This window comes from Roseibium sp. HPY-6, assembly GCF_040530035.1.
Taxonomy (GTDB): Bacteria; Pseudomonadota; Alphaproteobacteria; order Rhizobiales; family Stappiaceae; genus Roseibium.
Window position 1 is genome coordinate 1997835 of the sequence record NZ_JBEWCD010000001.1, and the last position, 57671, is coordinate 2055505.

A 57671-nucleotide genomic window follows, 5' to 3' on the forward strand; every position below is an offset into this window, starting at 1 on the left:
CAAGCAGGGCCTTGGTTGAACACATCTCCGCGCACAGGGGCAGCTTGCCCTCTGCGATACGGTTGGCTCCATACTTCGCACGTTCGGCCGTGGAATTGTTTTCTTCCGGGCCACCCGCACAGAAGGTGCACTTGTCCATCTTTCCGCGTGACCCGAAGTTCCCGGCCTGCGGGAACTGAGGTGCGCCGAACGGACAGGCATAGAAGCAGTAGCCGCAGCCAATGCACAGGTCCTTCGAGTGAAGAACCACACCTTCTTCGTTCTGGTAGAAGCAATCGACCGGGCACACCGCCATGCAGGGTGCGTCCGAACAATGCATGCAGGCCACGGAGATCGACCGTTCGCCCGGCCGGCCATCATTGATGGTCACGACGCGGCGTCGATTGATCCCCCACGGCACTTCGTTTTCGTTTTTGCAAGCCGTCACGCAGGCATTGCACTCAATGCATCGCTCAGCGTCACAAAGGAATTTTGCTCTTGCAGCCATTGCGTGTCCTCCTTACGCGGCCGAGATCTTGCAGAGAGTCGCTTTGGTCTCCTGCATCTGGGTCACTGAGTCGTAGCCGTAGGTCTGAGCGGTATTACAGCTCTCGCCGAGGACATAGGGATCAGCACCTTTTGGATACTTGGATCTGAGATCCTCTCCCTGATAGTGACCACCGAAGTGGAACGGCATGAAGGCAACGCCTTCGCCGACACGTTCGGTCACCATTGCCATGACCTTGACTTTGCCACCTTCAGGACCTTCGACCCAGACCTGCGCTCCATCACGCACGCCAAGGTTGTTGGCATCCCTCGGATTGATCTCGACGAACATGTCCTGCTGAAGTTCGGCAAGCCAGGGGTTGGAACGGGTCTCGTCACCACCACCTTCATATTCCACCAGTCGGCCGGACGTCAGGATGATTGGATAATCCTTCGAGAAGTCCTGCTTCTGGATAGACGCATAAAGGGTGGGCAGGCGATAGAACTTCCGATCCTCATAGGTCGGATAGTCTGCCACCAGATCCCGGCGGTTGGTGTAGAGCGGCTCGCGGTGAAGCGGAACCGGATCCGGGAACGTCCAGACGACAGCCCGTGCCTTCGCGTTACCGAACGGAGCGCAACCATGTTTGATCGCAACCCTCTGGATACCGCCGGAAAGGTCGGTCTTCCAGTTGGTCTTCGGTCCGGCAACGGCTTCAATAGAGGCACGTTCTTCGTCCGTGAGATCACCATCCCAGCCGAGATCCATCAGCATCTGCATGGTGAATTCAGGATAGCCGTCCTGAATCTCTGATCCCGGATTCGACACACCGTCGGCGAGAAGGTTGTCCCCGTCGCGTTCGACACCGAACCGAGCCCGGAAGCAAAGACCGCCTTCGGCGACTGGCTTGGACATATCGTAAAGGTTGGGTGTACCCGGGTGCTTCATGTCAGCAGTGCCCCAGCATGGCCAGGGCATACCGTAGTATTCCCCGTCGTTCGGTCCGCCGATCGCCTGCAGCGTCGTTCGGTCGAACGTATGCTGGTTCGCCATGTGCGACTTGATCCGCTCCGGAGACTGTCCGGTGTAGCCGATCGTCCAGAGACCGCTGTTGAATTCGCGCGTGATGCTTTCAACATTCGGGGTTTCCGGATCGTCCATGTCGATGTTGCGGAACAGCCTGTCGCCCCAGCCGAACTTGTTGGCGAATTTCGCCATGATCACTTCGTCCGGAAGGCTTTCAAACAGCGGTTCGACAACCTTGTCGCGCCACTGCAGCGAGCGGTTCGATGCGGTCACGGAACCACGGGTCTCGAACTGCGTACAGGCCGGCAGGAGGTAGACACCGTCAGTGCGGTCATGAAGCACGGCGGAAACCGTCGGATAGGGGTCGATCACGACCAGCGTATCCAGTTTTTCCATCGCGGTTTTCATTTCCGTCATACGGGTCTGCGAGTTGGGCGCGTGGCCCCACAGAACCATTGCGCGAACTGAGTTCGGCTGGTCTGTGTTCGCCGGATCTTCAAGAACGCCGTCGATCCAGCGGCTGACCGGGATGCCGGTCAGGTTCATCAGGTTCTTGTCCTTGCCGTCAGAACCTTTCTCCGTCGCGAACTGCCCCTTGAGCCAGTCGAGGTCTTCACCCCACACGCGTGACCAATGGCCCCATGCGCCTGCGCTCAGGCCGTAGTAACCCGGCAGGGTGTGGCTGAGAACACCAAGGTCCGTTGCGCCCTGAACGTTGTCATGGCCACGGAAGATGTTGGTGCCGCCACCTGACGTACCCATGTTTCCAAGGGCAAGCTGCAGCACGCAGTATGCGCGGGTGTTGTTGTTGCCGTTCGTGTGCTGGGTTCCGCCCATGCACCAAATCACGGTTCCAGGTCGGTTGTTGGCAAGCGTCCGCGCTACCCGCTTCAGCTGGCTTTCAGGCGTACCTGTCACGCGTTCGACTTCGTCCGGCGTCCATTTGGCAACTTCTTCGCGGATCTGGTCCATACCCCAGACACGGGTGCGGATGAACTCCTTGTCCTCCCAGCCGTTGTCGAAGATGTGCCAGAGAATGCCCCAGACGAGCGCTACGTCCGTCCCCGGACGGAAACGCACAAATTCGTCGGCATGGGCCGCCGTGCGGGTAAACCGCGGGTCACAGACGATCACCGGCGCATTGTTCTGCTCTTTCGCACGCAGCAAATGCAGCAGCGAAACCGGGTGCGCTTCGGCAGGGTTGCCGCCGATGATAAAGATCGCCTTGGAGTTATGGATGTCGTTGTAGCTGTTGGTCATGGCGCCGTAGCCCCATGTATTCGCAACACCTGCGACAGTCGTTGAGTGGCAAATACGCGCCTGGTGGTCGACGTTGTTCGTTCCCCAATAGGCTGCGAATTTCCGGAACAGATAGGCCTGCTCGTTGTTGTGCTTGGCCGAACCGAGCCAGTACACGCTGTCGGGTCCGCTTTCTTCGCGGATCTGCATCATCTGGTCGCCGATCTCGTTGATCGCCTCGTCCCAGCTGATCCGTTTCCACTCGCCACCCTCTTTTTTCATAGGGTATTTCAGTCGGCGCTCACCATGTGCGTGTTCGCGGACCGCAGCGCCCTTGGCGCAATGAGCACCCAGGTTGAAGGGGCTGTCCCATCCCGGCTCCTGGCCGGTCCAAACGCCGTTCTTCACTTCGGCGACAACGGTACAGCCGACTGAACAGTGCGTGCAGACCGATTTCACCAGATTAACGGCGTCATCCGCCGATTGCGCCTGTGCTTTGGTCACGGTACCGCCCGTCGCGGTAATTGCAGCCAGGCCGCCAGCAGCGACACCGGATCCCTTCAGGAATGTCCGGCGGTCTACCGATTTGTGTGCAGCGTCTCTAAGGATACTTGCACCCTGGGGGCGTCGCGCAACCCCATTGGTCTTTTTCCTAAGCATATTGCCCTACCTTGCTTGTATCTTCATCGATACGGCTGGGTTGGATTTCAGCGAACCGGCCATCGGGCGTCACGCAACCATCGGCCGGGTGTGAAACAGGGTCCGGGGTTAGAACCGGGCGCTGTCGAAGTAGGCGCGCGTGTGCGCGGTGTCCTGCATCTTGTCGGATGCCGGATCGACTTCCGCAGCCTGCACTGTTCCGGATACCGCAGTAGCAGCCACGGCGACCGGGGCTGATAGAGCAGCCAGCTTCAGGAAATCCCGTCGGCCGGACCCTCTCTCGGGCACCGTTTGATCGGGTTTTTTCATCGTTGCAATCCTCCTCTCCTTGCAGCGGCTGGCAGCCGCCTAAATTGCCAACGTGAACCTAGTTGGGCAGCATGCCGAAAGCTTCGGCCTCGATCTCCATGAATTGCCGCCCTAATGCGCCAACAGCCCCGTAAAACACGGAGCTCTTGGAAGCTTCGAGATCAGAGAAAAAGTGTATCGCCCACGGCTCGATGTGAGCCTGGAAGAACTGTTTTTGTTCGGCAACCGATGTCACGGTGCCGAACCGGCCAACGATTAGGCCGGCCATCATTTCCATGAGCGACGCGATATTATCTTCCGGCTCTTTCTGGCCGTCCGCGCGGCCAATGCCCCGCTTCGCCATTTCGCTGCGCAGGTTTGCGAGCGGCTTTTCATTAAGAAACCCGGTAAGATAGTGACTTGCGTAGGGAAGAAGCTCGCCGCGCCCGAGACCGACGAACAGCGCGTTGAACTCACGCTCCGCTGTTTCTGAAGATGTTACGGAAGCGACTTTGGAGATTAGGCCGAGCGCACGACCGAGCGACGTCTCGTCTCCCTTGAGATCCGAAACCTGCTTGAGTAGCGCGGCATCGGCTGGCTTTACCAGCAGAAGACCTAGAAAATCATAGAGTTCCGATCGAGCCCGATCCTCCGGGTCGATCACATATTCCGTCACCACAGCGGACATCCGCGATGTTCCTCCCTCAAGCGCGGTTCCAGTCTCGTTATTTTTCTTCATCTTACATAGACGACTTTAGTACTACGAATAATCAAAACGCAAGCGTCGTCTTGTAACCTGAAGATTAGGGTCAACTTTGTCAGGGTTGGCTTCTTGTGATTCCGATGGGTTTTCGTGCTTTTCATTAGATTGCACGACTTCATCAGCTTGCGTCAATTGAACAGATGCCGATTCACTTTCAACATATTCATTGTGCGGCGCAATATATTCTTCCGAATTCTCGACTATTGTTTCTTCGACAACAGATCCGCGAACAATTTCTTCGCTCAATTCAGCCTTTTCGACGACTTCCGCCTCTTCGTCAGCAAACTGCTCAAGCATGCCTTTGCCGATTTTGTAGACCGTTTGCAGATTATCGATGACCATCGCGGCATCGGTGTAATCCTCACCGTAGTCGACCAACCCGTCGACATTCGCGAGAACCGGATTCATGCCCCAGAGCCGGCGCAGCGCTCGTCGCCTGATTCGTTCGGGCACGGTCGCCGACAAAAACCCGGAAAAGTCATCATCCTTTGTCAGTGTATCGGGATCGGGCAATTCAAGTTCTTCGAGGATTTCCTGATCGGTTTTCTCCTCCAGCCCCGCGCGCTCTTCAGCCGCAGCAACAGCTTCCTTTTCTGCCTGCTCTGCTTCTTCTGCCTTGCGAACGGCGGCCTTGCGCCTCGACCAGAAATCTGTGCCTTCGCCGTCTGCCCCGCTCATTGCAGCGTATCCTTGGGTTTTCGTCCCGGCGCCCGATAGACGTCGCTGACCTGCCGGATGCGGGCATCGCCAATGCCATCTTCCTTGAGGTCGATCCGCTTCTTGTCCCTCTTGCGCTTGATGAAGATTTCATCCTCGTGATGCTGCTCTACAAACTCCCGTATCCAGGCGATGAGGCCCGGCGGCATGGGAACCTTTTCAACCATAACGTCGCTCGTATCGGCATAGTCCTGCCCCTCATAGGCAGACGCCGTCAATAGAAGCACATCCATCGGCACATCCCGTCCGACCTCTTCAGAAGGACGCATGACGACATAAATGGACGGCACCTTGTCGGAGAGCGCTGTCAGGTAGGCTTCGGTATCGGTGCGATGAAGTTCAAGGTTCAAGGTCGCTGCATGATATTCAACGGCCTCGCCTTCTTCACGCAGCACGGTCCAATCGGCGTCCTTTGCTCCTGGGAGAAGAGAGACCGGCCGCCAGCTCCATTTTTGCCAGCGCGTAACACCAGGCAATCTTCTCACCACGACACCGACGGGGATCGCCCGCATTCTTTCGCTTGCCACTGCGGACCATCCTCCCACCCGCGCCTTATGAAGTATTCTTTTGCTACAGCCTACATGCTGTAGCAACGCGGACAAAATTCAAGCCCCGCGGAAGTCGAACTTGACCTTGTGCGTCATACGCCCTTGTTATGTGATCTTGGAACGCGCGAATCTGGAGCGAATACTGGAGCGCGTTGTTCAGGGAGAGGACGCGCTTAGAATGACAGACACCAAGCTTCTGCTTTGCGATTGCCGCAAAAGCCAGGCAATCGATTCGCAGCAACTGCAAGATGTGACGGGTATTTCCTGCTCGAGGGTCCACACCGAACTCTGCAGAGCGGAAGCGACAATTGCAGAAGAAGCGCTTCAGGCGGGCAATGTCCTGATCGCCTGTACGCAGGAACGAAGCTTCTTTCAGGAAATAGCGGCAGACCTGGATGCCGAAGATCCGGCCTTCATAGACCTTCGTGATCGTGCCGGCTGGACAGAGGGATCGGGATCAACCTCGCCCAAAATGGCCGCTCTCATCGCGGAAGCGCTCCTTCCGGCACCGGGCGAAAAGGTTGTCGATGTGGTCTCGGAGGGCACCTGCATAATCATTGGTGAAACAGGAGACGCGATCGCGGCCGCAGAGCATCTGTGCGACATGCTGAGCGTAACCGTCCTCTTGGCGCCTGAAGCGGAATTGCCGGTTTCGGACTATCGCCGCTATGACATCGTGCGTGGACGCATGAAGTCGGCGACGGGTTCGCTTGGCCAGTTCAAGGTAGCGTTCGATGCCCTCCAGGAGCGTATTCCAGGTGGCCGGGGCGCGTTCAATTGGACTGAACCGCGCAACGGCGGCCGGACCGAATGCGACATCCTCATCGATTTCCGGCGCGCATCCCAACCGCTCTTTCCGGCTCCCGAAAAGAGGGAGGGTTATTTGCGTGCCGATCCGGGAAACATGGAGGCCCGCACGAAAACCCTGCTGGAGGCGTCACAGCTTACCGGCACGTTCGAAAAGCCGATCTACGTTAAACAGAACGAAGGGCTGTGCGCTCATTCAAGGGCGCAGAAAACCGGCTGCACGCGCTGCCTGGACCTGTGCCCGACCGGCGCGATTACCCCGGCCGGTGACCATGTTGCTGTTGACGCGATGATCTGTGCCGGATGCGGTAGCTGCGCATCCGTCTGTCCCTCTGGCGCGATCACCTATGACGCGCCGCCACCGGAACACGTCTTCAAAAGGCTTCAGACCCTCGGCGCAACCTGGCGCAAACTCAGTGCCGCTCCGCCGCATTTGCTGGTTCATGACGCAAAGCACGGGCTTGACCTCATCCGCCTGAGCGCCCGCTACGGCAAGGGCCTTCCTTTGGATGTCATACCCATGGAAGTAACTGCGCTTGCAGGTTTCGGGCACGCGGAAATGCTCGCGGCGCTGGCGAGCGGGTTCCAGTCCGTAACGGTTCTTCTTGCACCTGAGACAGAACGGGACGGCCTCCCTTTTCAGACAGACCTTGCAAACGCAATTGCTGGCGATGACCTCGTCAGGCTGATCGAGCCTGTCGATCCCGATCAGCTCGACGAGCTTCTTGCGGTTGAAACCCAGACAGGCCTCACCGTGCAACCCATCCTTCCGCTTGGTTCCCGCAGACAGATCACGCGCCTGGCCGCAAAGGCGCTGAACGATGCTGCCGAGCCGGTCCCGTTGCCTGCAGGTGCCCCCTATGGTGCCGTCAGTCTAAACCTGGACAGCTGCACCCTCTGCCTCTCTTGTGTCTCCCTTTGCCCGTCAGGTGCCTTGAAAGAAAACCCTGATATGCCGCAATTGCGGTTCCAGGAAGACGCCTGTCTCCAATGCGGTATCTGCACGACCATCTGCCCTGAAAGTGCGCTCACGCTCGAACCACGCCTAAACCTGTCGGACGATGCGCTCACGCCGAAGGTTCTGAAAGAAGAAGAACCGTTCAAATGCATTGAATGTGGCAAACCGTTCGGCGTGCGCTCGATGGTCGAACGGATGACCGAAAAGCTGGCCGGAAAGCACGGCATGTTCCAGGACAACAAGGCGGCCAAGCTTATCCAGATGTGTGACGATTGCCGCGTCAACGCGGTCTACCACTCTGAGAACAATCCTTTCGCCATGGGCGAGCGGCCCGCCGTACGCACCACCGACGACTACATCAGCAAGCGGCGCGACCATTGAACATCGCGCCACATCATCACTGGTACTGGATCGGTGCGCCGAGATCAGCCGGCGGAATGCGCGAGACGAACGCCAGAATGGCATCAAGCTCGTCCAGCGTGATTTCCAACGGGGTGATCGGTGACGGCCGACTGATATGGAACGGCTCTGTCACGCCTTCGACCTGTGTGAAGGACGGGTGCGGATTGAGCGCGAAGAACGCTTCGAAACGTGCCCGCCAGTCGGAAAAACTGCGCATTACGGCAAAGGACGGTGAAGAGCCGATCGTTGTCAGCCGGGTGGCCTCATTGACCATGTGGCAGCGTCCGCAGTGGACAACGGCCAACTTCTCGCCCGAGACAACGTCTCCGGAAATCGCCTCAGAAACCACTTCTTTCGGTTTTGCGGTAGCTGCAACGAAAACTTCGCCGTTGTCCGGCTTGAACGAGGCGATTGTCTTTCTGCCGACATCGCCTGTCAGCCAGTCCTCAAAACGTGCAACATGCTCGTTTCCTGCATCCGACACTGCAAAGAACCAGTCCTTGCCGGCGCCCGAAAACACGGGGGTTTTGGTCTGCAACGCCGAAAAAGCAGCCTCAGCCGCAGCGGTTTCCGGAACGATTTCAATCCGGATGCCGGTCTTCAGCGAAAACCGTGGCAACAGATGTTTCAAGAACCCGGACGCAACAAGATCGTCCGGCGCGCTCAAACGAAACGTCTTGGCAAGTGCCTCGCCCGTCGCGCCCGGCCCTGCGACAAGAAACAGTCCAAACAGGACTGCAAACATAATACGGCAGCACACGCGCTCCTCCCTCACGATGCTGACAAAACACGTTAGGTTAGGGGCGAAATCCTCGTGCCGTCAATTCACACAATGCTCAGAGGGAGGTTAAGATGAGTGACGAATTCAATATGTCCATGCGAAAATTTCTGAAACAGGTTGGTGTCACGTCCCAGCAGGCGATTGAGGAAGCGGTCCGAAACGCAGGGCCTTCGGAGGGCAAAAAATATAAGGTCAAGGCTGTGGTCACGATTGAAGAAATCGGCCTGGAGCATGAAGTGAACGGCGAGATCGAGGGGTAATCCGGACGTGTCCGTGACGCGCGAAACTGTTCTCAACAAACTGAAATCCGTCAAGGATCCAACGACCGGCGAGGATATTGTTTCCTCAGGCATGGTCCGCGCTCTCCAGATTGGCGACGGAAACATTCGCTTCGTGATGGAGATCGACGCAAGCCGCATGAGCGACATGGAAGCTCTTAAAGATGAGGCCGAATCGTCCCTGTCACAGCTCGATGGTGCCGGGACAGTGCAGATCATCCTGACGGCGCATTCCGAAAAAGCCGCTGAACCGGTAAAGCCGAGCGAACCGACCCCGATCAGGCCCCGCCCGGCACCTCCTGGCAGTTCCGGCCCGCAGAAGGTCCCCGGTATTGACCGGATCATCGCTGTTGCCTCCGGAAAGGGCGGTGTTGGCAAGTCGACGGTTGCCGCCAACCTGGCATGTGCCCTTGCCGCTGAAGGCCGAAGGGTCGGATTGCTGGATGCGGACGTTTATGGCCCCTCGCAGCCGAAAATGCTTGGCATCTCCGGCCGGCCGACCTCCCCCGACGGGCAGATGATTCTGCCGCTGCGCAACCATGGCGTCACCATGATTTCCATCGGGTTGATGACCACCGGCGACAAGGCTGTTGTCTGGCGCGGACCGATGCTGATGGGCGCTCTGCAGCAGATGATGGGTCAGGTGCAATGGGGGGCGCTCGATGTTCTGATTGTCGACCTGCCGCCCGGCACCGGCGACGTTCAGATGACCCTTTCACAGAAATTCATCGTCGACGGTGCAATTATCGTCTCAACGCCCCAGGACGTTGCGCTGCTCGACGCGCGCAAGGGCATCGACATGTTCCAGCAGATGCAGGTCCCCATCATCGGCATGATCGAGAACATGTCGACGCATATCTGCTCCAAGTGCGGTCACGAGGAACATGTTTTCGGCCATGGCGGCGTCGGTGCTGAAGCCGAAAAACTCGGTGTCCCGCTGCTTGCGGAAGTGCCGCTGCACCTGAACATCCGCCTTGCCGGAGATGGCGGCACGCCGATTGCCGTGGAAACACCGGACGCACCTGAAGCAAAGGTTTTCGGAAAACTGGCGAAAACACTCGTTGCGGAGGGACATGCGTGAGCGATTTGCAGTTCCCGCCGATGTTTCAGGGAGAGGCGCTTTCCGGCGCTGCCGATCCGTTCGAGCGCGCTCTAGCGCTTGCTCTTGCCGGCACTGACGCGGGAACGGTGGTCTACAATTCAAAAGGCGACACTTTGAAGGCCAGCCTCATCTTCGCTCCTGAGGTCCGTCTCGAAGAGGCTGTCGCAACGCTGCCGGTCTGCGCGCTTGGTTTTCAGGCAGCCCTTGGAGCGCTCGCCCCACCCGAGGTTGCGGTTCATCTGGAATGGGACGGGACGATCCTGGTCAACGGCGCGGTGTGCGGGCGGATGCGCATGAAGGCATCCACTTCCAACCCGGACGAAATCCCGGACTGGCTCGTGCTTGGCCTTGAACTCAACATGACGAGTTCACAGGAAAATCCGGGCGTCGACGCCAATATCACCTATCTTTCCGAAGAAGGCTGTGCGGAAATCACGTCCGAGAACTTTCTGGAGGCCTGGGTGCGTCACAGTCTTTACTGGATCAACAGGTGGCTGGATGAAGGCCTGCGCCCTGTCCATGCCGACTGGCGCGGTCTTGTGCCCAAACTCGGCGAACCGGTTGAAATCGACGGACGGTCTGGAACATTTGTCGGTGTGGATGAGAATTTCGGGATGCTGCTCAGAACCGGGGAAGAGACGAACCTGATCCCGCTGTCGAGCCGATTGGAGACTTGAACTCATGAAACTTGCCCGTGCGATCCACATGGATGACAGCGATCGCAATGTCTATTTTTCTCCCGCGCGCACAGGCGAATGGTGCCTGTCAGGCGGATTTGAATTCTCCGATTGGACGGAGGCCGACCTTGTCGGCAAAGCGCGCCAGGCCTTTGCAAATGGTTGGCTGGGTCTGGAAACCTTTGGCCGGGTGACCTTCGTTGCCATCACACCGATCGAGGAATCCGAATTCTCCAGCCTTGTCGACCGGCTTGCGCAGCATTTCGTGGATGTTTACGGCGCTCCCTCCGTGGACGCGGCGCGCGGCGTCGCCGAAGACGAACTCCGCTATATGGCTGACCTTTGTTCCGAGCACGATGAGAACATGCTGCTCGCCGTCCACCGGGAACTCTCTGAAGAAGGCGTCAAGGAGAGCTACAGCGCCATCGAATCTCCCGCGGCGGAATTGGATCTGGTGGCAATGCATGGGGACATGCAGTGAATGGCAACACGTCCATTGCGCCAAAACACCCGATAACATGAGCGCAAGTTACCCGCGCTTGCGTTGCCCTGCGCACCTGAATAGTGTCTTGGGCAGGATTAGAAACATGACTATGAAATTCGACATCGTGGTGAGAAACAGGCGCGTGGAACGATAGCGGCGACCCCTGCCGTTTTCCATGTGCCCCCGGCTTCTTACCGGGGGCTTTTTTTGACCCATGGCATTTCGAGAAACCCTTGGCCCGCACACCGCCTCATCTCATCACGATCATCCTGCTGACTGCGTTTTCACCGCTGTCGCTGAACATGTTCCTGCCGTCGCTCGGAAACATCGCCGAAGACCTGGAAACGAATTACGCGCTCGTGAGCGTTGCCATTGCGGGCTATCTGGCTGTGACGGCGGTGATCCAACTGATCGCGGGGCCGCTTGCGGATCGCTACGGCCGACGCCCGGTTCTCCTCGCAACTCTTGCAATTTTCAGCGTGTCCTCGCTCGTGTGTGCGCAGGCAGAAGATGTCTGGGTCTTTCTCTTTTTCCGGATGCTGCAGGGCGGCATTACAGCAGGTTACACGTTGTCGCTGGCAATCGTTCGGGACACCCACGAACCTCAAAAGGCAGCGGGGCTTATCGGGTATATCAGCATGTGCATGGCCATCGCTCCGATGCTTGGCCCCGTTTTCGGCGGGCTCCTGGACACGGCCTTCGGCTGGCGTGCCAATTTCTATCTTTACGCGACTTGCGGGGTCCTGCTCCTGGCACTCTGCTGGGTTGATCTGGGAGAAACGAAGCCTGACCGTCAAGAGCATCAGCAGTCCATGGCGGCTGCCACCCTGGCCCTCGTCAGCGACTTGCGTTTCTGGGCCTATGCCCTTTGCTCCACGTTCACCGTGGGCGCCTTCTACATTTTTCTGGCCGGTGCGCCACTGGTCGCCACAACCTCCTTTGGCGTGACGACGGCCGAACTCGGGTTTCTGATCGGAAGCATCACTGTCGGCTTCTCTGCCGGCGGTTTTCTGGCCGGCAGGTATTCATCCAGACTGTCCCTGCCCGCGATGATGCTGGTCGGACGGATCACGGCCTGTACCGGCCTCACCATTGGTTTGGTCGCCTTCCTCTTCGGTACGGCGTCTCCGATGGTCTTTTTCGCAAGCACGGTCTTCGTCGGCATTGGAAACGGTCTGACGATCCCGGGAAGCAATTCCGGCGCGATGTCCATTCGCCCCGATCTTGCCGGAAGCGCTGCGGGCCTCGTTGGAGCTCTTACGCTAGCGGGTGGTTCAGCACTCACGAGCCTGGCGGGGCTCGCCGTGGGTTCGGGAGAACAGCCAATCACGGTCCTCGCGCTCATGTTGGCGAGTTCCGTGCTCGGTCTGGTCTTTGCCCTTGGGGCTTTGGTATTGGAACGGAGTGGAGCGGACAGGTAGGATCTTCCGGCTCTGCCACTAGCTTTGAAAACCTCGCCCGCTGACTGTCGATAATGTCCCGACCATTCAACTGCGACTCGGGAAATCAGTGCCTGAATGAAGCAAGGCGGATTACCGCCTTGCTCCTTTTCTCTTCTTCCAGAACGGCTCGATATCACCGGCCATGATGCAGCCGAAGGGATCGATATAGTCCTCGATTTCGGCCAGATCGTATTTCTTGATCTGGGCAACAACCGCATCGGCCTTCTTGTAGCCGGACGGCAGTTCGGAGACGTCGATCTTCTCTTCGAAGAAACGGATGTCGAGACCTTCCGTTTCTTCCTTAAGCATCTCTTCCGGCGTCTTGCCGAGCGAGCGGCGCTTGTGCTCGGAGCGCGAGAAGTTGCGCCCCGCGCCATGCGGCGAGAACCCGAGCGCATGACCGGCATCCTTGCCGCGTACGACCAGAACCGGTTCAGCCATGTTCAGCGGGATCAGTGTCAGCCCCGTTGCATCGGATGCGTATCCGTCCCAGGCCGGGGTCGCCCCCTTGCCGTGGTAGAACAGACCGTCACGCTCGAACACGAAGTTATGCTCGTTCCAGAAACGGTCCGAGTGGGTGGTCCCGCTCGCCTCGACCGTCGCCTGATGCAACGCGTTGTGGTTGGCCTTGGTCCACTTGCGGATCAGCTGCAAGGCTTCCCAATAGGCTTTTCCTTCCTTGCTCTCAGACGGGATCCAGGCGTTCTGCTTCAAGGTTTTCGGCGACAGTTTCCTGCGGTATTTTTCCGCAACGCTCATGCCGATCTTGTAAAGAACAGCCCCCGGCCCGCGGGATCCATGGTGGGTCACCATCGCCGTTTTCCCGGTATTCCTGGAAACGCCGACAAATAGGAAATGGTTGCCGTCGCCCTGGGTTCCCAGATGCTCCTGCGCCATGCGCAGGATCTTCGGGTCGTTCAGGAACCGGTTCTCGCGGAACTGGTCGTAAAGGCCCATGGACATCGTGAAGCGCTTGCCGTTGGCACGGCCACCCGAGCCGAAATGCGTCACCGAATGCGCGGCATCCAGAACGGTTTTCGGATCAGCGTCCTCAAACTCTGTCATCATCACAGAGCAGCAGATATCGGCGCTGTGCATTCCCGGATGGATGGCGTTGCGGGCCGCAACGACACCGCCGACCGGGATGGTCCCGAGCGGACCTGCCGGACAGGCATCCGGCATGATCGCGCCGGCTTCGACCGTCGGCGTACGCATCAGCTCGGTCATGTGATGCTTGACCGCCTTCAGGTTCGCCTCTTCGTCCTCACCTTCCGCGTCCAGGTTGACGTGAAACGGCTTTTCTCCGGACGCAGCCAGCGGCAGAACCGGGGCCGGCTTGTAGCCTTCCAGCATCTGACGCACATCCTCAAGCGGCGTACCCTGATCGAGCGCGGCCTGACCGTCCCTGAGGGCGGCACCAAAGGCCTTGCCTTCTTCGTGGCCCCACGCGGTCAGCATCGCGCTGGTCAGCTGTGTCATTTCCCTCTCAATCGTCATTGTCTTCTTCCTTCATACCCGCCTGGCGGCAAACGTGTCGCGGAAAATCGTCAGAAACGAACGCCCGCCAGCATCCGCCAGGCTATGCGGGGCAAGGTTTGGCAAGATCTTCTTTCCGCCACCGGATTGCTCCGGGCCAGGCTTGAACTGGCACGGGAAGCACTGTCGCGCCTCCCCTCTCGACCGCGCCGGGAGGCGTCTACCTGTAATCCTGCCGGCATCCCCGATTTCGCGGCAAAGCCGCATTCAAAGTTACCGTTCGAAAATTCCAAAATCCGGTCAGAGCGACGAGGTGGGTGCGAAACGTTCCTGCTCTACCGCTTGAGCTACGCTGCATCAGATGGTTGCAGCGACGGGACTCGAACCCGCAACCTGGCGATTAAAGATCGATGTAGTTCCGCAGGCATTCGCCCTGACCGGTTTTCCGCGCGGCGGCAAGGTGATGACAAGACACTCATGGTCAAGAATGTAGTCCTGCCGGCATCCGCCGCGTTCAAAATATCTTTCCTTTAAATCTCCTTCATGCGCCAGATACTGGTTGCTATTGGTGTCAGTCCGGTCAGGACGACAAGATCGGTGCAAAACACTCCTGCTCTATCCGTTGAGCTACGCTGCATCAGATGGTTGCAGCGGCGGGATTCGAACCCGCAACCTGGCGATCCTGAGTCGATGTAGTTCTGCAGGCATTCGCCCTGACCGGTTAATCTCTGCGGCGGCAAGTCGATGATGAAATCAGCTCCGTTGCCTTTCCTCGTTAGACGACATCGCAATCCCGCGAAGGCGTGGCCCGACCCACGCATTTCCGGAGGTAACAATGTAATTCCATCGGCATCCGCCTCGCATCAAAAACTCTGGAAAGACCAGGCGACAAAAGTAAAGAAACACGGGAGTCCCGCTCGAGCCTAAGAGCGCATGCTGCGATCAACCTGCGCTCGGAAAGCGCAGACAAGTTGATCGACCCGTTAAGGCCGGTCAGCCTATGGACATTCCATCGGTTCCGATTGAATGTCCGCTGATCTGGAGGGGAGTCGAACCCGCTCGGACTTTGTCCCATAGTTGGAGCAATGTAGTTCCTTCGGCATTCGCCGGATCTTCCCGGAACCGCGGCAGGCGGATTGCCCGCCGCGGTCGTAAACGTCAGGTCAGTTCGATCGCTTCGATCTCTCCGACCCACTGGTCCGCAGTCATCGCCCCCTTGGCAAAGGCCGCAATCTGGTCGAACACCGCATCGGAGAAGCCCCCGATGTTGAGGATATCCGGCCGCGACTTGGCCTGGCTTGTGCCATAAGGCGCGATATCGATGCACACCAGCTTGGCATCCGGGTTACGCCTTTTCAGCGCTTCCCATTCACGCATCACGCCGGTTCCATGCCGATCCTGGACTCCCGCCCAGGACTGGTTATCGGATACCAGGATCACCAGATCCGGTGCCCGGCGTTTTGCGTTCAGCCACGCCAGCGGCGCTGCACAGTTCGTTCCGCCGCCCCACTGCTCGGTGAGCTTTTTGGCGTTGGTCATGACGGTATCTCGCCCCGTCAGCTTGACCTGCCGAACCTTGACTTCAAACGGCAGGACCGTGGCCCCGCGGTTTCGCCGCAGAACGGCTGCGGACACAAGAGCTGCAACATCGACGCAGCGCGTCTCGGTTGTCGCCCCCTTTCTGTACCCCGTCACCGGAGAGATCATGGACCCGGAAACGTCCGGGCACACAACGACCTGACCCTTGAAGGCCGGTACGTTGGCGACCGAGATTTCCAGCGCTTCATGCATCGCCTCGCGGATTTCGGACGGCATATCCTCAGACAATGCCTGGAAACCCGTGAGCAGCTGATACGGAAAGGCGCGAGCCTTCCTGATACGCTTCGGATCCTTCAATATATCGGCAACGATGCCGACCACCGGTGTCTTTTTGAACCGTTCATCCTCAAAGATGCCATGGCGCAGGAAAGTGTTCAGGTTCATGCGCACCATGTTCCAGCTTCCACGTTCTGCCAGCTTCGCCCAGTCTTTCCTGGAAAGCGGCAGATGCGTCAGCATCTGGAACGGAACGTCCGGTACTTCACGGCCCTTCGGGTTTTCCAGGAAGGCCACATAGTCTCGGACCTGCTCCGGCAGCTTTTCAACGTCGCACGGCTTGCCGATCAACCAGGCGAAGAGAGCCTCACGCTCGGCATCGCGCGGTTTCGGGTGCACTATCTTGATGACATCGGCAAGCGACGGATCTTTCCCGATATTTGCCTGAAGCAACTGGTAATCCGTTGCAGCGTTCAGCCAACCGCGCACCAAGGCCTTCGGCCTGGTTCCGAGCGACTTGCGCCCCGTCTGACCGGATCGCAGGATCTGCACGAAGTTGCGCAGCATTTTTCCGTCGGTCACGACATGCGGGAAGGCTTTCGCCAACAGCTGCGGGTCACGCGATGCCAGCACCGCCAGCAACAGGGCCGGCAGGTCTTTCATCTTGCCCTTCTGGCGGGCGTAAACAGCCGTCTTCGCCAGAAACCCATCCGGAACCGAAGCCGCCGTTTCAAGAACGGCCTTCAGCTCGAGCTCGGCGGACTGGTAGAACGTGTTGCCGATGGAGCCCGTTGCAGCCAGCTGCGCCAGCTTGTGACGGTCTTCATATGTGTAGGCCTTGCCACCCGCCAGGTTCCTGGCGTCGGCTTTGCCGGAAAAACGTCCACGCTGGGATGCAAACAGAGATTTGTTCGCCATTGTCTCGCTCCTCAAACCCGTGCCTGGAAAGGCGTTGGTGTTCGTGTCTGTGTTGAGAAGGAGATTGCATCAGCGAACCGCGCAGAAAAACAAAAAAGCAAATTAGATGTAAGTCACTGTATTTAATAGGTTATCTTGAATATTGACATTTGCAGCAAGAAATATTCTTATACTTTTGGATACGAATTTATAAAACTGGATATCTCGTTGAAAAAGAACGTCGTCATCGGCTTTCTCGGCACGCAACTGGACGCCGGCAAAAAGCGTCGCTGGCGTCCGTCTATCGCCGTGACCCAGCATGGCAGTTTTCCGGTACACAGGATTGAACTCCTGTACGACAGGGCGTTTCATCGCCTCGCGCAAAACGTCAAGGCAGACATCGAGGATGCAAGCCCGGCGACGGAGGTCTTGCTGCAACTCGTCGACCTTCGCGATCCGTGGGACTTTCAGGAAGTTTACGGAGCCCTCTTTGACTTCGCGCGCGAGTATGGTTTCGACGAGGATAGAGAGGACTACTTCGTCCATCTGACAACGGGGACACACGTTGCCCAGATCTGCTGGTTCTTGCTGACGGAATCCCGTCACGTCCCAGCCAAGCTGGTGCAGACATCACCGCCGCGCGGCGAGGACAGCGAGGTCAACGGCCGCTACAACATTGTCGACCTTGACCTCTCGCGCTACGACGCCCTGCAGCAGCGCTTCGATCTCATTGCAGAAGAATACAACGCGCTCCTGAAAGCCGGCATCGAAACCCGCAACCCGGCCTTCAACAGCCTGATAGAACGCATAGAGCTTGTCGCCACGAACTCGGATGCGCCACTGCTCTTGCTCGGAGACACCGGCACCGGCAAGAGCGAGCTGGCAGAACGCATTTACGAACTCAAGCTGCAGCGCCGCCGGGTAAAGGGCAGGCTGGTCCATGTGAACTGTGCCACCCTGAAGGGCGAGCGCGCCATGTCGAGCCTCTTTGGCCACCGGCGCGGAACCATGGGAACCGGCAGCCCGGACAGGCGAGGCCTGCTGCGCGAGGCCGATGGCGGCGTCCTGTTTCTCGATGAGATCAACGAACTCGGCCTTGATGAGCAGGCGATGATCCTCCACGCCGTCGAGACCGGCCGCTTCCTGCCCGTCGGATCCGATCATGAAATCACCAGCCGTTTCCAGCTCATTGCCGGGACCAATCGCGACCTCGGGCAACTTGTCTCTGAAGGAAAGTTCCGGCCGGATCTTTACGCGCGCCTGAACCTCTGGACATTCCGCCTGCCCTCGCTGACCGAGCGCCGCGAGGATGTCGAACCCAATATCGAGTTTGAACTCAACCGGTCCGAAAAACTGCTTGGTAGCCGGGTCGGCTTCAACGCTGATGCGCGCGCGCGTTATCTCGATTTCGCCATGTCTCCTGCGACGCCCTGGCCGGGAAACTTTCGCGATCTGGGCGCTTCGGTTCAAAGACTGTGTACCCTTGCCCCGCGCGGACGCATCACGCAAGCGCTCGTGGATCAGGAGATTGAAGCCCTCGAACGTCAGTGGATGAGCGCTGAAACCAATCCGGATGACGCCCTTCTGGAAGACTTGCTCGGAGATCGAACCGGGGACATTGACGCCTTCGACAGGGTGCAGCTTGCCTATGTCATTCGTGTTTGCCGCAAGAGCCCCTCGCTGAGTGCGGCGGGCAGAGTGCTTTTCGCAGCCTCCCGCGCGACACGAACCAGCCGCAACGATGCCGACCGCCTCAAGAAGTATCTGGACCGGTTTGACCTGAGTTGGCAGTCGATTGTGGCCGATCGCTGAGCGCGGCACAGCGGGCTCACGCGCCAATGGCGTTTCCGTGATCCGGACACGCTTGAACTTGAAGTAAACGTCAACACGAAGAACATCGAGTTGAATGCACGTTACCAAATGCCTTCCCAAATAAAGGGCGCAACAAGATTGTAACCTGGAAGGCTAATGAACATGATGACACTTACTTCTGAAAACCGGCTGGTCGGCGCGCTGCCCTCCATAAACTTCGCAACGCTCGGACTGATGTTTGTTTCGGGCTTTTTCGCAACGGTCGCGTTTGACCTATGGGGGCAGGTGATCAGCCCGGCGCTCGGATATGCAAAACTCTCCCCGCATGGCCTGGCTCAAAGCCTGCTCGGCTCCCTTGGACTGCCGAACAATGCCTTTGCCGGCTATTTCGTACACTTCTATGTGGTCGGTCTCATCGGATACCCGATCGGCTGGATGTTCATCTTCGCACCGATCTGGCAACGCGTTGTCGGCAACACCCACTGGTTCCTCCCCTCCGCAATCTATGGCTTCGGTCTCTGGGTCTTCGCCATCGGCGGCATCACTTCTCTCGCAGGCCTGCCGTTCTTCCTGAACTTCTCCGGTATTGTCTGGGTCGCTCTGATCGGTCATGTGCTCTACGGCATCGTTATGGTCGCCATGCTGAAACTCATCGAAAAGCAGCAGAACGCCTGACTCTCTGCAAAAACCATGCGGGCGAACCACGCCCACATCCAAAAAAATCGCGCCACACTGTGGCGCGTTTTTTTTGCATGACCTGACTGCGCCGACGCGTGTTGAAATGGGCCTTCAAAGAATGAAATAAGATAGTGGTATTTTGAATTGCATTTCAGATGGGCTTCGCTTTGAAAAGCCCAAACGGAGGCTGGCATTTGAGTATTTTTTTGCGTGTGCTGGCTGACCAGGTCCGGCTCTTGTCCTTCAGAGCCTTCAAGCCATCGCTTGCAGAGCATTGGCACATTTATCTCGGCTGGGGCCTCTTCACCACCTGGCTGGTCGGGATTGGCCGGTATTGGGATCACCCGAGTGCAGATTGGTGGCAATATGCGGGCCTTGGCTCTCTAGGATATGTTTTTGTCCTGGCAGCCATTGTCTGGGCCATTTCCGCCCCGCTCAAACCGCAGCATCTCAGCTACCGCAACATTCTGATCTTCATCACCCTCACGTCTTTGCCCGCGCTTCTCTATGCCATTCCCGTCGAGAGATTCATGTCGCTCTCGTCTGCCCAAACCGTAAATGTCTGGTTTCTCCTGATCGTTGCCGCCTGGCGGGTAGCCCTGTTCGCAGTCTTTTTGCACCGTGTGGGGAAACTCTCCGCGGTCGCTGTTGTCGTCGCAACGCTACTGCCACTCGTTCTCATTGTGACCACCTTGACAATCCTCAATCTTGAACAGGCAGTCTTCGCCGTCATGGGTGGAATCCGGGAGCCAACATCCAATGATGCAGCGTTCGACATCTTGGCGTCGATCACACTCTTCTCCATTCTCGCAGCGCCGGTTCTCCTGATCATGTATTTGTTTCTGGTCGCCCGTATTCACTTGCGGAAATCGTCCGTATGAGGCTCGGCCTTATCGCCATGAGCGGTGTCCGGGCCCAGAACCAGGACCTGATGCGACTGGGCCTGACGCTGCCGGGATTTGTGGAACGCAGCAAGGTGATCGCGTCGCTGCCCAGCCTCGCCCTGTTGACCATTGCCGGTCTGACAACGTCCGATATCGATATCCGCTACCTTGAGGTCGCGGACTTTGCCGGACTGGACCGTCTTCCAGGTGATTTTGATGCCGTCGCGATCTCAAGTTATTCCGCCCAGATCAAGGACGCCTATGCACTTGCAGATCGGTATCGCCGCGAAGGAACCAAGGTCATCCTGGGCGGATTACATGTCACGGCCTGTCCGCAGGAAGCTGCACTGCACGCCGACGCGATTGTCCTCGGCGAAGCTGAGCCAGTCTGGCCGCAAGTCATCAAAAACCTTAAAGACGCCGCACTGAAGCCGGTTTACGATGCCCGTTCAAGTTCCTTCGACCTGCAGCACGCCCCAATGCCGGCGTTCGAACTGCTCGATATCGACCGCTACAACAGGCTCACGGTTCAGACCCAGCGCGGCTGTCCACTCTCCTGCGACTTCTGCGCCTCTTCGATCCGTATCTCACCCAGATTCAAGACCAAACCGGTCGAGAAAGTCATTGCTGAAATCCGCCGGATCAAGACCATCTGGCCAAAGCCGTTTATCGAGTTCGCGGACGATAACACCTTCGCCAACAAGGCCCATGCAAAACGGCTTGCAAAAGCGCTCGCAGGCGAGAACATCCGCTGGTTCACCGAGACGGATGTGTCGGTCGCAGATGAGCCGGATCTCCTTGCCATGCTGCGCGATGCCGGGTGCAGCCAGCTCTTGATCGGACTTGAGGCGACAGACAAAACGGTTTTGAACGGGATAGAGCAGAAAGCCAACTGGAAGGCCAAGCGCGCCGACACCTATCTCGAAGCGGTTCACAGGATTCAGCAACACGGAATCACCGTGAACGGATGCTTCGTTCTCGGGCTCGACGGGCAAACCGAGGATAGCTTCGACGATGTAACCCGCTTTGTCAGGGACAGCGGTCTTTATGATGTGCAGGTAACGGTGCAGACCCCGTTTCCCGGAACCCCGCTCTATGACCGGTTTAAGTCGCAAGGACGCCTCATTCGAGAAGATGCCTGGGAAACCTGCACGCTTTTTGACGTCAATATCCGGCCCGACGGCATGACCGTCGATGAGCTTGAAGACCGGTTCAAGGATCTGGTGGCAACGCTCTATACGGACGACTTCACGCAGTGGCGCCGGGGTGCTTTTCGCCGGCAAATGCGGACGGCAAACAAGCCGGCTTAGTTTCCCGAGATTTTGCGCCGACGCGGTCATTTGCACCTGTTCGGATTTTTGAAAAAGAATGTCCGGCTTCAGCCGGAAGGCAAGATGGCGTCCTGCGACGGGAAAACTTTTTGGCGCTGCTGACCCCGTCGGGATGCAACAATGGGAAATCGGGACGACTGCTCAAATTCCGTCATTAATTCATTGAAACTCATCACCTGACCAGAGGCCAAAGCTCCCCGCGAAGGGTGTTAGACGAAAAGAATTCATGGCCCATCCTTCAAGACGGACATCCGTGTCCTCCTCAGGATGAGGCTGTTGGAAACAAGCTTGGCCGAGTAGTCGCACAATCGCAGAACCTCATCCTGAGGAAGCGCGTAAGCGCTGTCTCGAAGGATCGGGCGCCAAAGCAGAGAACAACAGTTTGCGCCATATCGAGTCGGGATCAGGAACGTGCCACCGAATCGTGCGGGTAACGGCGAACGTGTTCGAATGAGGCTGGTCGATTTCCAATAGCTTCATCTTCGTCATCCCGGACGCAGCGAAGCGGAGATCCGGGACCGGAGTGCCTCGGAGTCTCTTCCATGATCTTTGTACGCACGGGCTCCCCGATCCCGGCTCGCGTTGCGCACGGCCGGGATGACGATGGCTTGCGAGTGAAACGGCGCACTATCCGCCGGTTCAGACCGTACCGCTCTGCGCCATGTCGAAAATCTCCAGAGCACCGGCCTTTGTCAGTTCAACCGGATTGCCGCCGGCGGTCGGATCGACAATGGCCATTTCCGCGATCAGGTCGCGTTTGCTGTCATCGACATTCAGGCCCGCAAGTGTATGCGGCACGTCTAGGTCGCTGCGCAGCTTCAGCACCGTGTCGAGAACGCCCTGATAGCCGCCTGAAATTCCAAGGAAGCCGGCGAGCCGTTCGAATTTCTGTTCGATTGCCGCTCTGTTGTACTGCATCACGTAGGGCATGAAGACGGCATTTGTCATGCCGTGATGGGTGTCATAAAGCGCACCGACGGGATGGGAAAGCGAGTGGATGGCGCCGAGCCCCTTCTGGAAGGCGACCGCCCCCATCGCAGCGGCGCTCATAAGGTGCCCGCGCGCTTCAAGATCCGAGCCGTCGGCCGCGACCTTCGGCAGGTTCTCCAGTACGAGCCGCATGCCTTCCAGTGCAATACCTTCCGACATCGGATGATACATCGGCGCCGAATACGCCTCCAGGCAGTGCGCCAGTGCATCCATGCCGGTGCCGATCGTGATGAACCGCGGCATGCCCACTGTGAGCTCCGGGTCGCAGATCACGATTTCAGGCAGCATTTTCGGGTGAAAGATCACCTTCTTGGTATGCGTTGCCTCATTGGTGACGACACCCGCACGCCCGACTTCGGACCCGGTTCCGGCTGTCGTGGGAACAGCGACGATTGGCGCAATGCCATCTGCATCGGCGCGTTTCCACCAGTCACCGATGTCCTCGAAGTCCCAGATCGGCCGCGTCTGCCCGGCCATGAAGGCGATCAGCTTGCCGGCATCAAGACCGGACCCGCCGCCGAAGGCGATCACGCCGTCATGACCGCCTTCCTTGAACGCCGCAACGCCGGCCTCAATGTTGCTGTCGACCGGGTTCGGCTTCACGTCCGAAAAAACGGCAGCCGAGAGACCGGACGCCTTTAGGCTCGCGATCGCGTCCGCGACCATCGGAAGACTGGCAAGGCCCGGATCGGTCACGAGAAGCGGATTGGTCATGCCGACGGCCTTGACAGCTTTCGGCAGCTCCTTGATACGGCCGGTCCCGAAACGGACGGACGTCGGATAGGACCAGTTGACGGAAGGAAGTGAGCTCATGGGTGTCTCGTTGGTTTTGAGTTCTTCAAAGTCTTAAGTTTGCGGGTGACCGTATCCTGAATTCGGGGTCGAACACTCGACCGTTTGACCCCTACACCCTCTTTTCGAGGGGCACATACTCCGGCAGGGGTCCCGTATCCATCGGCCTACGCAATCTTGGTCTGGATGGCTGGGCCGGTCACCGGGTCCCGGCCCTCCACTTCGTTTCAGCCAGGATGACAATTGCAGCGGATCTGCACGGTGTTCGTTCTTTCTCCCGTTCAGTGCTCCACCCGGAAGTGGAAGGATTTCGGCCGGGTCAGATTGTGAAAGCCGATTTCGGAAAGCGCCGCGCCCTTGCCGGTGTCCTTGACGCCGGTCCACACCAGCGCCGGATCGAGATAGTCGCAGCGGTTCATGAAGACCGTTCCGGTCTCGATCCTGTCGCCGATCTCGGCAGCAGCCTCGACATCTTCCGACCAGATCGACGCGGTCAGGCCGTACGGGCTGTCGTTCATGAACTGCAGGGCTTCCTCGTCGTCCTTGACTTTCATGATGCCGACAACCGGACCAAAGCTCTCTTCGCGCATCACCGACATCTGGTGGTTAACATCGGTCAAAACCTGCGGCGCGAGATAAGGCGTGCCGTCCTTGTTTTCTGAAAACGCTGTCACGTCGATATGAGCTTTCGCGCCCTTGCGCAGAGCCTCACCGGTCTGCTCGCGGACCCAGGCCGCGAACCGGGTTTGCGCCATCGGGCCAAGCGTTGTTGCTTCGTCCAGCGGGTTGCCGAGCTGATACTGTTTGGTCAGGTCGACAAAACCGTCGACAAACCTGTCGAACTGGCTCTCATGCACATAAACGCGCTCGATGCCGCAACAGCATTGTCCGGCATTGTAGAACGCGCCGTCCACCAGATTGCCGATGGCATAGTCGAGATCGGCATCTGCCCGCACATAGGCAGGGTCCTTGCCGCCAAGTTCAAGGCCAAGCGTCGCGAATGTTCCCGCAGCCGCCTTTTCAATCGCACGGCCTCCGGCCACCGAGCCGGTGAAGTTGACATGATCGATCAGGCCGGAGCCAAGCAGTTTTTCGGTGCCTGCATGGGTCAGAACGATGTTCTGGAAGACACCTTTGGGCAAGCCCGCCATCTCGAACGCCTTGGCAAGACGTTCGCCGACAAGAAGCGTCTGCGCCGCATGTTTCAAAAGGATCACGTTGCCAGCCATCAGCGCCGGCATAATCGTGTTGATGGCCGTCATGAAGGGATAGTTCCACGGCGCTATGACCATCACGATGCCGAGCGGCACGCGCTTAAGATACCGCTTGAAACCGGGTTTGTCGCTCCGCTCGATATCGGCCAGCGCATCTTCGGCGATCGACGCGCAATACTCCGTGCGCTCGATCGTGCCGCCGAGTTCCCCGCCGAAGCGCACCGGACGACCCATTTGCCAGGCAAGCTCCGGCACGACCTCGTCATTCATCGCCTTCAGCGCTTCCAGCGCCTTTTCGCAATAGGCAACACGTTCGCCGATTGGTGTCGCCGCCCAGGAAGCCTGTGCATTTCTCGCCGCCGACACAGCCCTTTCGACGGCTGCTTCGTCGAGCGCGGGGCGTTCGGCATAGACCGACCCGTCGACGGGGGAGATCAGCTTGATCACATCTGACATTTGAAACCTCTCATGCCGCATCTTTGCGCGCGGTGTGTTGAAAGTGGTTGGCTCTCATTTCTCGTCCTGACCACCCCGAACCCTCATCCTGAGGAAGCGCGCAAGCGCTGTCTCGAAGGATGGGCTTCAAAGGCAGAGCATGTCGCCCATCCTTCGAGACGGGCACTTCGGCCCTCCTCAGGATGAGGTTTGGACAAAGACATCTCTACGTGTTTGTCATATTCCTATGCCCGCTCAAATCCGCGAGCGATCTCGTAGTCCGTCACGGCCCGGTCAAATTCCTCGATCTCCCATTCCGCCGCGCGGGCGTAGTGGTCAATGACGGCATCGGAGAACGCTTCGCGCAGGAACTTCGATTTGTGCAAAGTCTCGCGTGCGTCGCGGAGCGTGTGCGGGATTTCCTTCGCCTTTCGGTTCTCATAAACATCGCCGGTTGTTGGCGGGTCGAGTGGCAGTTTTTCTTCCAGCCCCTTGATGCCCGCGGCGATCAGTGCAGCCAACGCAAGATAGGGATTGAGATCGGACCCGCCGATGCGGCATTCGATACGAAGCGCCTTGGTCCCCTCGCCGCACAGCCGGAAGCCCGCAGTCCTGTTGTCGACGGACCAGACTGTTTTCGTCGGTGCGAAGGTTCCTTTCTGGAACCGCTTGTAGCTGTTGATGTAGGGCGCCAGGAAATAGGTGTATTCGGGCGCGTACTTGATCATGCCGGCAAGGTAGTGGCGCATCGTTTCCGACATGCCGAGCTCAGCCTTGTCATCGCAGAAGACATTGTTGCCCTTCTTGTCGAACAGCGAGTGGTGAACATGCGAAGACGAGCCGACCTTGTCGCTGCGCCATTTGGCAAGGAAAGAGACCGAGCGTCCCTGTGCCCAGGCGATCTCCTTGACGGCGTGTTTGGCGATCGTGTGATACTCAGCAGTGTCCAGGGCAGGAGCGTATTTGATGTTCAGCTCCTCCTGTCCGGTTTCGGCCTCGCCCTTGGTGTTTTCAACGGGAATACCTGCACCGTAAAGGCCGTTGCGGACCGGCCGCATCACATCCTCTTCCTTGGTGGTTTGCAGGATGTGATAGTCCTCGTTGTAGCCGGAGATCGGCGCAAGGTCGCGGAAGCCTTCCTTGCGGACCTCGTCGAAACTCTTTTCGAACAGGAAGAATTCCAGCTCGGTCGCCATGATCGGTGCCAGACCCATGTCGGCAAGCCGGGCAACCTGTGCCTTCAGCATGGCTCGGGGCGAGTGCGGCACGTCTTTATGGGTATGGTGATCCTGGACGTCGCACATGACGAGTGCCGTCGCTTCCAGCCAGGGCACCTTCCGCAAACTCGACAAGTCAGGCTTCATCACGTAATCGCCGTACCCGCCTGACCAGCTCGTCGCGGCGTAACCCTCCACAGTGTACATCTCAAGATCCGTTGCCAGCAGGTAGTTGCAGCAATGGGTCTCGTCATAGGCCGTATCGACGAAATGCTGGGCATGAAACCGCTTGCCCATAAGCCGTCCCTGCATATCGACGATACACGCGAGCACCGTATCGATCTCGCCGGAAGCGACGAGCGTTTTCAGCGCGTCAAAGGTCAGGTTGCCAGGCATTTTGTCTCAATCCCGTGTTGGGCAGTGTCTTTGGTCAAGGGCCCGGCCCGGCAGATGCCTGACGGGCCGGTAAATCATGATTATGCCGACCAGTGGTCGGCATAACCGGTGCCGTTAGCTGTAACGGTAAGGCCGTCCGGCTTTCTGCATGTCGGCGTTATACTTCTTGAAGATGTCGACGACTTTCGCCTTCACCGGGGACTCCGAAGCAATCTCGTCCCAGAAAGCAAGGGCTGCTTCTTCAACGGTTGCCCACTGATCATCCGGGATGGATGTCAATTCCATCTTGGTGCCATTGACGCGCAGCGCTGCTTCGCCGCCCCAGTACCACCACTGGCGATAGTAGTGAGATGCGTCCATTGCAAGCTGCAGCATGGTCTTCAGATGATCGGGCAGCTCGTTCCAGCGTTCCATGTTGGCAAAGAACGATCCGGCCCAGGCACCAGAGATGTTGTTTGTCAGGAAGTAGTTGGTCACGTCCGCCCAGCCGACCGTGTAGTCTTCGGTGATGCCCGACCAGGCAATGCCGTCGAGTTCGCCGGTCTGAACTGCAACCTCAATGTCTTCCCATGGCAGCGTCACCGGCACGACACCAAACTGACTCATGAACCGGCCGGCTGTCGGGAAGGTGAAGACGCGTTTGCCCTGAAGATCCTCCAGCGAGCGGATCGGGTCCTTGGTTGCGAAGTGGCACGGATCCCAGGCACCGGCGGAAATGTGCTTGACGCCAACCTTGGAATATTCCTCTTCCCAGATTTCCTTCAAACCGTACTGGTTGAACAGCACCGGCACGTCGAGCGAATAGCGCGACGCAAACGGGAAGTATCCGCCGAACACGGTGACTTCGGTCGGTGACGCCATGGAATCGTCGTCTGACTGAACGGCATCAATGGTGCCCTGCTGCATGGCGCGGAAAAGCTCACCGGTCGGCACAAGCTGGTCGGCAGTGAAGAGTTCAATTTCCATTTCGCCATTCGCAGCCTGGTTGAAGGCGTCGATATGCGGCTTGATCACATGCTCGGCGAGAGCCGGACCGGCATAGGTCTGCAAGCGCCATTTTATCGGCGACTGGCCGTGCACGGCGGGTGCTGCAAGCGTCGTGGCTCCGGCGGCGGCAACTGTGCCGACACCGGCTTTTTTCAGAAAGTCACGTCTGTTGGTCATCTCAGGTTCCCCTAGTTACAAGTACAAAATCCATGCGGCGCGACCGTTTTTCCGGTTCTGTCTTGCCGCTGCCAAAAGTCCGTTTCCTCCGGACAGTCTTCTTATTGTCCCGCATGGCTCCGCTACCTGCCATAGACCAGATCGGGTAGCCAAAGCGCAATCTGCGGGAAAGCCATCACGAGCGCCAGCGCCAGAACCATCACCAGGACGAATGGCGTGATCGAACCATAGATGTCCCGCATTGTGATGTCCTTGGGCGCCATTGCCCGCATCAGGAAAAGGTTGTAGCCGAACGGCGGCGTCATGTAGGCAATCTGCGTGGTGATCGTATAGAGCACGCCGTACCAGATCAGGATGTCCGTGCGCGGCATGCCGAGGTCAAGTGTCGCGACCAGCGGCACGTAGAGCGGTGCCACGATCACCAGCATCGCCGTGTCATCGAGAAACGTGCCCATGACCAGGAAAGACAGCTGCATCAGGATGAGGATCATCCAGGGCGACAGGCCAAGCTGGTCGGTAAAGAGGTTCTCGATCGCCTTGACAGCGCCAAGCCCATCGAAGACAGCGCCGAAGCCGAGAGCCGCCAGGATGATCCACATGAACATGCAGGAAATGCCGAGCGTGTTCTTCAAGCACAGAATGAGAATGTCCCAGGTCATCCGGCGGCGGACAATAGCGGCCAGCAAGGCCGTCAGTGCACCGATCGCGGAGCTTTCAACCAGACTTGTCCAGCCGTTCACGAAAGGCACCATCATCGTTGCGAAGATGACGATAGGCAGGATGCCGGCCAGCAGCAGCGTGTATTTCTGATCCTTGGAGGCTTCGCGTTCGTCTTCGGTTAGGGCCGGTCCGAGCTCGGGCTGAACGCGGCACCTGATCGCAATGTAGATGACGAACATGGCCGCCATCATCAGCCCCGGAACCGCGCCTGCCAGCCAGAGCTGGCCAACCGGAGCCCTGGCAATCATTGCGTAGAGAACCAGCACGACCGATGGCGGCACCAGGATCCCGAGCGACGACCCGGCCTGGATCACCCCCGTGACCATCCGCTTGTCGTATTTTCGTTTGAGCAGTTCCGGCAGCGCGATTGTTGCGCCAATCGCCATTCCAGCGACGGACAGGCCGTTCATGGCCGAGATCAGCACCATCAGGAGGATGGTGCCGATGGCCAATCCACCGTTCACCGGCCCCATCCAGACATGGAACATCTTGTAGAGGTCGTCGGCGATCTTGGTCTCTGACAGGACATACCCCATGAAGATGAACATCGGCAGCGTCAGCAGCGGATACCACTTCATCAGCTTCATCGCCGCCGAGAAAGGAATGTCACCGCCGCCGGTTCCCCAAAGCAACAGCGCGGCAATGGAGGCGATACCACCGATGGCACCGAAGACCCGTTGCCCCGTCAGGAGCATCAGCATCATCGACGAAAACATCAGAAGAGCGATCATCTCATACGACATCAGATCGTCTCTCCCTTGATCCGGGCAATGTCTTTCAAAAGCTCAGCAAGGACCTGCAAAAGCATCAGGAAAAATCCAAGGATCATGATCAGCTTCACGGGCCAGAGATAGGGGCGCCAGGCCGTCGGACTGCGCTCGATAAACCCGAGTTTTTCCTGCGCGGCCGCCGGGCCACCGGTCAAGAAGGCTCCGATCAGCTCCAGGTAGAACTGGAAGGGTTCCTTGCCGAAATAGCCAAGTGAATAGGCAAAGGAATTCAGCGCCCCATAGATGAGAACGCAAAGGTAGAACACCAGCAGGAGTACGGTGAAAGCATCAAACCAGGCTTTCTTTTTCACGCTCCACTCGGCGTAGAAGAGATCCATGCGCACGTTGGATCCCAATTGGATCGAATAGGGTCCACCGAGGACATAATAGGCGACCATCGCGAACTGAGCGACTTCAAGTGTCCAGAGCGAAGGATTGAAGAAGGTTTTGGATATCGACGACCAAAGCAGGATGCCTGCCATGACGAAGACGCCCCACATGATGACCTTTCCAAGGCCGCGGTTGAAACTGTCAACGATGCGCACATAAATCCGCGCGGCCTTAAGCATCAGCGCCTCCCGCCGCGGCTTCGCCACGTGCCGAATTGCCGGCCTGCATGGCCTTTTGCAGGAGCGGCGCCAGCAGACCTGCCCATCGTTCTTCTTCTTCCGGTGTGGTTATCTCGTCATTGCGGATTTCGACCATGAGGCACGGCAGCTTTCGGTTTTCACCGTGCCGGCTGAGTGTGTAGTAAACGCCGTCAGAGGGGGAATAGGGTTCGTTGTCTCCCACTGTCAGGCTTCCGAGCTCCTTGAGATCTACAAGAACCTGTTCGGCAAGCCGTCTGTCCCTGTCCGAAATCAGGCCGATCTCCCAAGGCCGGTTTTGTCCCTTGTAAACGGGTGTATAGGAGTGAATGGAGACAACCGCGGTTGGCAACCCGCGGCCTTCCCGCTCGCTGATCACCTGGTCGATCGCATCATGAAAAGGGCGATGCACCAGATTGAGACGATAAGATCTCTCGTCATCAGAGAGGTTCTTGTTTCCTGAAATCTCGGTGGTTTCGCTCAAGGAGGGGATCAGGTCTCCTCTGTCCTCTTCGCGGTTGCAGTCGATGATCAACCGCGAAATCGTGGTGTGAACCAACGGGGAATCGAGACGCTCGGACAGGCCCTTGGCAACACCGAGCGCGCCTGGATCCCACGAGATATGCGCGCGTTTCTCAGCATCTGTAATGCCCAGACACTGATCGTAGGGCGGTGGAAAAAAATTGGAAGCGTGGTCGCAGACGAAGACGAAAGGTCCCGTCCCCCGTGAATTTGCAATCGCGACAGCCCCGGCGAATTCGCCGTTTTGAGGGCTTGCTCCCATGCTTGTTCCCCTTGAAGTGCCAACACAGCACTTTGTAATGTTTATTACAGGATTGCTGATTGAGTTGAGTTCTGTAATATTTGATACGCAGATCGATGCCGCTGTCAAATGAAAATAAGACGACAGGGACACAAGCAGGCAAAACCAATGGAACGCCCACTTCTGGAAGATATTCGCGACCGCCTCGACGAATTCACAAGCACGGAAAAAAAAGCAGCGCATGCCCTGATGGCGAATTATCCGGTTCAGGGTCTGGGCACGGTGGCGCAGTTTGCCGAAGCCGCCGGGGTGAGTTCTCCGACGATCCTTCGATTTGTCGGACGGCTCGGGTTTCCGGGCTTTTCAGAGTTTCAGAAAAAACTGAGAAATGAACTGGAAAGCCAGCTGAACTCGCCACTGGCTCGAAGCACGACGCTTGGCGAACAGACCAGTGGCGATCCGCATGTCAGCCAGTTGCTGGAAAACGTCCGGGAGACTTTTGAGCATCTTCCCAAGGGCGAACTTGACGGATTGATCCGCCTCTTGTCGGACGAGAAGAAGACCGTTCACCTGATCGGTGGACGCTTTACCGACGGGCTTGCGAGGTACATGGCAGCGCATCTGCGTATTGTACGTTCCGGTGTGAATCACATCGCCGGGCAACAGGGCAACTGGCTGGATCAGCTGTTGGCCATCGGCCCCAAGGACGTTGTTCTTGTGTTCGATATTCGCCGCTACCAGACGGAAATCATCCAGTTTGCCGAAGCTGCCGGAAAACAGGGAGCAACGGTGGCCCTGGTTACCGACAGCTGGATGTCGCCTGTCGGCCGCATCGCAAGCTTTGTTCTTCCGGCAAGAGTAGCGGTTCCCTCGCCCTGGGATTCGTCCCTTGCGCTGATGGCCATTGCCGAAGTCCTGATCGCTGGAGTGACCCGCCAGAACCAGAAACATGCGCAGGAACGGATGCGTGCGTTGGAAGCGCTGCGGAATGAGATCGACCCCACCACGGAAGGGCGCACGAACGGGCCGGATATCTGATCATTGCGCGCGATTTGTCATACGTGACGTAAATCGCCCGGAGAATTACCGTAAACGGTTCGGTAGTTGGAATAAAACTGGCTCGTCGACGAAAACCCCGCTTGAAAGGCCGCTTCCGACACGGAGACGTCTGACGACAGCAAAAGCTCCCGGGCCCTGATGAGGCGCATGCGGACTGTGAACTGTTTGAGCGTGATGCCGAGATATCTTCTGAATAGGTTTGACGCGTAATTCGCGTTGAGGCCTGTCGCCTCGGCAATGTCACGAGTCGTCAGTTGGCCGGAGATATTCTGGATCACAGTCTCGATCATGCTCACGACATGTTCTGTCGGTCCGGCACGCACTTCCTTATTTGCCAAGGGCGTTTGAGGGGATCTGAGATCCTCCAGTGCGTCTCTCAATGCGAGGCGGCGCATCAATGCCTGCAGTTCGATTGTAAGACATTCAAATCGCAGCAGATTGCGGGACTCGTAATCGCCGAACCATCGGCTGATCATGCGCATATCGACAAGGTCTTCAGGCACTGTCAGAAAAGCCCCGGCAAGCAATGCGCGCTGGACGTGACCAACACCACGCAATGACAGAAAGACATCCAGCGGAAAATACATGTTCGTGAGCTCGTAGGTGTCCTTGTCGTCGGGGCTGAGCTCGAGCGTCTGATGGGGGATCCCGGCCCAGAAGAAACAAAGACGCCCCTTGGGAAGCACCACCTTGTCCGCTTCGAACTGATAGGTCATCGATCCGCCGACGAGCCAGTTGAATTCGATGTGGCCATGCCAGTCGATCGGATGGGTAACCGGTACGAATCGGCGCATGGCGAATTGCCCGAACACCACGGGCTTGCCATCAACATATGTTGCGCGGTCGCTGTCATCAGGACCGAAAACCGACTGTCCGTCCAAATCGGGCATTTCTGTAAAATCCGGACTATTTTCTTTGATTTCAGGATATCTCAATCAATCGCGAAAGTGCAGTCTGATTTCAGCAACCGAAGGAAGATGCCATGCCTCATACAACCAAGATTACGTTTATCGGCGCCGGTTCCACAGTCTTCGCCAAGAACATTATTGGTGACTGCCTTTTGCGCCCGGCACTTGCAAACGCGCACTTTGCCCTCATGGACATCAATGCGGAGCGGCTGCGCGAATCCGAACAGGTTGTTTCCAAGATGATCACTTCTCTTGGAACAAAAGCGACCGTATCCTGTCACGCCAATCAGAGAGAAGCGCTCGAAAATTCGGATTTTGTCGTCGTTGCCTTCCAGATCGGCGGTTACAAGCCGTGCACGGTCACAGATTTCGAAATCCCGAAAAAGTTCGGTTTGCGCCAGACGATTGCAGATACGCTCGGCATTGGCGGCATCATGCGCGGTCTGCGCACCGTCCCGCATTTGTGGAGCATCTGTGAGGACATGCTGGCGGTTTGTCCAGATGCGCTCATGCTGCAGCATGTGAATCCGATGGCGATCAACACGTGGGCGATAAGCGAAAAATACCCGGCGATCAAACAGGTGGGCCTGTGTCATTCCGTTCCACTCACTGCAGTGGAGCTGGCAGAGGACCTCGGCATCGACCCGAGCAGATTGAGCTACAAGGTCGGCGGCATCAATCACATGGCCTTCTACCTGCACCTGCATGAAAAACAGGATGACGGCACGCTTCGCGATCTTTATCCGGTTCTGAAGCAGCGTGATCTCGAAGGGAAAATCTCAAAGGCCTCGAACTGGAACCCGCGCTGTCCAAATCTTGTCCGATACGAAGTCATGCACAAACTCGGCTATTTCGTCACCGAAAGCTCCGAGCACTTCGCAGAATATGTACCCTGGTTCATCAAGTCGGGACGCGACGATCTCATCAAGCGCTTTTCCATTCCGCTGGATGAATATCCAAAACGCTGCGAAGAGCAATTAATCGACTGGAAAGAGCAGGCCAGGGTCTTTCTCGGTCCTGAAGCCATCGACGTCAAACTGTCCCTCGAATACGCATCTCAGATCATGAATGCGATCGCCACGGGAGTGCCGGCGACCATCTATGGAAACACACCGAACCACGGACTGATCGACGCGCTTCCGCGGGGCTGTGCCGTTGAGGTTCCGTGTCTTGTTGACGGGAACGGCGTGCAGCCGACCCGCGTCGAAAACATTCCGCCACAGCTGACTGCATTGATGAGAACCAATGTGTCCGTTCAGGAGTTGACGGTGCGCGCCTTGATCGATGAAGCGCCCGAACACGTCTACCATGCCGCGATGCTGGATCCGCATACCGCCGCTGAGCTTGATCTGGACCAGATCTGCGCGCTGGTTGACGAATTGATAGCGGAGCACGCGGACTGGCTTCCCTCCTGGCTCCAGGGCCAGAGAAAAGCGGCCTGAACCGTTGCGCTTCAGGAGACCAAAATAAGCGGCTGCCACGCGACATCGGGTGGTGGCCGCTGACTGCCGCATAACTTGAACGCAAATCGCACGACCCAAGGCTCGCACATTGCGCCTGTGCTCCCGGCTACGAGCCGTCAGGCTAGCCAGTTTTGACGAATCTATTTACTGTTAAAGCACGGACACAGACCGGTCAAAATGCTGGGTCTGCCCCTGTTTGGGCGAGTGAAACAAAGGAAACTGTAGTGCGTATCCGAAGATCAGCAGAACGGTCGTAGACAGACGCGCTAACACGGGACGGCCTGACATCTCCGCCGAAAGCAATCTTGAAGCTCCCGCATTCCGCCCGGTCATACGGTCGACACCCCGCGCCTTCATTTTGAAAGAACAGCGGCTGCTTGTTCAGGAAAAACATCATCCGCTGAAAGGTCATTATTTCACTCTTCCGGGCGGCAAACAGGACCCAGGCGAATCGCTGGTAGAGACGCTTCTCCGCGAGTGCCACGAAGAAATCGGCGCCGAGGTATCCGTCGGCCAATTGCTTCATATTGCCGAAGTCTACAGGCACAAAACCGATCCGCCCGAGCGGCAGCATCAGCTCGATTTCGTTTTCGAATGCTCCGTTCCTGAAGACTACGAACCTGTTCTCGGCGCCAAGCCCGATCCCCATCAGACGGCAACTTGCTGGATCACGCTGGAAAACGCTCAACAGCTTCGTCCGGCCTATGTCACAAAACTGTTTTCACTTGGATGTAGGGCGAACCGCGAAGTCTATCTCGGACCCTTTGATGACTAACCTGCCGAAGACACTACGGGAAAATCTCCATTTTCTGTGCGCGGAGATTGACGGTCAATTGCTGCAGCTCGAAGCCTTCTTCAAGGACCCCACGACTGCGCGCGCAAGACGGATCCTGGACCGGGCGGGTTACGCGCATAATCTGAAGACACGCATTCATTCCGCCTGTGTCCGGCAATTGGCAAATACGCGCCAAAGCAACAGGAAGCATCTGACGCTGCGCAGTCTGGAGTTCATTGCAACCGATCTGCAGCGCCTTGCCAATCTCGCGCGTCAATCGCTGCGTCATGTGGAGCGGATCGATACATTCGAAACGCTTCTTCCGGCTCGTTATCCGCCCCTTGTCAGATATGTCCGCAAGGGTGTCGGCAGGATCGAAGAGGCCTTTTTCGGCAACGTCAGCGAACAGGCCATAGAGATCGGCGAATTGCAGAAAAAGATCGAGGCCGACTACCGGAAGCTTTTCAAGAGCTACACCAAAGACATGAGCAACCCGAAGCTGCGACCGGCAGATATCGCCAACAGTCTGCTGGTCGCCAGCGAGTTCCAGAGAATGGGAGATTCCCTGAATGCGATCAGCGAGGCAGTGATCTCGGCAAACATCGGTCAGGCGGTCAATCTGGAGCGTTATTTCGCCCTTCAAAGCCTGATGGCGGATCTTGAGGGAACTGGTGGCAATCTGAAAATCGAAACGATTGCCGAAACACGCTCGGGCAGCTCTATTTCAGCAATCAAGAACAAGCAAACAGAAGAAGTCGCCGCTGTTTTCAAAGATGGTGAAAAGAGCAAGGTCAAGGAAGAGCGCGAAGGCGTCAAAAGCTGGCACGAAATCTACCCCGGCCTCGCTCCGAAAATCCTTTCCTACGAGAAAAGAAATCAATCCGCTGCATTGTTGATTGAACACCTTCCCGGCCAGACTTTCGAGCAGGTCGTGCTTAACGAAGCAGAGGCCAGGTGCGACAAGGCTCTCGCATGCCTTTCGAAAACTCTGAAAGATGTCTGGAAACAGACAAAGACACGCAAACCGGCGGAATTGGGAAGCATGCAGCAGCTGATCAGCCGACTGGATGAAGTCCGCCGCGTGCACCCTGAATTCAAGGACGGCTCAATCAGGTTTTCCGGTGTCAAACTGCCGTCTCTTCAGAGTCTGATTGACGAGGCATCCGCGCGCGAAACAGCCGCACCTGCCCCGTTCTCCGTATACATCCATGGCGATTTCAACGTGGACAACATCATTTACGACCCGGACGAAAATCGCGTGCACTTCATCGATCTGCACCGTTCCCGCTACATGGACTATGTTCAGGATGTGTCTGTTTTCATGGTGTCGAACTACCGCCTCCAGGTTCTCGACCGTGAAACACGCCAGAGGATCATGCGGGTCTCGCTGGCCTTTTGTAAATCCGCGAAATCCTTCGCCGGCAAGCAGGGGGACGATACGTTCGAGTATCGGCTGGCATTCGGCCTTGCGCGGTCATTTGCAAGTTCCACACGCTTCATATTCGACAAGCAACTTGCCCGTCGCATGTGGCTCAGAGCGCGGTATCTCCTCGAACAAGCCCTCGCCTGCCCACCCGGCGAGGAAGCAAGGTTCCGGCTGCCATTAAAGGAGATCTTCGTTGACTGAGCTGAAGATCGGCGTGATCGGAATTCCGGGAAAATGGTCGACCGAAGTGCTGGCCGATGCGCTGGAAAACCGTACGGGTTTCAGATGCGTTGTCGACATGGCCGACGTCGCGCTGGATCTGGAATCCCGGAGGCTGATGGCCGGCGAACAGGATCTGTGCCGGCTTGACGGACTGGTGATCAAGAAAATCAGCCAGGAATACAGCCCGGCAACACTCGACCGTCTGGAGATGCTGCGTGTCGCAGAAAGTGCTGGGGTTCGGGTTTTCTCCAAAACCGCTTCGATTCTCGGATTGGTCAATCGCCTGAGCTGCACGGTGACCCTGTCCAATGCGGGGATACCAATGCCGGCGACCTGTGTGACCGAGAGTGAGACAGAGGCGTTGGACGCCGTCAAACGCTTTGGCGGTGCGGTTTTCAAACCGCTCTTTTCAACCAAGGCCCGCGGCATGACCCTTATGGACGCGAGCACCGGCGAAGATGTGCTGCGCGAGAAGATAGTGGCGTTCAAATCTGAAAACCCGGTCATGTATCTGCAGGAGAAGGTCAATCTTTCAGGCCGTGATCTCGGCATGGTGTTTCTCGGCGGATCTTATCTGGGCACATATGCGAGAGTTGCACAGACAGACAGCTGGAACACAACGATCCTCCATGGCGGAAAATATGAGCCCTATGAGCCGGGACAGGATCTGATCGATCTGGCGCACAAGGCGCAGGCTCCCTTCGAGCTCGATTTCACAACGGTTGACGTTGGGCTTACAGACGATGGTCCTATCGTTTTCGAAGTGTCGGCATTTGGCGGTTTCAAGGGAGCACTTGAAGGCGCATCGATCGACGCCGCGAGCCTTTATGCAGACCACGTGATCGCGAGGCTGATCCGATGAGCGGTGTAACCGTGCAAGACATCGTGGATTGTCTGGCGCCGGTCAAAGCGACAAGGAATGCTGATCCGTTTTGCCTTTCCGTTGGCGGTTATGTTCTTGAAATCCGTTGCACCTCAAACGAGCTCCTCGCAGAGTTGCTCAGATATTTTCAGCATGTGATCACTGCACCCGCGGAACCCGACAGGATCGTTCATGTCCTCGGGCCGGTAGAACTGCCCTTTGCGGTCAGTTTTGCGGACTGGGCAAGAGAGCCCGGGAAAACCGGGCGCAAGGACGCGATTGCCGATCTGGAAAACGGCCGCCTGATCAGGAAAGTTCGAACAGGCGTTCAGTTTCTCCAGACCCCCGATTGGTCAATCGCCTTTGGTCCGACCGAGAACAATCCCAACCAGGTGATCAATTTCATAAACACGCAGATCCTGAACCACTTTCAGCGGCAGGGCTGGGTCGCCTGCCACGCTGCGGCTGTCAGAACCGGTGGCAAGGGACTTGCCATTTCCGGCCTTTCCGGCGGCGGCAAGTCGACCACGATGCTACGCCTCATGGAAGTTGCCGGCACCCAATATGTGACCAATGACCGCTTGCTTGTGCGCCAAGACAACACGGTCACGAACGCCCTTGGTATTCCGAAGCTTCCGCGCATCAACCCGGGCACGATCGTCACAAATGAGCGCCTGTCTGGTTTGATCGACGAAGAGCGCGAAGAAGAGCTCAAAAACTTGGAGCCGGACGAGCTCTGGCACCTGGAAGAAAAATACGATCTCTTCATCGATGACATTTACGGCCCCGGACGCATTTCCCACGATGCGCATCTCACGGACTTCTGGGTTCTGAACTGGTCACGTGATAGCGATGCGCCAACCGTAGTTTCGAAGATCAGTCTCAACGATAGGCCGGACCTGCTCGCGGCAATCATGAAAAGTCCCGGACCGTTCTACCAGACCAGCGAAGGTCCTTTCTGGACTGATCGGTCACCTCTGGAGACCAGTGCCTACCTATCGGCATTAAAAGACATCCAGGTCTGGGAAGTAACGGGGCAGATCGACTTCGACGCCCTGTTCGATGCCGGCACAGAACTGCTGGGGCAGCCATGATGGCAGAACGGTTCGCAATTCTGCTCCGGCACGGCGACTACCATCAGAAACCGGAAACGCCGAGTGCGCTGCAGCCCTTCGGATTGTCGGAGACAGGCAGAACCCAGGCAATGAATGCAGGCCGGGACCTTGCAGCAATGGCGCGAGCCAATGGTTGGACGATCTCATCAAAAGTCATGTCGTCCCAGTTGCTGCGCGCATGGGAAACCGCGTCGCTTTTGTGCCGGACGCTGGGGGAAGAGACCGGAGAGCTATTCGAAGTCGATGAGGAAGCAGACCTGGCCGAGCGCAGTGTCGGCGCTTTCGCAAACCTCACACTGGCGCAGATTGAAGAGGTTCTTGCCGAAGACCCGCGATATTCAACGCCTCCGGCCGACTGGAAATCCGACAGTACCTACAAGCTCCCGGCTCTCGGTGCTGAAAGCCTTATGGAAGCGGGCGAACGGGTCGCGAGAATCCTATCCGCGGGCATCGGGGATCTGAAGGCATTCCCCGGATCAAACGCAAGGGTGTTTGTCGGCCATGGCGCATCCCTGCGCCACGCCGCCTATCACCTGAAGGTCCTGAATTACGACGACATTCGGGGTCTCAGCATGCATCACGCCAGGCCCGTCGTTCTGAAATGCTCCGAAGATGGCCGCTGGTCGCACTGCGCCGGCGGCTGGAAAGAGCGGACACCCAAAGACGTTTCGACAGATTGACGTGGACGAAAAGAGAAATTCATGACGAACAGTCCCTTGGCCCCGTTTCTCCCTCCGATTGCACCGGGTTCCGCCATCGATCTCGGAATTCCCGAGAGTGTCGTTCCGTGGCCGATTGAAACATCCCCCGAAGGCAAAACCGCCAACGAAAAGTCGCCAGATCTCGTGACAAGTCTCGCCAAGGCAAATGCGCTTGGTCCCTGGGACTGGCCCGACAAACCGATTGTCTTCATCTCGGATCTGCATGCGGATGCTGAGAGCCTGTTCAGGTCACTTGTCGCTGCCCGTGCGATCGTCCGCAACGGACCGGTTCAATCGGATTTCAGCCTGACGACCTTCGGCAAAAGCTGCCAGATCATCATTGGCGGCGACTGTCTGGACAAGGGACCGAGCAATCTCGATTTGCTTGACAGTCTCGCCAGGCTGAAGAAATCGGGTGCCGATGTGGTGCTCCTGGCCGGAAACCACGACCTGCGGCTTTTTCTCGGACTGGAAGCCTTGACCGTCAAGCGGGGCTCGCTCAATGCGCATATGTTCGTGCGCATGGGCAAGAAGGTCATGCCCCTGATGCGCGAGGTTTTCGACCGGTACGTCGATGAAGACCGGGCCTTGGCCGAATTGCCGGATGAGAAAGCGTGCCTTGCACTTATGATCCCTGGCAAGAAGTGGACAAAACAGTTTCCAAAGGCTGCGGCGGATTACCTGAACGAAGCGGCGGTGCGCAAGGAGATGCGGCGCCTGAAAAAGAAGTCGGCAAAGTTCGCCGAACATGCCGAAGACGTTGGCCTGTCGGTTCGGCAACTTTATGCCGCGGCCCTGACATGCCGCCGCCTGTTCGTTGAGCCGGAAGGCCGATATGCCTGGTTTTTCCAAAGCATGAAGGCCCTGCACCAAAGCGGCTCTCTTCTCTTCGTTCATGCAGGCATTGACGACAGCATGGCATCCCTGATCTCCGCCAAGGGCATTGCGCATGTGAACCGGCGCTTCAGGAAGGAGAGCCGGAAAGATCCCTTTGTGTTCTATTCCGGGACCGTCGCCAATCTGATGCGCACGAAGTACCGGGACATTGATCACCCGCTGACAGGAAAAGGCGTGGAGGATCTCCACCTCGCCGGCATCAAGATGCTCATCCAGGGACATATCAACCGCCACCAGGGCCAGGAGCTCAAATCAAAACACGGATTGCTTCATCTGGAAGCGGATATCACCCTTGACCGCCATTCCAGAAGTTCCGAAGGTCTTGAAGGGATTGGAACGGGAGCAACGATCATTCAGCCGGACGGCAACATAATAGGGATAAGCCGTGACTACCCGCACGCCAAGCTGTTCGACCCGGCGCAGATCCTTGAACAGCACGGGTTGATCCGATGATGGAGCGCAAGGGCCGTTTCCGGCACCAGTCCCTGCAGGACAGGAAATCCATCCAGAAGATGCTGGATGCCGTCAAGCGCGGCATTGCCAAGGGCGAACTTCAGTTCGGTGATGATACCGGCGACATTACGCTGGAACCCAACGGTTTGATGAATCTGCGGGTGACGGCCACTGTCGAGGACGGCCAATCCAGGCTCGATCTGCGCATCACCTGGTCCAATGACAGTCACGACAGGAAGGACAGCGGCAAGCTGAAGGTCAAAGGCGGCTGACCTGACCCTCGTTTGCCGCTCCGCTCCATCAAAGATACCGGCCAATTAGCCGGCAAGATAATTCAGTGTCTTGAGACTCGGAACAAAGAAGACGGCCAATCCCTTGTAACGGATGAAGTCCTTGAGAGGCAGCTTCAGAGCAGGTGTGCCGGCTGCTTCAACGGGGATATGGGTTGTCGTCTCTGCATTCCGCTTTCCGCGGAAGCCGAACATCATGTCCTGCCGCTTCCGGCCACGTCTGATGGCGTCGAACTGATCGCTGAATGACGTCTTCTGTATCCAACGCACCACGGAATAGAACTGCTCATTGATACGCGCGCAGGCGAAAAGCCCGATCAGGCCACGATCGAGGCCGTCATCCTGGGTGCCCTCAAGCGGGGGGCCGTAGGAGAAACCGCGGCGGATCAGTCTGGGGGGGCCATTTGGAAAGCGGACACTGTTTGCATGGGTCAGTCCCTGGTCCCGGGGATTGCACACCCGAATATGCGAAAACAGGGGTGTTTTCAGGCCCTCATCGTCGTCAGCATACCCGAACCTGTCGGACGGGTCCCAGGGCTGTGGCATCGTGTTGGGATGAAGTGCCATCGCCGAACCGTTACGCCAACGCCCCATCATCTTGGCAGCCAGCCACTCCTCGGGATCCGCCGCACCACTATGAGGCTCAGCAGCAGCGCGCTGTTCGTGCAAATAGGCGTTGAAGGCGGCAACGTCCTGATAGAGCCACGACAGGTTCAGGTATGTCCCGTCCCGGACAAAATCCTGCCACGGCCCCGGATTGGTGGGGCTTATCTTATAGCTGTCGGATGGATAGCCGAGCAGCAACTCGCGGAAGTTCGTCTTGCCGGCTGCACCGGTATCTTCCCAGTCGATGTCTATCTTGCTGACACCGTCCCGGAAACCGAAGTGCAAGATACCCTGATCGGGAACATGACCTGAGAGCGCGTTATCTTCGAACGACTGGAACTGCCATTCCACGAGGCCGGCCGTTGCGGCCGCGGCACGAATGCGGGCGAGTTCATCTGTCTTTTGCGTGTCGTCTGCAAAATAACAAATCATGGCAATGTGAAACGCGGACGGGTCTGCATTGCCTTCCCACCAGTGCTCCGGGGCATTCGCGTCCAGCATGTCGAGGCTGACGGTCACGGATCTCGAATGCGGGGCATTTTCCGGTTTTGTAAAGAAGGACTCCAGATTGGTGCCGACCTCCTCGGGATCAAGGCCGTCTCCAGCTCCGTTCCTTGTAGCCAGGAGCAGTGCGGTTCCCGGCCAGTTGAACGCAAAATGATAGACCGGCTCCAGTGACCCGCCGCCGGTGTCCGTGTAGGAACCCGGCGGCGCGAGGCCGCCATTTACGGATCCGGCCCAGTCTCGCAGGAACCCCCGGGCAGCGGCGGGGTCGATAATGCGGAACAAAAGAACCGCGCGAAGCGGGTGCCTGTACCGCGTAATGAACAGGCTTTGAATATTGTCCGTATTGGGTGTCATGCCAGCCCCCGCCGCTGTCGGTTGGTTTACTCGGCCGCTTCGGCCTGCAAAGCGCTGAGGATGTCCCGAACCTCGGCATGGTCATATGCTGAAAACAGCCAGCCCGACTGGTTACCGTTCATATCGGTCGCACCGTCGGTGGATTTACCAAGCGTGCGGTAGTTGGCGTTTTTCGAAAACTCAAAGAATGCAGCCGGGTCGTTCACATCCGGCACGCCGTCGGCAAGCGAGAATATGGTTGCGAAGACCGGCGTGAGTGCATCACGGAAGAATTCCGTATATTCGAAATGATCGCCATCATACTCGGTGATCACCTGGATATACTCATTGTCTCCGATCACCACGACCCGAGCGAAATGCACGATCTTCGATTTTCTGAGAGCTTCTTCGATCTTTGGCTGGATCTGATCGGCGAAGTTCGCCTTGAGTTCTTCGAGCTGAGCAAGCGTTGCCGGGTCTTGCTTGATTTTCAAAGTCAAAGTCAGTGGATGCGTCATGGTCTTCTCCCTGTTTGTCCGTCGCACGCCAATGCAATGTCCAAATCTTTCGAAGGCGGCCGTGCGGCGGCATTCCCGATGAAAATTTCTAAGTCGAATAAGGTCACCGCCCGGTATGCAGCGAGTAGCTAGTGTCTTTAAAAATGCGCTTCTAAAGGGTCCGGCATAGCGTCCTGACCCGTTTCTATTCAGACTGTTACTTTCGCACGGGCTTCTGCTCGCACGATTAAATCAAGCTGAGCGCAGACCGCGCGCACCTTGAGTCATGAGGCTGGCATCGCGGCCGCTCCAGGCGAGACTGTTGAACAGCGTGGTTCTTATCCAAAGCGGGGAAGAAGCCGTCTACCTCACGGACACGTTGTGGGATTGGCGAAAAAATGCCGAAACTGGTTTTGTACATAGCGATGTCGCTCCACTAAAAATCACATGGAGAAAATTTGTTTAAAGAAATAAAAAACTACTTATTCGAGCGCTACGCAGCGTAATGCAATCCATTCACTTAGACAAGTAAATTCAGCACAGTAATCGCAAGAATTTGGAATGAGCGGAAAACGTCGACGGAATGCTGCGCCAATGAAGGGATCAAAGGTGGCGCGCCAAAGTGCCCGGTTTATGCAGTGCCCTGAACAGTCGATCGATGACGGCCGACAAGGCAAACGGGCCCAGTCCCATCGCATTCTCATAGGGACTGGGCTAAATCAAGGATTGTTTGCCGCTTTATCGCAACGGGCGCTGTCCAAAGGTGTTGATCGTCTCGAGGCGCTCAAGATTTATGATCGTTGAAAGCATAAGCCGGTCCTGCGTCCAGTCGGCCGGTTTCTGGATCGACAGAGCGGACAGAAAGACAATCGCAATCATCGGCAGGACGGCGAGAAACACGAAGCTCCAATGCGGTCGCATGCGGTCTTTCTCCAGAAGCGCTTCAACACGCCGACGGAGTTTTTGCGCAGGCGAGCGACGCATCAAACGGTCTTGCACCTCGATGAGCGCCACAGCGGCAACGTTTCCAACACGGTCCTTGCCGGCAATCCGATGCCGCCGTCTTATGCCTGCTTGCGCAGCGCGCAAAAGACACATGCAATAGGACCGAAGATCAACATTGGTCGCGTCGGTCACCTTCTGGTCGCAGGCCAGCTCCCGGAGCCGCTCGACCTCCGATTTCCACACGTAAAAGAACGGGTTCCAGAAAAAGAACGGCCGCAGTGCCTCCAGCCCGATCTCCCAGGTCACATCACCCTGGCGCAAATGCTGAAACTCGTGCTTGAGAACCAGTTTCAGGTCATCCGGTTTTGCCAGTAGCTCAGATGGGATCACAACGTAATGCCGGAAAAATCCCCGTGCTGAAAACGGCACCAGCGCGCGATCGGACAAGAGCAATTGAAGCCGCCCAGCCGCGCGCCACTCGTGACACGCCGACAGCATGCGTGCAAGACGCACCATGCTGACGATTAGCTTGATGCCGAAATAAGAAAACCCGGCAAGGAGAAACAGGACGACGCCCATTCCGAGGCCCGGAGCAAAACTCAGCACGCTTTCCGTCAATCGACTTCGCAGACCCAACAGCGCCTGAAAGTCTTCGGCGGGTATGGCGATGCCGCCTCGCAGATACTGTGAGACAGCATAGTCGGCAAGGTTCACCGATCCGGCCGCCGGAACAACCTGTGCCACCTGCATCTGCTGATAAACAGCTACGGCAACAGGGGACAAGATCATCACGGCAAACAAACCGTTCAGGATGCTCAGCTGATAATTGAAGGCAAGTCTTCTCCCGAGACGCGCCAGTACCAATTTTGCAGCAAGCCAGATGATGGCCGTGAGGGCCAGTGTAATGTTCCAATCGACGTAAATGTCGAAAGTCTGGTTAAGTAGCGTCATCTGTCCTCCTCCTGTCCAGTAACGCTCTCATTTCCTCCAGGTCGTCATCTGAGAGTTCATACTCATCGACAAGCCGCGCAACGAGTGACGCGGGTGTACCGTCGAACAGTTTTTCAGAAAGGTTTCTCAGGGAACGGGACTGGTAGGTGTCCTTGGTCAGCCGGGGGGTATAGATGAATGTTTTGCCTTCTTTCCGGCTGTCCACGAAGCCTTTTTCATCCAGGATCCGCATGATGGTCGCACAGGACGTGTAAGCAAGTTTTCTGTCTGTCGGCAGCGACGCGAGAATATCCCGCACCGAGCCCTCGCCGAGTTTCCAGAGTTCGCTCATGAACTCCAGTTCGACTTCAGTCAGAAACTCGTTGCTTTTACGCTTTCTCATTACAGCCCTGTGCCAATTGCAGTTTGGATGCGGCTCAGGTCATGCCCAAAACTTCTTTTCGATAATTTTATGCATGCCCCTGACACCTATTCATGCACGATTAGATGCCGAAATACTATAGCCTCAACCGATCCCTTCAATTTCATTGCTTATCGCGGGTTGAGTCTTACTCTCAACGCAGCGATCTACCGGATTATACTTTCCAGAAGCAGAAGACGCCCCAACCGATGCTCAGAGCCAGCGGCCACCATAACGGATTACCCATCAGCCCTAGCCAGGCCAGGAAGATATAGGCCGTTCCGAGCAACGTGATGAAAAGACGGTCGCCCCGTGTCGTTGTCAGTCCGAGGACACCGCGGCGGGCGTCGCCGCCGGGGTATCTGATTTCAAGCACGGTCAGGAGACCGATTGCCGAAAATATGCCGACGAACAGCAGTGCCGTCGGCCAGGTCCACGCCATCCAGCCGAGCATCAAACCCTCCCCAGGGCAAAGCCCTTGGCTATGTAGTTGCGTACGAAATAGATGACGATGGCGCCGGGAATGATAGTCAGGGTCCCGGCGGCCGCCAGCAGCCCGAGTTCGTAGCCCGCGGAGGAGGCGGTCCGGGTCATAACGGCGGCAATGGGTTTGGCCTCGACAGCGGTCAGCGTCTTGGACAGCAACATCTCCACCCATGAGAACATGAAGCAGAAGAAGGCAGCCACGCCAACGCCCGACTTGATGGCAGGCAGGAAGATGGTCACGAAGAAACGCGGGAACGAATAGCCGTCCACATAGGCGGTCTCGTCCAGTTCCTTCGGAACGCCGCTCATGAAACCTTCAAGGATCCACACGGCCAGCGGGATGTTGAAGAGGCAATGTGCGAGCGCAACGGCAAGGTGCGTGTCGAACAGTCCGACCGCCGAGTAAAGCTGGAAGAACGGCAGGGCGAACACGGCGGCAGGCGCCATTCTGTTGGTCAAGAGCCAGAAGAAAAGCTGCTTGTCGCCGACGAATGAATACCTTGAAAAGGCATAGGCCGCCGGCAACGCAACCATGACCGAGATGACGGTGTTCAGCGTCACGTAGATGATGGAGTTGATGTATCCCCAGTACCAGGTCGGGTCGGTCAGGATCTCGATGTAGTTGGCAAACGTCCAGGTTTGCGGGAACAGCGAGAACCCGGCCAGGATTTCGTTCGTGGTCTTGAAACTCATCGCGACGAGCCAATAGATCGGCAGCATCAGGAAGAGAATGTAGAGCGCGGGAACCAGGCTTTTCAGACGCATGATGGGTCTCCTCAGTTCTTGTTATCGTTCAGTGTCATCAGCGTGTAGAACAGCCAGGAGACAAACAGCGTGATGGCAAAGTAGATGAGCGACATGGCGGCTGCAGGACCGAGGTCGAACTGACCGAGTGCAATTTTTACCAGGTCGATGGAGAGCAACGTGGTTGAATTGCCCGGCCCGCCGCCGGTCAGCACGAACGGCTCGGTGTAGATGTTGAAGCTGTCCATGAACCGCAGCAGGATCGCGATAGTCAGAACGGTCTTCATCTTCGGTAGCTGAATGAACCGGAAGACCGCCCAGTTGGAGGCGCCGTCGATTTCCGCGGCCTGGTAATAGGCGTTGGGGATAGACACCAACCCCGCATATGCAAGCAGCACCACGAGTGACGTCCAGTGCCAGACGTCCATGACAATAATGGTGACCCAGGCCGCAAACGGATCCTGCGTCATGTCATAGGACAGTCCCAACGTGTGGTTCATGAAGTAGCCGAGCAGGCCGATATCGGGCAGCGTGAAGATGTTCCACATGGCACCGACAACATTCCAAGGGATCAACATGGGCAACGCCATCGTCACGAGGCAGAACGGAACCCATGGGCCCTTTTTCGGCATGGCAAGCGCAATCGCGATGCCAAGCGGAACCTCAATGATCAGGATCAGGAACGTGAACAGGAACTGCCGTCCGAGCGCATTGTGAAAACGCTCCGAAGTCAGGACCTGCTCGAACCAGTCCAGCCCCTGCCAGAAGAACAGGTTGTCGCCGAAGGTTTCCTGAACCGAGTAGTTCACCACGGTCATCATCGGGATGAGCGCGTTGAACGCCACCAGTATCAGGACCGGCGTGACAAACAGCCAGGCACGTTGATTTTGCGTCTTCATTGGACACCCTCCGAAGGCGTGCTTGCCAGCCAGCCGTCTTTGTAAAGCCGTGTCTGGGATTGCTTGAATTCAAGGTTCACCTGATCTCCGGCTCCGGGCGCCTCGCCCTCCAGAATTGCGTGAACACGCCTGTCGTTGGCAATTGCTTCAACAACCTTGTGGCGGCCGACATCGGCAACCTTGCGCACCGTTGCCGGCAAACCGGTTCCGTTGGCAGATATTGAGACGAATTCGGGCCGGATACCGATCTCCGCTTCACCGGCAACGGCGCTCTCGAGCGGACCCTCCAGGCGGATTTGCTCACCTGCGAAAAACGCTCCGCCGTCCCTGACGTCGCACGGCAGGACATTCATGCCCGGAGAGCCGATGAAGTGGCCGACGAAGGTGTGCGCGGGACGCTCGAACAGTTCGATCGGTGTTCCGATCTGAACGATCTCGCCATCCTGCATGACGACCACCTGATCAGCGAATGTCAGGGCTTCGGTCTGGTCGTGGGTTACGTATATCATCGTCGCCTTGACCCGCTGGTGGAGTTCCTTGAGCTTTGAACGAAGCTTCCACTTCAGATGCGGATCGATCACCGTCAGCGGCTCGTCGAACATGACCACATTCACGTCCTGGCGCACGAGACCGCGGCCCATGGAAATCTTCTGCTTGTTGTCCGGGGACAGGTTCGCCGCGCGCGTGGTCAGCATATCGGTGACCTCGAGCATTTCCGCGATCGCGGTCACACGCTCCTTGACGGTTCCCTCATCGCGCCCGCGATTGCGTAGCGGAAAGGCAAGATTGTCGTAAACCGTCATGGTGTCGTAGATGACGGGAAACTGAAACACCTGCGCAATATTGCGCTTTGCAGGTGGCAAATCGGTCACGTCCTGATCGTCAAACAGTATTTTGCCTTCAGAGGGCACTAACAGTCCGGAAATGATGTTGAGGAGCGTCGACTTTCCGCAGCCGGACGGCCCCAACAACGCATAGGCCCCGCCGTCTTCCCACGTCAGGTCGATTTTTTTCAACGCGTAATCGGCATCATCCGTGGGATTTGGATGATAACTGTGACGCAGGTTGGAGAGTGTGATTTGTGCCATGAACTCTCTCCTCAAGCCACCAGTTCGCCGTCAGGCGCGAAGAAGAAACAATGGCTCGGGTCCAGATAGAAGCTATGGACTTCGCCGACGAAGTAAGGATGGACGCCCGGGGAAAGAGACACCCAGGAATGGCCGTGCAGGTCAAAGTGAGCGCTGCTCTCCGAGCCGCTCAACTCGGTCACCTGGACATGGCCGTCCAAGCGTACGGAATGTGCAGGCGTTTCGACAGGCATGACGTGGTTCGGCCGGATCGCCAAAGTATAAGAACCGTCCTTGAGAGCCGCGACCGCGTCAGAGGCCTGCCACCGGATGTCTTCGGTCAGTATGACCGTATCACCCCGTTTGGTGACCGGTGCGACATTGATCGGTGGGTTTGAGAAAACCTTCGCCGCATCCAGGTCCTTCGGCTTGCGGTAGATTTCCGAAGTCGGCCCGAACTGCACGACATTGCCGTCGGTCATCAGCGCGGTTTGCCCACCCAGAAGAAGTGCCTCTTCAGGCTCGGATGTGGCATAGACGACTACAGCGCCACGGCCGGCGAAAAGATCCGGCAACTGATCGCGCAATTCCTCGCGCAGCTTGTAGTCGAGGTTTGCAAGCGGCTCATCCAGAAAGACGGCATCGCTCGTCTTGACGATCGCGCGCGCCAGTGCGGTGCGCTGCTGCTGACCGCCGGAAAGTTCGTGCGGCTTCCTGCCGAGGTAGGGCTTGAGTTTGAGAAGATCCGCGGCCTCCTCAACCCTGCCTTCGATTTCGGATTTCGCGACACCGGCGACTTTCAGCGGTGAGGCGATATTGTCAAACACCGACATATGCGGATAGTTGACGAAAAACTGGTGGACCAGACTGATGTTGCGCTTCTGTGCCGACAGTTTGGAAACGTCCTTGCCGTTCAGAATGATCTGTCCGGAAGCAAGGCTGTCGAGACCGGCCATGAGCTTGATCAGCGAGGTTTTGCCCGAACCTGTTTCTCCCAGGAGAACATTGAAGTGGCCGGCATGGAGCGTCAGGCTTGTGTCCTTGACATGGGTAATACCCTGGACCTGCTTGCTGACGTTTTTGAGTTCAAGAGACATGTAATATAGCCCGCGTCCGGACCGGGCATCCAGGCGAGGCATTCGCATCGCCACCCGTCACCTTCGGATCGGTAATGGACCGGGGACAAGCCCCGGTCCGGCTTCAGATTTGGGACGCACCCAACCTTAGTTTTGAGACCAGCGAGCGACGAGGTCGTCGTAGTTCACTGTCTGGCCTTGCGGCTTCTCGTTTTCGAGTTTCGCCTTCGGCGCACCCGGCTTCTCGAGCCAGAAGGCTGCGTCTTGCGGTTCGTTCAGACGCGGTCCGCAGCCGCCGTAGACATTAGCGCGTTCGTCAGCCTGCTGCATGCGGGCCATCACGATGTCCATCTCTTCGGCAAGTCGGTCCATGGCTTCCTGCGGCGTGAACGCACCTGAGTTCACGTCACCGATCTGCTGCCACCAGATCTGGGCCAGCTTCGGATAGTCCGGAACGTTGACGCCTGTCGGAGACCAGGCCACACGGTCAGGCGAACGGTAGAATTCGACCAGACCACCGAGTTTCGGAGCACGCTCGGTAAAGGACTCGTGGTTCACCGTGCTGTCGCGGATGAACGTCAGACCTACGTGGCTTTTCTTGGTGTCGACGGTCTTTGAGACAACGAACTGTGCATAGAGCCATGCAGCTTTGGCGCGATCTTCCGGGGTCGACTTGAGGATCGTCCAGGAACCCACGTCCTGGTAGCCGACCTTCTGGCCTTCTTCCCAGTAAGGACCATGCGGGCTCGGAGCCATCCGCCAAAGTGGTGTGCCTTCGTCATCCACCGTGTTGTTACCTTCCGACTTCGGCTTCACCATGTCGGCAGTAAACGCAGTGTACCAGAAGATCTGCTGGGCAACGTTACCCTGGCTGAGCGCCGGAAGGGACTGGTAGAAGTCGAAGCTGGCAGCACCAGGAGGCGCGTAGTTGCGCAGCCACTCGTCCCATTTGCGGATCGCGTAGACAGCCGCAGGTCCGTTGGCCGCACCACCGCGAGACACGGATGCACCGACCGGATTACAGGACCCCGCTTCCATGCGGATGCCCCATTCATCAACCGGAATGCCGTTCGGCTCGCCTTTGTCCCCCGCGCCGGCCATCGACAGCCATGCATCGGTCATGCGCCAGCCGAGATCCGGAGCGCGCTTGCCGTAGTCCATGTGACCGTAAATCGTGACGCCGTCGATTTCCTTCACGTCGTTGGAGAAGAACTCGGCGATGTCTTCGTAGGCCGACCAGTTGACCGGCACACCGAGATCATAACCGTACTTTTCCTTGAAGGCCGTCTTGAGGTCTTCACGGTCAAACCAGTCCTTGCGGAACCAGTAAAGGTTTGCGAACTGCTGGTCGGGCAGCTGATAGAGATCACCGTCTGGACCGGTTGTGAACTGGGTGCCCATGAAATCGTCAAGATCGAGACCCGGGTTGGTAACGTCCTTGCCGTTGCCCTCCATCCAGTCGGTCAAATTGTAGGCCAGCTGGAGCCGCGAGTGCGTGCCGATCAAGTCGGAGTCGTTGACATACGCATCGTAAAGGTTCCGGCCGGTCTGCATTTGTGTCTGCACGGCCTGGACAACTTCACCTTCGCCGAGGATCTGGTGATTGACCTTGATGCCCGTAATTTCTTCAAATGCCTTGGCAAGAACTTCCGACTCATAAGAGTGTGTCGGAATACCTTCGGACAGAACATTGATTTCCATGCCGTTGAACGGTTCAGCCGCATTGATGAACCACTGCATCTCGGCAAGCTGCTCATCCTTGTTCAGCACGGACGGCTGGAACTCCTGATCGATCCACTTCTTTGCCGCTGCTTCATCGGCAAAAGCGGACCCTGCTCCCGCAAGTACAGCACCGGCTGCAACTGCGGAGAGTAGATACTTACGCATCTGAAACTCCTCCCATGTGAGTATATAAGCCGTTTTCGTCGGCTTCGCTTACAAGGACACACCATTGCCATGATGTCAAACTAATTTTTTAGTAGATTTATTTTCTGATACCGAATTTAATTAATTAATTGATTTAAATACGTTTTTTACACAAATCCTGCAGGCAACACCGTCAGCAAAATGAAGCTGTTTCCGCACCTGGCGATGAAAGTGTGGCACAATCTTGACATTTCACATAGCGCAAAATGCGGTTTCGAGTCTTTCGGATTAGCGCTGCGATTGCTTCGAAAAATTTCGTTTTGCATCGCAAAACGAAAACAAGAGAAAATTTACTGCAATGCACCATCCGAGCCCACAGCGCCCATCGGAGACCGGACAATCATGACAGGGGACGGCAGAGTGACCAAAAGGGAGTTTTAAATGCCGAGTACATGGGATGAGATTTCAGAGTACGGTTCTGACGTGCCAGAGCTCGGGGAAAAGCTCAACTTCCAGCATCCGTTTCAGATAGGAAACGCCGCCCGTTCCCCCGGTGCCGCGTTTGAAACCGATTACGCGCTCGACGGTCGTTACATGGTTGAACCGCCAGCGGCGGAAATAGTCTTCAAGGTCGACGAGCTTTTCACCCACTTCATATAGAGCCCAGTGGCTGGTGGGGTCCTGATAAACGGCCTGCCAGAGATCCCTGATTTCGATCACTTCAAGATGCGGCGCTGATGCAGGCACGGAGGTCGTCTCGACCGGAACTTCAAAACCCTGGCGGCGCGCAAACTCAAGGACCACCTGATAAAGGCTGGGTTTCTCAAGCTCCGCTTCCAAAAGGGCACTGCCGTCCGGATCGTGCGCGTGTGGCCTGGTCATTGACAGGTTCCGGTTACCAAGCACGTATTCGATCAACCGGTATTGTAGAGACTGAAACCCGGACGACTGGCCAAGCGCATCCCGGAACCGCGTATAGTCGCTCGGCGTCATCGTCCGCAGCACATCCCAGGCCGAATTGAGCTGCTCCATGATCCGGCTGACCCTGGCGAGCAATTTCATGGCTTCCGGCAACAGATCGTTTGCAATCGCGTCCCGGGCGGCATGAAGCTCGTGCAGCATCAGTTTCATCCATAATTCGGACGTTTGATGCTGAATGATGAAAAGCAACTCGTCCGGTGCGTCGGACAGCGCCTTTTGCGCGGACAGTATCTTTGAAAGTCCGAGATAGTCGCCGTAAGACATTCTGTCGGAGAAGGTCATTTGCGCACCTTCTGTTTCCGGATTGTAGGCAGCGCCCAATTCGTCGTCTTGCATGATGTCTGTCTCTCGGCCGGAGTTTTAGTACCCTTAGCGTCTCTATACAGGGCAAGGACGGCAGATTGAACAGGCAGCGTGTCGGCCTCGCAACCAAGGCGTCTCGAGCGAAGGCGGTTTTCTGTCGTGCCCCGGAAAAGACCGATTGTGTTCTTGGCGGTTATTGCGAGCGCTTCGCGTCGCCCGCATCTGCAGCCCGCAGGATCGCTGCGGCGGAAAAGTCGTAGTTGCTCCTGCCGGTTCTGGTCTTGCAGAAACGGCCAAAATCTATCTTGCGCCAGTTTCCGTCACCCAGGTGCTCCAGATAGTCATCGACGTTGGCAGGTGTTATCGGGGACATCTTGAATCGCACGTCGACATAGACCTCACCCTTCGAGGTGCGGAAGAAATGATCCCGCAGCAAGACAATCGCCCAGGCACCGGCAAAAACGTCACCGCCATGAGACATCGTCATCTCGCGGCGTGCAATGGCTTCCATGGCGCGTTTCGACCAGTTCAAACCGGCAAAGAGGACATCTTCCCCAGCGGTTAGTCCGCGTTCTACAGCGGCTTTGCGAGCCCCGAAGGCGATAGCGTCTGTTGCGCCCCAGATTGCATCGACCTGCGTGCGCGCCAAAACGTCTTTGGTTCTTGCAAAAGCAACCTCTTCGTTCCAGTCCACGGGAATAGCGTGCAGGAGCTCAACATCCGGATTTTCGGCGACGGCACGCTGCATGCCGGTTTCGCGCAGGAGTCCCGATGGCGTCGAGGTGTCCCCGGTTAAAGCAAGCAGTCGGATCTTCTTCTCGCCGGCGCGCATACCTCTCCTCTTTTCGATGAGTGAAAGCGCCATCTCGTAGCCGGCGTTTTCATTGTCCGGCGCAATTGACGCAATTACCCGGCGCAGATCAATTCCACGCGCCTCAAGGAGCGATCTCTGCGTCCGTGTGAGCGTGTTCAAGAGGAAAAGCACCTTGCTTGACGTACCATCAAGCAGATGCAGCAGTCTGGCGGCCGACTGATATTCGTTCACGAGGATGAAGTAATCAGGCAGATCGCCTTTTTCCAGGCGCTGCTTCAGGACCATCTCCATGCCGTATGGCTGTCTGTCGGCATTCAGGATTTCCAGATCAATGTTCAGGTCGTCTGCGGCCGCCGTCATCGTCCTGGAGACTTCGCCCCAAAAACCGTCATTGCCGCCCGGATTGATGAAACTTACCCGGAAGTCGGCAGCTTGAGCGGCTCCGGCAAAAACCAGAATCATCACAAACAGAATACACCTTGCGATCATGACTTTCCTATTTCGCCACACCAACTTAACGCTTCGCAGCGCCTACGGCGCATTTCAGGACCGGTCACCGACAGGTCTGATTAGGGCTCCATTGCCCCGATCCTTCAAGTACTGACGGTCACATATGCACACATATCAATAACTTACCTATGGGCACTTTCGTTCGAGAAGTGACTACTCAAGCACTCGCGATGAGGTCGGCCAGTACCCAGGTTTTGTTCATCTGGGCAATCTGAAGTATGATCGCGCCAACGAAAATCCCCGCATTCAAAACGGCGGAAGATCATGTGCAAATTTGGCCGACTGGCACTGGCGATATTCTGTGGCGTATTTTTCCTGTCATTCGATGCAAGAGCTTTTACGCAGCTAGATGAAATAGTCACGCTGAAACCCCGGGGAGAAGCGGACAATCGCTACCGTTATGTAGAAGAGCTTCTGCGGAAGGTACTTAAGAAAACGGGCACCAATGCGTCGGTCACGCAAGCTGCATCGGATTATTCGAGGGATCGCCTGCTGCAAGAGCTTATTGTCGGCGAGAATATTCAGGTCATTGCGGAGGCACCCAAACCCGGTTGGGAAGAAAAGCTCATTCCAATTCGAATTCCACTGCGAAAGGGAATTCAGGGATTCAGGCTTTTGCTGATCAACAAACAGGATCAGAAGGCTTTGGCCGAAGTCGAAAGTCTGGATGACCTCATGGCGTTTCCAACAGGCTCCGGCTCACAATGGTCTACGCGTACCGTAATGGAAGAGGCCGGGTTCGAGGTCATCACAAGCGAGGACTACGAAACGCTTTTCAGGATGCTTCAGCTTCGGCGTTTCGTGACCTTCGGACGCGGTGTCAACGAGGCGTTCGCGGAGCAGGCCAGTTTTTCAAGAAAAAACCCCAACCTGATCGTTGAAGAAACGCTGTGCATCTACATTCCGCTTCCGACGTATTTTTTTGTAAGCCCTGCATATCCCGAGCTGGCGGAAAAAATAGAAGCCGGCCTCCTTGAGATGATAGAAGACGGCTCCTTCGACGAGCATTTCCGCGCCTTTCATCAAGACGATCTCGAACGCGCCAATCTTGCGAATAGAAAGATTTTTTCGCTCACGAATACGAATCTCAGCGATGAAACGCCTTTTGAGCAATCCGACTACTGGTTTGATCCGGCATCGGTGGGTGCCGTCATGACCAAAGACGGCAGCTGAGACAAATCACATAAAAAGACATCTGCCTGGCTCCACGAAGAAACACGTGGTGCGGTGCGTCAAAGTATGAAAATCTAGGCCCCGTTTTCTGAACCTTAAGCTGATCAGGGTCACCGAATGTCCATACGCGCAAGCATTTATCACTTGACCCATTACCGCTATGACAGACCGGTGACGCTCAGTCCGCAAATCATCCGGCTTCGTCCGGCCCCCCACAGCAGAACCCGGGTGCTGTCACACTCATTGAAGGTCTCGCCTGGTGGGCATTTCGTCAATCACCAGCAGGACCCCTACGGCAACTGGCTTGCGCGTTTCGTGTTCCCCGAACCGGTGCGCGAATTCAAGATCGAGGTGGATCTTGTTGCCGATATGAGCGTTTACAACCCGTTTGATTTCTTCGTTGAGGAGACCGCGGAAGAGTGGCCGTTCGACTATCCGGAAGATTTACGGGTCGATCTTGAGATCTACAGGCGCACCGAAACGCCTGGACCACGCCTTGCCGCCTTTCTGGACTGTGTCCCGAAGGACAAAGCCAGGACCATTGACTTTGTCGTTGGATTGAACAGCCGCGTCTCACAGGAGGTCGGCTACGTCATTCGCATGGAGCCCGGCGTCCAGACGCCTGAGGAAACCTTTGAACGGGGAACGGGCAGCTGCCGGGATTCAAGCTGGCTCCTGGTGCAGGCCCTGCGGCATCTCGGCTTTGCTGCACGTTTCGTCTCTGGGTATCTCATCCAGCTAAAACCGGATCTGGAGGCTTTGGACGGCCCGTCCGGCACCGATCACGATTTCACCGATCTTCATGCGTGGGCAGAAGTCTATCTGCCGGGCGCGGGGTGGATCGGTCTCGACCCGACCTCCGGTCTCCTGACCGGTGAAAGCCACATCCCTCTGGCTGCGACACCGCACTACACGAACGCTGCGCCCATCGTCGGCATGGCCAGCGAGGCAAATGTCGACTTTTCCTTCGACATGCAGGTTTCAAGGATCGCGGAGCATCCGCGCATCACGAAACCATTTTCCGACGAAGCCTGGTCGGCGCTGAACACTCTCGGCGATGAGGTCGATCGTATCCTTGCGCAGGAAGACGTGCGGCTGACCATGGGCGGAGAACCAACTTTCGTATCCATTGACGATTTTGAATCCGATGAATGGAACACGGACGCCGTCGGCCCGACAAAACGCGATCTGGCAGACAAGCTCATCCGGCGCCTCAGAGATCGGTTCGCTCCCGGCGGATTTCTGCACTACGGCCAGGGCAAATGGTATCCGGGCGAAACACTGCCCCGTTGGACGTTTTCGCTCTACTGGAGGCGGGACGAAAAACCGATCTGGCAGGATGCCAACCTGATTGCCGAAGAAGGCACCGAGACCGGTGCAACCGTCGAGCAGGCCCAATCGCTCATGCAGCATATCGCGACCCTTCTGGAGCTTGAACCGGGGTACGTCGTACCGGCATACGAAGATCCCGCTGTCTGGATGGTCAAGGAAGCAAATCTCCCGGAAAACGTCACACCGGACAATTCCGAGCTCGAGGATGCCGAAGCACGGCACCGCATCGCACGTGTGTTTGACCGGGGCCTGACAAGTCCGGCCGGTTACATATTGCCTGTCCAGCGCTGGCAGTCGAAATCAGCCGGAACACGCTGGCGCTCGGAACGCTGGAAGCTGCGACGGGATGCGCTCTTTCTCGTCCCGGGTGACAGTCCGGTCGGCTACCGGCTGCCACTGGAGTCGCTTCCCTATCTAATCCCCGCGCAATATCCCTACACGAACATTGCCGATCCGTCGGTACCGCGTGATCCATTGCCCGAGTTCACAGTCGAACCACGTACTGAGCCGCAACAGAACATTGCGCGTTTCACGGCAAATGAACCGCAGCAGGAGCGTCAGGAACAAGTTCCCCCTGACCGGGAATTGGGCGATGCGACGGTCAGAACCGCGCTTTCTGTCGAGCCGCGCGATGGCCGCTTGTGTATCTTCATGCCGCCGGTTGAGCGGCTTGAGGACTATCTGGAACTGATTGCCACAGCCGAGGCGGCCGCTGCCGATTTGGAACTGCCTGTCCACATAGAAGGATATCCGCCTCCGACCGACCCACGTCTGAATGTGATCCGCGTGGCGCCGGATCCCGGTGTCATAGAAGTCAACATTCATCCCGCCGGCAGCTGGAAGGAATGCGTCGCAATCACTGAAAACGTCTATGAGGAAGCACGGCAAACCCGTCTGGGGGCCGACAAATTCATGATTGACGGCAAGCACACAGGCACCGGGGGCGGCAATCATGTGGTGGTTGGCGGAGCGACGCCGCTGGACAGTCCGTTCCTGAGGCGCCCCGATCTGCTGCGCAGCCTCATATTACACTGGCAGCGGCACCCGAGCCTCTCCTATCTTTTTTCGGGATTGTTTATCGGACCAACCTCGCAGGCACCCAGGGTGGACGAAGCCAGACATGACGGGCTCTACGAACTGGAAGTCGCACTGTCGCAGATCCATCGACCCAACGAGGGACCGGCCCCGTTTCCGTGGCTGGTCGACAGGCTGTTGCGCAACATTCTCGTCGATGTAACGGGAAATACCCATCGCGCCGAAATCTGTATCGACAAGCTTTATTCACCGGATGGTCCTACGGGCCGCCTCGGGCTGGTTGAATTCAGGGGTTTCGAGATGCCGCCGGACCCGCGGATGAGTCTCGCCCAGCAATTGCTGTTGCGTGCCCTGCTCGCCCGGCTTTGGCAACATCCCCTGTCGGGTAACCTGACG

Annotated in this window: 50 protein-coding genes (2 of these 50 cut by a window edge); 21 read left to right on the plus strand and 29 right to left on the minus strand. The window is 57.2% G+C overall.

The features are described from left to right. The 6 genes from fdh3B to ABVF61_RS09305 all read right to left on the minus strand — a co-directional run. On the minus strand, positions 1 to 487 hold the 5' portion of the coding sequence (gene fdh3B, locus ABVF61_RS09280) for a formate dehydrogenase FDH3 subunit beta (protein ID WP_299483901.1). 110 nt of this gene lie to the left of the window's left edge; 487 of the gene's 597 nt are visible here — the first part of the coding sequence; the start codon lies at positions 485 to 487; its stop codon lies beyond the left edge, outside the window. A gap of 12 nt (positions 488 to 499) precedes the next feature. Further along, the gene (locus ABVF61_RS09285; RefSeq protein ID WP_353993230.1) at positions 500 to 3391 is read right to left on the minus strand and encodes a formate dehydrogenase subunit alpha; all 2892 of its coding nucleotides are present in this window, start codon (positions 3389 to 3391) and stop codon (positions 500 to 502) included. Between the two features lie 108 nt (positions 3392 to 3499). Next, entirely contained in the window at positions 3500 to 3700 is a 201-nt protein-coding gene (locus ABVF61_RS09290) for a twin-arginine translocation pathway signal protein (RefSeq protein WP_353993231.1), read from the minus strand. Between the two features lie 58 nt (positions 3701 to 3758). Then, positions 3759 to 4367 (minus strand): TorD/DmsD family molecular chaperone, encoded by a 609-nt coding sequence (locus tag ABVF61_RS09295; protein WP_353993232.1) that lies wholly within the window; start codon positions 4365 to 4367, stop codon positions 3759 to 3761. 72 nt (positions 4368 to 4439) lie between these two features. Next, a complete protein-coding gene (locus ABVF61_RS09300) occupies positions 4440 to 5120 on the minus strand; it encodes a DUF3306 domain-containing protein (RefSeq protein ID WP_353993233.1) in 681 nt (226 codons plus the stop codon). Then, positions 5117 to 5686: a DUF3305 domain-containing protein gene (locus tag ABVF61_RS09305; RefSeq protein ID WP_353993234.1), complete on the minus strand. Its 570-nt coding sequence runs from the start codon at positions 5684 to 5686 to the stop codon at positions 5117 to 5119. Before ABVF61_RS09305 ends, ABVF61_RS09300 begins: the two co-directional genes overlap by 4 nt. A 199-nt stretch (positions 5687 to 5885) precedes the next feature. Between ABVF61_RS09305 and ABVF61_RS09310 the strand changes: the two genes are divergently transcribed. Then, positions 5886 to 7853 (plus strand): 4Fe-4S binding protein, encoded by a 1968-nt coding sequence (locus tag ABVF61_RS09310; protein ID WP_353993235.1) that lies wholly within the window; start codon positions 5886 to 5888, stop codon positions 7851 to 7853. A 16-nt stretch (positions 7854 to 7869) separates the two neighbouring features. Here ABVF61_RS09310 and ABVF61_RS09315 read toward each other — a convergent pair whose 3' ends face one another. Beyond that, entirely contained in the window at positions 7870 to 8634 is a 765-nt protein-coding gene (locus ABVF61_RS09315; protein WP_353993236.1) for a hypothetical protein, read from the minus strand. Between the two features lie 92 nt (positions 8635 to 8726). Here ABVF61_RS09315 and ABVF61_RS09320 point away from each other — a divergent pair, with 92 nt between their 5' ends. The 5 genes from ABVF61_RS09320 to ABVF61_RS09340 all read left to right on the plus strand — a co-directional run bounded on the left by ABVF61_RS09320 (position 8727) and on the right by ABVF61_RS09340 (position 12617). Further along, the gene (locus tag ABVF61_RS09320; RefSeq protein WP_353993237.1) at positions 8727 to 8915 is read left to right on the plus strand and encodes a DUF6494 family protein; all 189 of its coding nucleotides are present in this window, start codon (positions 8727 to 8729) and stop codon (positions 8913 to 8915) included. A 13-nt stretch (positions 8916 to 8928) separates the two neighbouring features. Next, complete coding sequence (locus tag ABVF61_RS09325; protein WP_353993238.1) at positions 8929 to 10014, plus strand: Mrp/NBP35 family ATP-binding protein; 1086 nt, start codon at positions 8929 to 8931, stop codon at positions 10012 to 10014. Beyond that, a complete protein-coding gene (locus tag ABVF61_RS09330) occupies positions 10011 to 10712 on the plus strand; it encodes a biotin/lipoate--protein ligase family protein (protein WP_353993239.1) in 702 nt (233 codons plus the stop codon). The genes ABVF61_RS09325 and ABVF61_RS09330 overlap by 4 nt, the downstream gene beginning before the upstream one ends. 4 nt (positions 10713 to 10716) lie before the next feature. Next, entirely contained in the window at positions 10717 to 11193 is a 477-nt protein-coding gene (locus ABVF61_RS09335) for a DUF6505 family protein (protein WP_353993240.1), read from the plus strand. Between the two features lie 236 nt (positions 11194 to 11429). Then, positions 11430 to 12617, plus strand: a complete 1188-nt coding sequence (locus ABVF61_RS09340; RefSeq protein WP_353993241.1) for a multidrug effflux MFS transporter — start codon at positions 11430 to 11432, stop codon at positions 12615 to 12617. A gap of 111 nt (positions 12618 to 12728) precedes the next feature. Here ABVF61_RS09340 and ABVF61_RS09345 read toward each other — a convergent pair whose 3' ends face one another. Next, entirely contained in the window at positions 12729 to 14135 is a 1407-nt protein-coding gene (locus tag ABVF61_RS09345; protein WP_353993242.1) for an RtcB family protein, read from the minus strand. Between the two features lie 1137 nt (positions 14136 to 15272). Further along, complete coding sequence (locus ABVF61_RS09350; RefSeq protein ID WP_353993243.1) at positions 15273 to 16847, minus strand: vWA domain-containing protein; 1575 nt, start codon at positions 16845 to 16847, stop codon at positions 15273 to 15275. A 207-nt stretch (positions 16848 to 17054) separates the two neighbouring features. Here ABVF61_RS09350 and rtcR point away from each other — a divergent pair, with 207 nt between their 5' ends. From rtcR to ABVF61_RS09370, 4 genes are all read left to right on the plus strand, one after another. Continuing rightward, complete coding sequence (rtcR, locus tag ABVF61_RS09355; RefSeq protein WP_353993244.1) at positions 17055 to 18638, plus strand: RNA repair transcriptional activator RtcR; 1584 nt, start codon at positions 17055 to 17057, stop codon at positions 18636 to 18638. A gap of 162 nt (positions 18639 to 18800) precedes the next feature. Beyond that, positions 18801 to 19313, plus strand: a complete 513-nt coding sequence (locus tag ABVF61_RS09360; protein WP_353993245.1) for a hypothetical protein — start codon at positions 18801 to 18803, stop codon at positions 19311 to 19313. A gap of 197 nt (positions 19314 to 19510) precedes the next feature. Beyond that, positions 19511 to 20197, plus strand: a complete 687-nt coding sequence (locus ABVF61_RS09365; protein WP_353993246.1) for a hypothetical protein — start codon at positions 19511 to 19513, stop codon at positions 20195 to 20197. Next, complete coding sequence (locus ABVF61_RS09370; RefSeq protein ID WP_353993247.1) at positions 20194 to 21510, plus strand: B12-binding domain-containing radical SAM protein; 1317 nt, start codon at positions 20194 to 20196, stop codon at positions 21508 to 21510. The genes ABVF61_RS09365 and ABVF61_RS09370 overlap by 4 nt, the downstream gene beginning before the upstream one ends. A gap of 660 nt (positions 21511 to 22170) precedes the next feature. On the opposite strand, the gene ABVF61_RS09375 is transcribed toward ABVF61_RS09370, so the two are convergent. The 7 genes from ABVF61_RS09375 to ABVF61_RS09405 all read right to left on the minus strand — a co-directional run bounded on the left by ABVF61_RS09375 (position 22171) and on the right by ABVF61_RS09405 (position 30600). Beyond that, on the minus strand, positions 22171 to 23334 hold the full coding sequence (locus ABVF61_RS09375; protein WP_353993248.1) for an iron-containing alcohol dehydrogenase: 1164 nt from the start codon (positions 23332 to 23334) through the stop codon (positions 22171 to 22173). A 260-nt stretch (positions 23335 to 23594) separates the two neighbouring features. Next, positions 23595 to 24983, minus strand: coding sequence for an aldehyde dehydrogenase family protein (locus ABVF61_RS09380; RefSeq protein ID WP_353993249.1), 1389 nt, complete (start codon positions 24981 to 24983; stop codon positions 23595 to 23597). A gap of 224 nt (positions 24984 to 25207) precedes the next feature. Beyond that, positions 25208 to 26575: a glutamine synthetase family protein gene (locus ABVF61_RS09385; protein WP_353993250.1), complete on the minus strand. Its 1368-nt coding sequence runs from the start codon at positions 26573 to 26575 to the stop codon at positions 25208 to 25210. A 114-nt stretch (positions 26576 to 26689) separates the two neighbouring features. Further along, a complete protein-coding gene (locus tag ABVF61_RS09390; RefSeq protein ID WP_353993251.1) occupies positions 26690 to 27739 on the minus strand; it encodes a TRAP transporter substrate-binding protein in 1050 nt (349 codons plus the stop codon). Between the two features lie 122 nt (positions 27740 to 27861). Continuing rightward, positions 27862 to 29202 (minus strand): TRAP transporter large permease, encoded by a 1341-nt coding sequence (locus tag ABVF61_RS09395; protein ID WP_353993252.1) that lies wholly within the window; start codon positions 29200 to 29202, stop codon positions 27862 to 27864. After that, entirely contained in the window at positions 29202 to 29798 is a 597-nt protein-coding gene (locus ABVF61_RS09400; protein WP_353993253.1) for a TRAP transporter small permease subunit, read from the minus strand. Before ABVF61_RS09400 ends, ABVF61_RS09395 begins: the two co-directional genes overlap by 1 nt. Next, a complete protein-coding gene (locus tag ABVF61_RS09405) occupies positions 29791 to 30600 on the minus strand; it encodes an N-formylglutamate amidohydrolase (protein ID WP_353993254.1) in 810 nt (269 codons plus the stop codon). Before ABVF61_RS09405 ends, ABVF61_RS09400 begins: the two co-directional genes overlap by 8 nt. A gap of 147 nt (positions 30601 to 30747) precedes the next feature. On the opposite strand from ABVF61_RS09405, the gene ABVF61_RS09410 reads away from it, so the two are divergent. Next, entirely contained in the window at positions 30748 to 31617 is an 870-nt protein-coding gene (locus ABVF61_RS09410; protein WP_353993255.1) for a MurR/RpiR family transcriptional regulator, read from the plus strand. A gap of 17 nt (positions 31618 to 31634) precedes the next feature. On the opposite strand, the gene ABVF61_RS09415 is transcribed toward ABVF61_RS09410, so the two are convergent. Further along, positions 31635 to 32528, minus strand: coding sequence for a helix-turn-helix domain-containing protein (locus ABVF61_RS09415; RefSeq protein ID WP_353993256.1), 894 nt, complete (start codon positions 32526 to 32528; stop codon positions 31635 to 31637). A 92-nt stretch (positions 32529 to 32620) separates the two neighbouring features. Here ABVF61_RS09415 and ABVF61_RS09420 point away from each other — a divergent pair, with 92 nt between their 5' ends. The 8 genes from ABVF61_RS09420 to ABVF61_RS09455 all read left to right on the plus strand — a co-directional run bounded on the left by ABVF61_RS09420 (position 32621) and on the right by ABVF61_RS09455 (position 40732). After that, positions 32621 to 33988 carry an alpha-glucosidase/alpha-galactosidase gene (locus ABVF61_RS09420; protein WP_353993257.1) on the plus strand — a complete coding sequence of 456 codons (1368 nt, stop codon included), beginning with the start codon at positions 32621 to 32623 and terminating at the stop codon, positions 33986 to 33988. Between the two features lie 379 nt (positions 33989 to 34367). Beyond that, a complete protein-coding gene (locus ABVF61_RS09425) occupies positions 34368 to 34784 on the plus strand; it encodes an NUDIX domain-containing protein (protein ID WP_353993258.1) in 417 nt (138 codons plus the stop codon). Continuing rightward, positions 34777 to 36411: a phosphotransferase gene (locus tag ABVF61_RS09430; RefSeq protein WP_353993259.1), complete on the plus strand. Its 1635-nt coding sequence runs from the start codon at positions 34777 to 34779 to the stop codon at positions 36409 to 36411. Before ABVF61_RS09425 ends, ABVF61_RS09430 begins: the two co-directional genes overlap by 8 nt. After that, the gene (locus tag ABVF61_RS09435) at positions 36404 to 37294 is read left to right on the plus strand and encodes a GAK system ATP-grasp enzyme (RefSeq protein WP_353993260.1); all 891 of its coding nucleotides are present in this window, start codon (positions 36404 to 36406) and stop codon (positions 37292 to 37294) included. Before ABVF61_RS09430 ends, ABVF61_RS09435 begins: the two co-directional genes overlap by 8 nt. Then, a complete protein-coding gene (locus ABVF61_RS09440) occupies positions 37291 to 38388 on the plus strand; it encodes an HprK-related kinase B (RefSeq protein WP_353993261.1) in 1098 nt (365 codons plus the stop codon). Before ABVF61_RS09435 ends, ABVF61_RS09440 begins: the two co-directional genes overlap by 4 nt. After that, entirely contained in the window at positions 38388 to 39089 is a 702-nt protein-coding gene (locus ABVF61_RS09445; protein WP_353993262.1) for a histidine phosphatase family protein, read from the plus strand. The genes ABVF61_RS09440 and ABVF61_RS09445 overlap by 1 nt, the downstream gene beginning before the upstream one ends. 21 nt (positions 39090 to 39110) lie before the next feature. Then, on the plus strand, positions 39111 to 40460 hold the full coding sequence (locus ABVF61_RS09450; RefSeq protein ID WP_353993263.1) for a metallophosphoesterase family protein: 1350 nt from the start codon (positions 39111 to 39113) through the stop codon (positions 40458 to 40460). Beyond that, on the plus strand, positions 40457 to 40732 hold the full coding sequence (locus tag ABVF61_RS09455) for an amphi-Trp domain-containing protein (protein ID WP_353993264.1): 276 nt from the start codon (positions 40457 to 40459) through the stop codon (positions 40730 to 40732). Before ABVF61_RS09450 ends, ABVF61_RS09455 begins: the two co-directional genes overlap by 4 nt. 45 nt (positions 40733 to 40777) lie before the next feature. Here the strand turns inward: ABVF61_RS09455 and ABVF61_RS09460 are convergent, their stop codons facing one another. The 12 genes from ABVF61_RS09460 to ABVF61_RS09515 form a co-directional block, all read right to left on the minus strand. Next, on the minus strand, positions 40778 to 42217 hold the full coding sequence (locus ABVF61_RS09460) for a hypothetical protein (protein ID WP_353993265.1): 1440 nt from the start codon (positions 42215 to 42217) through the stop codon (positions 40778 to 40780). Positions 42218 to 42243: 26 nt separating this feature from the next. Then, positions 42244 to 42714 (minus strand): hypothetical protein, encoded by a 471-nt coding sequence (locus ABVF61_RS09465; RefSeq protein ID WP_353993266.1) that lies wholly within the window; start codon positions 42712 to 42714, stop codon positions 42244 to 42246. 717 nt (positions 42715 to 43431) lie between these two features. Next, a complete protein-coding gene (locus ABVF61_RS09470) occupies positions 43432 to 44589 on the minus strand; it encodes a M56 family metallopeptidase (RefSeq protein WP_353993267.1) in 1158 nt (385 codons plus the stop codon). After that, a complete protein-coding gene (locus ABVF61_RS09475; protein ID WP_299483942.1) occupies positions 44576 to 44971 on the minus strand; it encodes a BlaI/MecI/CopY family transcriptional regulator in 396 nt (131 codons plus the stop codon). The genes ABVF61_RS09470 and ABVF61_RS09475 overlap by 14 nt, the downstream gene beginning before the upstream one ends. Before the next feature lie 193 nt (positions 44972 to 45164). Continuing rightward, entirely contained in the window at positions 45165 to 45443 is a 279-nt protein-coding gene (locus ABVF61_RS09480) for a DUF2160 domain-containing protein (RefSeq protein ID WP_353993268.1), read from the minus strand. After that, positions 45443 to 46240, minus strand: a complete 798-nt coding sequence (locus tag ABVF61_RS09485; protein ID WP_353993269.1) for a carbohydrate ABC transporter permease — start codon at positions 46238 to 46240, stop codon at positions 45443 to 45445. Before ABVF61_RS09485 ends, ABVF61_RS09480 begins: the two co-directional genes overlap by 1 nt. 11 nt (positions 46241 to 46251) lie before the next feature. Further along, positions 46252 to 47118 carry a carbohydrate ABC transporter permease gene (locus ABVF61_RS09490; RefSeq protein WP_353993270.1) on the minus strand — a complete coding sequence of 289 codons (867 nt, stop codon included), beginning with the start codon at positions 47116 to 47118 and terminating at the stop codon, positions 46252 to 46254. Next, complete coding sequence (locus ABVF61_RS09495) at positions 47115 to 48206, minus strand: ABC transporter ATP-binding protein (protein WP_353993271.1); 1092 nt, start codon at positions 48204 to 48206, stop codon at positions 47115 to 47117. Before ABVF61_RS09495 ends, ABVF61_RS09490 begins: the two co-directional genes overlap by 4 nt. An 11-nt stretch (positions 48207 to 48217) precedes the next feature. Beyond that, the gene (locus ABVF61_RS09500) at positions 48218 to 49282 is read right to left on the minus strand and encodes an ABC transporter ATP-binding protein (RefSeq protein WP_502949951.1); all 1065 of its coding nucleotides are present in this window, start codon (positions 49280 to 49282) and stop codon (positions 48218 to 48220) included. Positions 49283 to 49408: 126 nt separating this feature from the next. Further along, on the minus strand, positions 49409 to 51148 hold the full coding sequence (locus tag ABVF61_RS09505) for an ABC transporter substrate-binding protein (RefSeq protein WP_353993273.1): 1740 nt from the start codon (positions 51146 to 51148) through the stop codon (positions 49409 to 49411). Between the two features lie 444 nt (positions 51149 to 51592). After that, positions 51593 to 52444, minus strand: a complete 852-nt coding sequence (kynA, locus tag ABVF61_RS09510) for a tryptophan 2,3-dioxygenase (RefSeq protein WP_353993274.1) — start codon at positions 52442 to 52444, stop codon at positions 51593 to 51595. Positions 52445 to 52604: 160 nt separating this feature from the next. Further along, positions 52605 to 53714, minus strand: coding sequence for an ABC transporter substrate-binding protein (locus tag ABVF61_RS09515; protein WP_353993275.1), 1110 nt, complete (start codon positions 53712 to 53714; stop codon positions 52605 to 52607). Between the two features lie 285 nt (positions 53715 to 53999). Here ABVF61_RS09515 and ABVF61_RS09520 point away from each other — a divergent pair, with 285 nt between their 5' ends. Next, on the plus strand, positions 54000 to 54908 hold the full coding sequence (locus ABVF61_RS09520) for a transporter substrate-binding domain-containing protein (RefSeq protein WP_353993276.1): 909 nt from the start codon (positions 54000 to 54002) through the stop codon (positions 54906 to 54908). Positions 54909 to 55025: 117 nt separating this feature from the next. Further along, positions 55026 to 57671: the 5' portion of a transglutaminase family protein gene (locus ABVF61_RS09525; protein ID WP_353993277.1), read on the plus strand. The gene runs 687 nt beyond the window's last position; the window shows 2646 of its 3333 coding nt (coding positions 1-2646); its start codon is at positions 55026 to 55028; its stop codon lies off the right edge, out of view.

Bases quoted from the DNA above. Each gene is read 5' to 3' on its own strand.
- ABVF61_RS09285 (WP_353993230.1), bottom strand. From the start codon at position 3,391: ATGCTTAGGAAAAAGACCAATGGGGTTGCGCGACGCCCCCAGGGTGCA.
- ABVF61_RS09290 (WP_353993231.1), bottom strand. From the start codon at position 3,700: ATGAAAAAACCCGATCAAACGGTGCCCGAGAGAGGGTCCGGCCGACGG.
- ABVF61_RS09295 (WP_353993232.1), bottom strand. From the start codon at position 4,367: ATGTCCGCTGTGGTGACGGAATATGTGATCGACCCGGAGGATCGGGCT.
- ABVF61_RS09300 (WP_353993233.1), bottom strand. From the start codon at position 5,120: ATGAGCGGGGCAGACGGCGAAGGCACAGATTTCTGGTCGAGGCGCAAG.
- ABVF61_RS09310 (WP_353993235.1), top strand. From the start codon at position 5,886: ATGACAGACACCAAGCTTCTGCTTTGCGATTGCCGCAAAAGCCAGGCA.
- ABVF61_RS09320 (WP_353993237.1), top strand. From the start codon at position 8,727: ATGAGTGACGAATTCAATATGTCCATGCGAAAATTTCTGAAACAGGTT.
- ABVF61_RS09335 (WP_353993240.1), top strand. From the start codon at position 10,717: ATGAAACTTGCCCGTGCGATCCACATGGATGACAGCGATCGCAATGTC.
- ABVF61_RS09345 (WP_353993242.1), bottom strand. From the start codon at position 14,135: ATGACGATTGAGAGGGAAATGACACAGCTGACCAGCGCGATGCTGACC.
- ABVF61_RS09350 (WP_353993243.1), bottom strand. From the start codon at position 16,847: ATGGCGAACAAATCTCTGTTTGCATCCCAGCGTGGACGTTTTTCCGGC.
- ABVF61_RS09360 (WP_353993245.1), top strand. From the start codon at position 18,801: ATGATGACACTTACTTCTGAAAACCGGCTGGTCGGCGCGCTGCCCTCC.
- ABVF61_RS09370 (WP_353993247.1), top strand. From the start codon at position 20,194: ATGAGGCTCGGCCTTATCGCCATGAGCGGTGTCCGGGCCCAGAACCAG.
- ABVF61_RS09375 (WP_353993248.1), bottom strand. From the start codon at position 23,334: ATGAGCTCACTTCCTTCCGTCAACTGGTCCTATCCGACGTCCGTCCGT.
- ABVF61_RS09380 (WP_353993249.1), bottom strand. From the start codon at position 24,983: ATGTCAGATGTGATCAAGCTGATCTCCCCCGTCGACGGGTCGGTCTAT.
- ABVF61_RS09385 (WP_353993250.1), bottom strand. From the start codon at position 26,575: ATGCCTGGCAACCTGACCTTTGACGCGCTGAAAACGCTCGTCGCTTCC.
- ABVF61_RS09390 (WP_353993251.1), bottom strand. From the start codon at position 27,739: ATGACCAACAGACGTGACTTTCTGAAAAAAGCCGGTGTCGGCACAGTT.
- ABVF61_RS09395 (WP_353993252.1), bottom strand. From the start codon at position 29,202: ATGTCGTATGAGATGATCGCTCTTCTGATGTTTTCGTCGATGATGCTG.
- ABVF61_RS09400 (WP_353993253.1), bottom strand. From the start codon at position 29,798: ATGCTTAAGGCCGCGCGGATTTATGTGCGCATCGTTGACAGTTTCAAC.
- ABVF61_RS09405 (WP_353993254.1), bottom strand. From the start codon at position 30,600: ATGGGAGCAAGCCCTCAAAACGGCGAATTCGCCGGGGCTGTCGCGATT.
- ABVF61_RS09410 (WP_353993255.1), top strand. From the start codon at position 30,748: ATGGAACGCCCACTTCTGGAAGATATTCGCGACCGCCTCGACGAATTC.
- ABVF61_RS09415 (WP_353993256.1), bottom strand. From the start codon at position 32,528: ATGCCCGATTTGGACGGACAGTCGGTTTTCGGTCCTGATGACAGCGAC.
- ABVF61_RS09420 (WP_353993257.1), top strand. From the start codon at position 32,621: ATGCCTCATACAACCAAGATTACGTTTATCGGCGCCGGTTCCACAGTC.
- ABVF61_RS09430 (WP_353993259.1), top strand. From the start codon at position 34,777: ATGACTAACCTGCCGAAGACACTACGGGAAAATCTCCATTTTCTGTGC.
- ABVF61_RS09440 (WP_353993261.1), top strand. From the start codon at position 37,291: ATGAGCGGTGTAACCGTGCAAGACATCGTGGATTGTCTGGCGCCGGTC.
- ABVF61_RS09445 (WP_353993262.1), top strand. From the start codon at position 38,388: ATGGCAGAACGGTTCGCAATTCTGCTCCGGCACGGCGACTACCATCAG.
- ABVF61_RS09450 (WP_353993263.1), top strand. From the start codon at position 39,111: ATGACGAACAGTCCCTTGGCCCCGTTTCTCCCTCCGATTGCACCGGGT.
- ABVF61_RS09455 (WP_353993264.1), top strand. From the start codon at position 40,457: ATGATGGAGCGCAAGGGCCGTTTCCGGCACCAGTCCCTGCAGGACAGG.
- ABVF61_RS09460 (WP_353993265.1), bottom strand. From the start codon at position 42,217: ATGACACCCAATACGGACAATATTCAAAGCCTGTTCATTACGCGGTAC.
- ABVF61_RS09465 (WP_353993266.1), bottom strand. From the start codon at position 42,714: ATGACGCATCCACTGACTTTGACTTTGAAAATCAAGCAAGACCCGGCA.
- ABVF61_RS09470 (WP_353993267.1), bottom strand. From the start codon at position 44,589: ATGACGCTACTTAACCAGACTTTCGACATTTACGTCGATTGGAACATT.
- ABVF61_RS09475 (WP_299483942.1), bottom strand. From the start codon at position 44,971: ATGAGAAAGCGTAAAAGCAACGAGTTTCTGACTGAAGTCGAACTGGAG.
- ABVF61_RS09480 (WP_353993268.1), bottom strand. From the start codon at position 45,443: ATGCTCGGCTGGATGGCGTGGACCTGGCCGACGGCACTGCTGTTCGTC.
- ABVF61_RS09485 (WP_353993269.1), bottom strand. From the start codon at position 46,240: ATGCGTCTGAAAAGCCTGGTTCCCGCGCTCTACATTCTCTTCCTGATG.
- ABVF61_RS09490 (WP_353993270.1), bottom strand. From the start codon at position 47,118: ATGAAGACGCAAAATCAACGTGCCTGGCTGTTTGTCACGCCGGTCCTG.
- ABVF61_RS09495 (WP_353993271.1), bottom strand. From the start codon at position 48,206: ATGGCACAAATCACACTCTCCAACCTGCGTCACAGTTATCATCCAAAT.
- ABVF61_RS09500 (WP_502949951.1), bottom strand. From the start codon at position 49,282: ATGTCTCTTGAACTCAAAAACGTCAGCAAGCAGGTCCAGGGTATTACC.
- ABVF61_RS09505 (WP_353993273.1), bottom strand. From the start codon at position 51,148: ATGCGTAAGTATCTACTCTCCGCAGTTGCAGCCGGTGCTGTACTTGCG.
- kynA (WP_353993274.1), bottom strand. From the start codon at position 52,444: ATGCAAGACGACGAATTGGGCGCTGCCTACAATCCGGAAACAGAAGGT.
- ABVF61_RS09515 (WP_353993275.1), bottom strand. From the start codon at position 53,714: ATGATCGCAAGGTGTATTCTGTTTGTGATGATTCTGGTTTTTGCCGGA.
- ABVF61_RS09520 (WP_353993276.1), top strand. From the start codon at position 54,000: ATGTGCAAATTTGGCCGACTGGCACTGGCGATATTCTGTGGCGTATTT.